58 protein-coding genes, 1 tRNA gene and 2 pseudogenes (1 of these 61 cut by a window edge) are annotated in these 57466 nt (G+C 47.5%); 18 read left to right on the forward strand and 43 right to left on the reverse strand.

Annotated features, from left to right (window positions below):
• Positions 1–54 precede the first annotated feature (54 nt).
• Positions 55–846 carry a DUF1868 domain-containing protein gene (locus AC5JR3_RS21445; protein ID WP_495848608.1) on the reverse strand — a complete coding sequence of 264 codons (792 nt, stop codon included), beginning with the start codon at positions 844–846 and terminating at the stop codon, positions 55–57.
• A gap of 25 nt (positions 847–871) precedes the next feature.
• Here AC5JR3_RS21445 and holA point away from each other — a divergent pair, with 25 nt between their 5' ends.
• From holA to urtE, 10 genes are all read left to right on the forward strand, one after another.
• On the forward strand, positions 872–1852 hold the full coding sequence (holA, locus tag AC5JR3_RS21450) for a DNA polymerase III subunit delta (protein WP_495848609.1): 981 nt from the start codon (positions 872–874) through the stop codon (positions 1850–1852).
• 133 nt (positions 1853–1985) lie between these two features.
• Positions 1986–2465 carry a DUF4168 domain-containing protein gene (locus tag AC5JR3_RS21455; protein ID WP_495848610.1) on the forward strand — a complete coding sequence of 160 codons (480 nt, stop codon included), beginning with the start codon at positions 1986–1988 and terminating at the stop codon, positions 2463–2465.
• A gap of 23 nt (positions 2466–2488) precedes the next feature.
• Positions 2489–2926: an urease accessory protein UreE gene (gene ureE / locus AC5JR3_RS21460; protein ID WP_495848611.1), complete on the forward strand. Its 438-nt coding sequence runs from the start codon at positions 2489–2491 to the stop codon at positions 2924–2926.
• A 48-nt stretch (positions 2927–2974) separates the two neighbouring features.
• A complete protein-coding gene (locus AC5JR3_RS21465) occupies positions 2975–3673 on the forward strand; it encodes an urease accessory protein UreF (protein WP_495848612.1) in 699 nt (232 codons plus the stop codon).
• Between the two features lie 30 nt (positions 3674–3703).
• Entirely contained in the window at positions 3704–4300 is a 597-nt protein-coding gene (gene ureG / locus AC5JR3_RS21470) for an urease accessory protein UreG (protein ID WP_495848613.1), read from the forward strand.
• Between the two features lie 218 nt (positions 4301–4518).
• Positions 4519–5832 carry an urea ABC transporter substrate-binding protein gene (gene urtA / locus AC5JR3_RS21475; protein WP_495848614.1) on the forward strand — a complete coding sequence of 438 codons (1314 nt, stop codon included), beginning with the start codon at positions 4519–4521 and terminating at the stop codon, positions 5830–5832.
• A 78-nt stretch (positions 5833–5910) separates the two neighbouring features.
• Positions 5911–7071: an urea ABC transporter permease subunit UrtB gene (gene urtB, locus AC5JR3_RS21480; protein WP_495848615.1), complete on the forward strand. Its 1161-nt coding sequence runs from the start codon at positions 5911–5913 to the stop codon at positions 7069–7071.
• Positions 7072–7099: 28 nt separating this feature from the next.
• The gene (gene urtC, locus AC5JR3_RS21485; RefSeq protein ID WP_495848725.1) at positions 7100–8257 is read left to right on the forward strand and encodes an urea ABC transporter permease subunit UrtC; all 1158 of its coding nucleotides are present in this window, start codon (positions 7100–7102) and stop codon (positions 8255–8257) included.
• A gap of 60 nt (positions 8258–8317) precedes the next feature.
• The gene (gene urtD, locus AC5JR3_RS21490) at positions 8318–9076 is read left to right on the forward strand and encodes an urea ABC transporter ATP-binding protein UrtD (RefSeq protein WP_495848616.1); all 759 of its coding nucleotides are present in this window, start codon (positions 8318–8320) and stop codon (positions 9074–9076) included.
• A 387-nt stretch (positions 9077–9463) separates the two neighbouring features.
• Complete coding sequence (gene urtE / locus AC5JR3_RS21495) at positions 9464–10165, forward strand: urea ABC transporter ATP-binding subunit UrtE (protein WP_495848617.1); 702 nt, start codon at positions 9464–9466, stop codon at positions 10163–10165.
• Between the two features lie 123 nt (positions 10166–10288).
• On the opposite strand, the gene AC5JR3_RS21500 is transcribed toward urtE, so the two are convergent.
• The 3 genes from AC5JR3_RS21500 to moaC form a co-directional block, all read right to left on the reverse strand.
• Positions 10289–10597: a DUF3181 family protein gene (locus AC5JR3_RS21500; protein WP_495848618.1), complete on the reverse strand. Its 309-nt coding sequence runs from the start codon at positions 10595–10597 to the stop codon at positions 10289–10291.
• Between the two features lie 34 nt (positions 10598–10631).
• Complete coding sequence (locus tag AC5JR3_RS21505; RefSeq protein ID WP_495848619.1) at positions 10632–10901, reverse strand: 2TM domain-containing protein; 270 nt, start codon at positions 10899–10901, stop codon at positions 10632–10634.
• 128 nt (positions 10902–11029) lie between these two features.
• Positions 11030–11536: a cyclic pyranopterin monophosphate synthase MoaC gene (gene moaC, locus AC5JR3_RS21510; RefSeq protein WP_495848620.1), complete on the reverse strand. Its 507-nt coding sequence runs from the start codon at positions 11534–11536 to the stop codon at positions 11030–11032.
• Positions 11537–11570: 34 nt separating this feature from the next.
• Between moaC and AC5JR3_RS21515 the strand changes: the two genes are divergently transcribed.
• Positions 11571–11644: transfer RNA gene (locus tag AC5JR3_RS21515), tRNA-Arg, on the forward strand.
• A 59-nt stretch (positions 11645–11703) separates the two neighbouring features.
• Here AC5JR3_RS21515 and AC5JR3_RS21520 read toward each other — a convergent pair.
• The 8 genes from AC5JR3_RS21520 to AC5JR3_RS21555 all read right to left on the reverse strand — a co-directional run bounded on the left by AC5JR3_RS21520 (position 11704) and on the right by AC5JR3_RS21555 (position 18687).
• Positions 11704–12948 carry an MFS transporter gene (locus AC5JR3_RS21520; RefSeq protein ID WP_495848621.1) on the reverse strand — a complete coding sequence of 415 codons (1245 nt, stop codon included), beginning with the start codon at positions 12946–12948 and terminating at the stop codon, positions 11704–11706.
• A gap of 118 nt (positions 12949–13066) precedes the next feature.
• Complete coding sequence (locus AC5JR3_RS21525; RefSeq protein ID WP_495848622.1) at positions 13067–14242, reverse strand: fatty acid desaturase family protein; 1176 nt, start codon at positions 14240–14242, stop codon at positions 13067–13069.
• 11 nt (positions 14243–14253) lie between these two features.
• Positions 14254–14934 (reverse strand): C40 family peptidase, encoded by a 681-nt coding sequence (locus tag AC5JR3_RS21530; RefSeq protein WP_495848623.1) that lies wholly within the window; start codon positions 14932–14934, stop codon positions 14254–14256.
• Positions 14924–15466, reverse strand: coding sequence for a hypothetical protein (locus AC5JR3_RS21535; RefSeq protein WP_495848624.1), 543 nt, complete (start codon positions 15464–15466; stop codon positions 14924–14926). Before AC5JR3_RS21535 ends, AC5JR3_RS21530 begins: the two co-directional genes overlap by 11 nt.
• A gap of 19 nt (positions 15467–15485) precedes the next feature.
• On the reverse strand, positions 15486–15713 hold the full coding sequence (locus tag AC5JR3_RS21540) for a hypothetical protein (protein WP_495848625.1): 228 nt from the start codon (positions 15711–15713) through the stop codon (positions 15486–15488).
• Between the two features lie 70 nt (positions 15714–15783).
• The gene (locus tag AC5JR3_RS21545) at positions 15784–16575 is read right to left on the reverse strand and encodes a YdcF family protein (RefSeq protein WP_495848626.1); all 792 of its coding nucleotides are present in this window, start codon (positions 16573–16575) and stop codon (positions 15784–15786) included.
• Between the two features lie 162 nt (positions 16576–16737).
• Positions 16738–17091, reverse strand: coding sequence for a hypothetical protein (locus AC5JR3_RS21550; RefSeq protein ID WP_495848627.1), 354 nt, complete (start codon positions 17089–17091; stop codon positions 16738–16740).
• A gap of 42 nt (positions 17092–17133) precedes the next feature.
• On the reverse strand, positions 17134–18687 hold the full coding sequence (locus tag AC5JR3_RS21555) for a bifunctional aminoglycoside phosphotransferase/ATP-binding protein (protein WP_495848628.1): 1554 nt from the start codon (positions 18685–18687) through the stop codon (positions 17134–17136).
• Positions 18688–18750: 63 nt separating this feature from the next.
• Here AC5JR3_RS21555 and AC5JR3_RS21560 point away from each other — a divergent pair, with 63 nt between their 5' ends.
• Complete coding sequence (locus AC5JR3_RS21560) at positions 18751–19344, forward strand: hypothetical protein (protein WP_495848629.1); 594 nt, start codon at positions 18751–18753, stop codon at positions 19342–19344.
• A 99-nt stretch (positions 19345–19443) separates the two neighbouring features.
• Here AC5JR3_RS21560 and AC5JR3_RS21565 read toward each other — a convergent pair whose 3' ends face one another.
• From AC5JR3_RS21565 to AC5JR3_RS21595, 7 genes and pseudogenes are all read right to left on the reverse strand, one after another.
• The gene (locus tag AC5JR3_RS21565; RefSeq protein ID WP_495848630.1) at positions 19444–19680 is read right to left on the reverse strand and encodes a hypothetical protein; all 237 of its coding nucleotides are present in this window, start codon (positions 19678–19680) and stop codon (positions 19444–19446) included.
• Between the two features lie 125 nt (positions 19681–19805).
• The gene (locus tag AC5JR3_RS21570) at positions 19806–20357 is read right to left on the reverse strand and encodes a GNAT family N-acetyltransferase (protein WP_495848631.1); all 552 of its coding nucleotides are present in this window, start codon (positions 20355–20357) and stop codon (positions 19806–19808) included.
• A gap of 429 nt (positions 20358–20786) precedes the next feature.
• Positions 20787–21062: a BrnA antitoxin family protein gene (locus AC5JR3_RS21575; RefSeq protein ID WP_495848632.1), complete on the reverse strand. Its 276-nt coding sequence runs from the start codon at positions 21060–21062 to the stop codon at positions 20787–20789.
• Positions 21025–21304, reverse strand: a pseudogene (locus AC5JR3_RS21580) (BrnT family toxin). Before AC5JR3_RS21580 ends, AC5JR3_RS21575 begins: the two are co-directional and overlap by 38 nt.
• Positions 21305–21416: 112 nt before the next feature.
• On the reverse strand, positions 21417–21857 hold the full coding sequence (locus AC5JR3_RS21585; protein ID WP_495848633.1) for a GNAT family N-acetyltransferase: 441 nt from the start codon (positions 21855–21857) through the stop codon (positions 21417–21419).
• A 344-nt stretch (positions 21858–22201) separates the two neighbouring features.
• Positions 22202–22873, reverse strand: coding sequence for a 50S ribosomal protein L25/general stress protein Ctc (locus tag AC5JR3_RS21590; RefSeq protein ID WP_495848634.1), 672 nt, complete (start codon positions 22871–22873; stop codon positions 22202–22204).
• A gap of 193 nt (positions 22874–23066) precedes the next feature.
• On the reverse strand, positions 23067–24413 hold the full coding sequence (locus AC5JR3_RS21595) for an adenylosuccinate synthase (RefSeq protein ID WP_495848635.1): 1347 nt from the start codon (positions 24411–24413) through the stop codon (positions 23067–23069).
• A 239-nt stretch (positions 24414–24652) separates the two neighbouring features.
• Here AC5JR3_RS21595 and AC5JR3_RS21600 point away from each other — a divergent pair, with 239 nt between their 5' ends.
• Entirely contained in the window at positions 24653–25693 is a 1041-nt protein-coding gene (locus AC5JR3_RS21600; protein WP_495848636.1) for an adenosine deaminase, read from the forward strand.
• A gap of 79 nt (positions 25694–25772) precedes the next feature.
• On the opposite strand, the gene AC5JR3_RS21605 is transcribed toward AC5JR3_RS21600, so the two are convergent.
• Entirely contained in the window at positions 25773–28124 is a 2352-nt protein-coding gene (locus AC5JR3_RS21605; RefSeq protein WP_495848726.1) for a glycoside hydrolase family 31 protein, read from the reverse strand.
• Positions 28125–28392: 268 nt separating this feature from the next.
• Between AC5JR3_RS21605 and aroC the strand changes: the two genes are divergently transcribed.
• From aroC to AC5JR3_RS21620, 3 genes are all read left to right on the forward strand, one after another.
• On the forward strand, positions 28393–29502 hold the full coding sequence (gene aroC / locus AC5JR3_RS21610) for a chorismate synthase (protein WP_495848637.1): 1110 nt from the start codon (positions 28393–28395) through the stop codon (positions 29500–29502).
• A gap of 215 nt (positions 29503–29717) precedes the next feature.
• Positions 29718–30566: an MBL fold metallo-hydrolase gene (locus tag AC5JR3_RS21615; protein ID WP_495848638.1), complete on the forward strand. Its 849-nt coding sequence runs from the start codon at positions 29718–29720 to the stop codon at positions 30564–30566.
• A 47-nt stretch (positions 30567–30613) separates the two neighbouring features.
• Positions 30614–31945 carry a GH39 family glycosyl hydrolase gene (locus AC5JR3_RS21620; RefSeq protein ID WP_495848639.1) on the forward strand — a complete coding sequence of 444 codons (1332 nt, stop codon included), beginning with the start codon at positions 30614–30616 and terminating at the stop codon, positions 31943–31945.
• A 131-nt stretch (positions 31946–32076) separates the two neighbouring features.
• Here the strand turns inward: AC5JR3_RS21620 and AC5JR3_RS21625 are convergent, their stop codons facing one another.
• The 9 genes from AC5JR3_RS21625 to AC5JR3_RS21665 form a co-directional block, all read right to left on the reverse strand.
• The gene (locus AC5JR3_RS21625; protein WP_495848640.1) at positions 32077–33051 is read right to left on the reverse strand and encodes an SGNH/GDSL hydrolase family protein; all 975 of its coding nucleotides are present in this window, start codon (positions 33049–33051) and stop codon (positions 32077–32079) included.
• Positions 33048–33635 (reverse strand): YdcF family protein, encoded by a 588-nt coding sequence (locus AC5JR3_RS21630; protein WP_495848641.1) that lies wholly within the window; start codon positions 33633–33635, stop codon positions 33048–33050. The genes AC5JR3_RS21625 and AC5JR3_RS21630 overlap by 4 nt, the downstream gene beginning before the upstream one ends.
• 45 nt (positions 33636–33680) lie before the next feature.
• Complete coding sequence (locus AC5JR3_RS21635) at positions 33681–34913, reverse strand: glycosyltransferase (protein ID WP_495848642.1); 1233 nt, start codon at positions 34911–34913, stop codon at positions 33681–33683.
• Between the two features lie 3 nt (positions 34914–34916).
• Positions 34917–36074 (reverse strand): glycosyltransferase, encoded by a 1158-nt coding sequence (locus AC5JR3_RS21640; protein WP_495848643.1) that lies wholly within the window; start codon positions 36072–36074, stop codon positions 34917–34919.
• Between the two features lie 143 nt (positions 36075–36217).
• Positions 36218–37471, reverse strand: a complete 1254-nt coding sequence (locus AC5JR3_RS21645) for a glycosyltransferase family 4 protein (protein WP_495848644.1) — start codon at positions 37469–37471, stop codon at positions 36218–36220.
• A complete protein-coding gene (locus tag AC5JR3_RS21650) occupies positions 37434–38603 on the reverse strand; it encodes an O-antigen ligase family protein (RefSeq protein WP_495848645.1) in 1170 nt (389 codons plus the stop codon). The genes AC5JR3_RS21645 and AC5JR3_RS21650 overlap by 38 nt, the downstream gene beginning before the upstream one ends.
• Before the next feature lie 242 nt (positions 38604–38845).
• Entirely contained in the window at positions 38846–39859 is a 1014-nt protein-coding gene (locus AC5JR3_RS21655) for a glycosyltransferase family 4 protein (protein WP_495848646.1), read from the reverse strand.
• A 115-nt stretch (positions 39860–39974) separates the two neighbouring features.
• The gene (locus AC5JR3_RS21660; protein WP_495848647.1) at positions 39975–40628 is read right to left on the reverse strand and encodes a class I SAM-dependent methyltransferase; all 654 of its coding nucleotides are present in this window, start codon (positions 40626–40628) and stop codon (positions 39975–39977) included.
• 110 nt (positions 40629–40738) lie between these two features.
• On the reverse strand, positions 40739–41947 hold the full coding sequence (locus AC5JR3_RS21665; protein ID WP_495848648.1) for a glycosyltransferase family 4 protein: 1209 nt from the start codon (positions 41945–41947) through the stop codon (positions 40739–40741).
• 103 nt (positions 41948–42050) lie between these two features.
• Between AC5JR3_RS21665 and AC5JR3_RS21670 the strand changes: the two are divergent.
• A pseudogene (locus AC5JR3_RS21670) lies at positions 42051–42664 on the forward strand (Uma2 family endonuclease).
• On the opposite strand, the gene AC5JR3_RS21675 reads toward AC5JR3_RS21670, so the two are convergent.
• The 14 genes from AC5JR3_RS21675 to AC5JR3_RS21740 form a co-directional block, all read right to left on the reverse strand.
• Positions 42652–43392: an FkbM family methyltransferase gene (locus AC5JR3_RS21675; RefSeq protein ID WP_495848649.1), complete on the reverse strand. Its 741-nt coding sequence runs from the start codon at positions 43390–43392 to the stop codon at positions 42652–42654. The pseudogene AC5JR3_RS21670 and the gene AC5JR3_RS21675 sit on opposite strands and share 13 nt — an antisense overlap.
• The gene (locus tag AC5JR3_RS21680; protein WP_495848650.1) at positions 43370–44494 is read right to left on the reverse strand and encodes a glycosyltransferase family 1 protein; all 1125 of its coding nucleotides are present in this window, start codon (positions 44492–44494) and stop codon (positions 43370–43372) included. Before AC5JR3_RS21680 ends, AC5JR3_RS21675 begins: the two co-directional genes overlap by 23 nt.
• A gap of 55 nt (positions 44495–44549) precedes the next feature.
• Positions 44550–45350 carry an FkbM family methyltransferase gene (locus AC5JR3_RS21685; protein ID WP_495848651.1) on the reverse strand — a complete coding sequence of 267 codons (801 nt, stop codon included), beginning with the start codon at positions 45348–45350 and terminating at the stop codon, positions 44550–44552.
• Positions 45347–46471, reverse strand: a complete 1125-nt coding sequence (locus tag AC5JR3_RS21690) for a glycosyltransferase family 4 protein (protein WP_495848652.1) — start codon at positions 46469–46471, stop codon at positions 45347–45349. The genes AC5JR3_RS21685 and AC5JR3_RS21690 overlap by 4 nt, the downstream gene beginning before the upstream one ends.
• Positions 46472–46487: 16 nt before the next feature.
• Complete coding sequence (locus tag AC5JR3_RS21695; protein ID WP_495848653.1) at positions 46488–47675, reverse strand: glycosyltransferase family 4 protein; 1188 nt, start codon at positions 47673–47675, stop codon at positions 46488–46490.
• An 18-nt stretch (positions 47676–47693) separates the two neighbouring features.
• Positions 47694–48716 carry a glycosyltransferase family 2 protein gene (locus AC5JR3_RS21700; RefSeq protein ID WP_495848654.1) on the reverse strand — a complete coding sequence of 341 codons (1023 nt, stop codon included), beginning with the start codon at positions 48714–48716 and terminating at the stop codon, positions 47694–47696.
• Positions 48717–48836: 120 nt separating this feature from the next.
• Entirely contained in the window at positions 48837–50057 is a 1221-nt protein-coding gene (locus AC5JR3_RS21705; protein WP_495848655.1) for a glycosyltransferase family 4 protein, read from the reverse strand.
• Positions 50054–50899, reverse strand: coding sequence for a class I SAM-dependent methyltransferase (locus tag AC5JR3_RS21710; RefSeq protein ID WP_495848656.1), 846 nt, complete (start codon positions 50897–50899; stop codon positions 50054–50056). The genes AC5JR3_RS21705 and AC5JR3_RS21710 overlap by 4 nt, the downstream gene beginning before the upstream one ends.
• Position 50900: 1 nt before the next feature.
• A complete protein-coding gene (locus AC5JR3_RS21715) occupies positions 50901–51695 on the reverse strand; it encodes an FkbM family methyltransferase (protein WP_495848657.1) in 795 nt (264 codons plus the stop codon).
• A gap of 95 nt (positions 51696–51790) precedes the next feature.
• Positions 51791–52126: a hypothetical protein gene (locus AC5JR3_RS21720; RefSeq protein WP_495848658.1), complete on the reverse strand. Its 336-nt coding sequence runs from the start codon at positions 52124–52126 to the stop codon at positions 51791–51793.
• A complete protein-coding gene (locus AC5JR3_RS21725; RefSeq protein ID WP_495848659.1) occupies positions 52117–53361 on the reverse strand; it encodes an ABC transporter ATP-binding protein in 1245 nt (414 codons plus the stop codon). Before AC5JR3_RS21725 ends, AC5JR3_RS21720 begins: the two co-directional genes overlap by 10 nt.
• A gap of 16 nt (positions 53362–53377) precedes the next feature.
• Complete coding sequence (locus AC5JR3_RS21730) at positions 53378–54202, reverse strand: ABC transporter permease (RefSeq protein ID WP_495848660.1); 825 nt, start codon at positions 54200–54202, stop codon at positions 53378–53380.
• Positions 54203–54343: 141 nt separating this feature from the next.
• Entirely contained in the window at positions 54344–54967 is a 624-nt protein-coding gene (locus AC5JR3_RS21735; protein ID WP_495848661.1) for a hypothetical protein, read from the reverse strand.
• A 23-nt stretch (positions 54968–54990) separates the two neighbouring features.
• A complete protein-coding gene (locus AC5JR3_RS21740; protein ID WP_495848662.1) occupies positions 54991–56634 on the reverse strand; it encodes an S-layer homology domain-containing protein in 1644 nt (547 codons plus the stop codon).
• A gap of 180 nt (positions 56635–56814) precedes the next feature.
• Between AC5JR3_RS21740 and AC5JR3_RS21745 the strand changes: the two genes are divergently transcribed.
• On the forward strand, positions 56815–57466 hold the start of the coding sequence (locus AC5JR3_RS21745; protein WP_495848663.1) for a polysaccharide biosynthesis/export family protein. The gene runs 800 nt beyond the window's last position; only the first 652 of its 1452 coding nucleotides appear in the window; the start codon lies at positions 56815–56817; its stop codon lies off the right edge, out of view.

Genomic DNA, 57466 nt, shown 5'->3' on the forward strand with positions numbered 1-57466 from the left:
ACCCTTCACCCTTCACCCTTCACCCTTCACCCTTCATACTTCACCCTTCATACTTCATAGCTGTATAGCGGGCCATTCTGGTTGGCGATAGTAGCGGGTCATATCGTCAAACTTCCGCAGTTCTGCACGGGTAATCAGCAGGCTAGGTTCGTCTGCTTCAAGCCATTGCATACTGAGGTCTGAGAGGATATTAGAGAGGCGATCGCGATTCACCTCTTCTGCCGAAACATCACCAAAGTATCCCAGGGTGATATGAGCCGTAAAGTGATACTGCTGTTCGACCCCCAAAGCTATCAAACTGGTGTTTTGATAAATCGCCCGCCGCAATTTTAAAATTCGCTGGTAGGAGTCTTCATCCTGGGGAATCAAACAAACCGCGATCGCGCGGGGTCTAATCATAAATCCCAGCAACTGCCACAGAATCGGTTTCCCCTCAGAAGTCTTCTGGTTGTACTGCTGAAAGCTTTGATCAATGACACTGCGTAGCTGTGGCTCAAACTCTGGATTTTTGGTTTGAACATCGCGATAGGCACTATCCCAAATCAAGTCAGCTAGAGTTAAATGGAAGCTCTCAGGAGGGACTGTCACAAGCAGCCCCTTGTCTAGCGGCTCTATCAGTTGCTGTTGGCAACGCTCCAAGCGCTTGTAAAATGCAGAATTTTCGGGTTCTTCCTCCCAAGGGGGTGTGACTACGCTGTAGCCAGGAAAAGACACCGCCTGTATTGTGCCTGTTTCATCACGCTTAAACTTGGGTGACCGCTGGATATTCTGTAGCTGAGCTTGATAGCTTGCTGGTCTAGTTAAGCGTGCCACCCGATTTAAATAAGTTTGATACGTCTCGTCCAATTCTTAGATCGCCTCATTATCCCTTATGACAATTTACCTCTATTGGGGAGAAGATCACTTCGTAATCACGCAAGCTGTCAAGGAACTTATCGATAAAACCCTTGACCCCAACTGGGCTAGCTTTAACTATGACAAAATTTTTCCCGATCAACCAGATGCGTTAATCCAGGCGCTAAATCAAGCAATGACACCTCCCTTCGGTATGGGAGGACGCTTGGTGTGGCTGGTAGATACAACCATTTGCCAGCAGTGCAGTGAGGATCTGTTGGCACAACTAGAACAGACTTTCCCAGAAATTCCTGATGACACGGTGTTACTCTTTACCGCCACGCGACGACCCGATGGACGCTTAAAATCTACTAAACTGCTGCAAAAACATGGTCATATCCGCGAATTTGCCTTAATTCCTCCCTGGAAGACCGACCAACTTGCACGGCGCGTTCAGCAAGCCTCTCAAGAGGTTGGGGTGCGGCTGACAGCGAGGGGAAGTGAGTTTTTAGCCGCCGCCGTTGGTAACGATACGCGGCAGTTATTTAATGAGCTGGAAAAATTGCGGCTGTTTGCGGTGACGTCTCAAAAACCTCTTGATCAACAGGAGATTGCGATGTTAGTCATGACCAATACTCAAAATAGCTTGCAGCTAGCCTCGGCAATTCGGGAAGGCAAAATAGCAGCATCCTTAGAGTTAGTACAGGACTTGATTAATAAAAACGAACCAGCTTTAAAGATTGTCGCCACCTTAATTGGGCAATTTCGTACCTGGCTTTGGGTGAAACTCATGGTGAGTACAGGAGAGCGAGATGAAAAAGCGATCGCGACGGCGGCGGAAGTTAGTAACCCCAAACGAATCTACTTTCTCCGCAGTGAAGTCCAGTCGCTATCATTACAGCAACTCATGGCTACTCTCCCGATCATGCTAGAGTTAGAAGTCTCTCTCAAGAGAGGCGCAGACCCCTTATCCACTCTGCAATCTTTGGTAATACAACTGTGCCAAATTTGCCAGTAAATAATTGTTCTTGACTAATGACTAGTGACTGATGAATACTGACGGCTGAGGAACTTCTGCTCCTTAAAATAGTTCAGAGCAAACTAAGCCCATTTGGGCAATTGTTTCTCGTTTTTGGTCGTATCCGATCGCCATGATGACTCTTAACTGTTCTCATCCTCAATTGAATAAAATCTTCTCTCGTTCTCTGATTATCGGTGCTTTGACGGCAATGGGTCTACTCTCTGGACTCACCCCTGGGATATCGAAGGACTCGGCATCTTTTGTGACTGGGGTTTCTGCTTACGCTCAAGATATTAGTAACGAAGAGGCAACCAACTATGCTAGAGCCGTTTTGTTAATGGAGCCGCTCCGCCAAGCTGCCTATAACGAAATCAAAAAAATTCAAGGTTCTAGACCAGTTCCCAACATTATATGCAGCCAGGAAGACAGTTTGCGTGCCCTTCCTAGAGACGCTCAGGGAATTGCCACAAACTACTGCAACCAGTCAAAACGCATTGTTGAAAGCAACGGCTTCACCATTGCTCGGTTTAATGCCATGACTCAGACCATTCAATCTAACCCCACTTTAGAGCGACGAATTCAAAATGAATTGATTCGTCTCCAACGCTAACGTCATCACGAGATTACAGAGTAATGCTGACTTTCACCCAACGCTTGGAGGCTATTCCTGAGCGTCCAGTCAGTTTTAGCCTTGCTCTTACAGCAGAAGAACGAACTCGCAGTCGCCATCGTTTCGAGATGCCAGGTGATCAAGTGTTTTTTTTGCGTCTCCCTAGAGGAACGGTGCTGCGGGATGGCGATTTTCTCCAATCAGAGACAGGCGATGCGGTGGTTCAGATTACTGCCAAACCTGAGCATGTAATCGTCGTCACAGCAAATTCCCCTTTACATTTACTACGGGCAGCCTACCATCTAGGGAATCGCCATGTCCCCTTGGAAGTCGCCTCAGGCTATCTTCGCTTATCCCCCGATCCAGTTCTCAAGGCAATGCTGGAACAATTAGGCGTACAGGTGCAAGAGGCAGTCTTACCCTTTCAACCGGAAGCAGGGGCTTATGAACAAAGCCATTAGGTTTTGTTCGGCAACAGATGGGACGAAAAAACTAGTGGCTCATGACTCATGACTCATCCCCCCTCAGGACTTAATACTGACCGCCCGCTGTTACATCTTTTACAGCTTGCGAGTCCGGCGTTACCTGTAGGGGCTTACAGCTATTCTGAGGGGCTGGAGATGCTGGTGGAGAGGGGGGTAGTCGAGGGAGAAAAGACGCTCCGGCATTGGCTAGAACGAGAACTGCGCGTTGGAGCAGTTCGCCTAGAAGCAGCGGTGATGGTGCGTAGCTATCGCAGTTTAGCCTGTGAAGATTTGGCAGGGTTGGGATACTGGAATGACTGGGCTTCGGCAGCTAGAGAAACGGCAGAATTGCGATCGCAAAGCTGGCAGATGGGTCGCTCGTTGATGCGATTACTAATCGATTTACAGCCTTCTCTGCAACCGATAGCGACGGCAGTGGGTTCTCCTTGTAATTATGCGATCGCCTTTGGCATTGCTGCTGCCCACTGGCAGATTGACCTCCATACAGCGGTACTGGGTTATCTCCATAGCTGGACATCTAATTTAGTTAGTGCGGGAGTTAAACTTATACCCCTCGGTCAAACCGCAGGTCAGAAGTTACTCCTGAATCTCTATGCTGACCTTAGCCAGGCTGCTGAAGAGGTCTTATTGCTAGACGATGAGGTTCTTGGTAGCTGTGGCTGGGGATTAGCGATCGCTAGCATGGCACACGAAACCCAGTACACCCGCTTATTTCGGAGTTAGACTGCTTGCTTGAGGGATGATGGTTAATTTATGAGTGCATTTCGGGTTGGGATTGCAGGCCCAGTGGGATCAGGGAAAACAGCTTTATTAGATGCCTTGTGTAAGGCATTGCGATCGCAACATCAGATTGCGGTGGTAACGAATGATATTTATACCCAAGAAGACGCACAGTTTTTGGTACGCTCTCAGGCATTAGATGGCGATCGCATTCTTGGTGTCGAAACCGGAGGTTGCCCCCATACCGCCATTCGCGAAGATGCCTCAATGAACCTAGCCGCCATCGAACAGCTAGAACAGAAATTTACCGATTTAGACTTAGTTTTTCTCGAAAGCGGCGGCGACAACCTCGCCGCCACCTTTAGCCCAGAACTCGTCGATCTCACCCTTTACGTCATTGATGTTGCCGCTGGCGATAAAATTCCCCGCAAAGGCGGGCCCGGAATCACTAAGTCTGATTTACTTGTGATCAACAAAATTGACCTAGCGCCGCAAGTCGGTGCTGACTTAGGAGTAATGGAACGCGACACCCAAAAAATGCGTGGGCATAAACCCTTTGTCTTTACAAATTTAAAAACTCAGCAAGGGCTGTTAACCGTTGTTGACTTTATTAAACTTCACATGGGCTGAAACTATAAGGCTCTGTGGGGACGGAGTTTTTATACTAAAGATGTTCTAAACCTCAAAACAGGGAAACTTTCACAATTGGCATAAGTCAGCCATGACGCCACCCAGCAAGGAATTGTATGCCTTGATACAATTTGCGGTCGATACTCGCTCTAACATCACAGCTTACTGGGTTTGTCTCTATCCCAGGAGTCTGATTTTTGAAACGGCGAGAGGAAAGCATGGCAAGGCGACTAGGGCGACGAAAGTTTCTACTCTACGGCTCCGCAGCATTGGGAACAAGCCTGTTGTTAAAAGCTTGTACTAGCAACGAGCAAACCACAACATCAGTAGATTCAACTGCTCCTACTGCTTCAGCAGGTGGCAGTGGAGACACCGTAAAAGTAGGGATTCTCCACTCCCTCAGCGGCACGATGGCAATTAGTGAAAAGAGCGTCGTCGATGCTGAAAAGCTAGCAATTAAAGAAATTAACGAATCCGGCGGCGTCTTAGGCAAGCAAGTTGAAGCAATTGTTGAAGATGGTGCCTCAGACTGGCCGACCTTTGCAGAAAAAGCCAGAAAACTGATCGATCAAGACCAAGTTCCAGTGATCTTTGGCGGCTGGACTTCTGCTAGCCGCAAGGCGATGCTACCTGTGTTTGAAGAAAACAAACACATGCTTTGGTATCCCGTGCAGTACGAAGGGCAAGAATGCTCTCAGAACATCTTTTACACCGGGGCTGCCCCAAACCAGCAAATCGAACCGTCAGTGGATTGGTTGTTAGAAAACAAAGGTAAAGAATTTTTCTTAGTTGGCTCTGACTACGTTTTCCCCCGTACGGCTAATACAATTATCAAAGCGCAATTAGAAGCAAAAGGCGGCAAAACTGTTGGCGAAGACTACTTACCCCTGGGTAGCACGGAAGTAACGCCAATTATCACTAAAATTCGCGCTGCCCTCCCCAATGGCGGCGTCATTTACAACACCCTCAACGGTGATAGCAATGTTGCCTTCTTCAAGCAGTTGCAAGGGGCAGGTTTAGGGCCAGATAAGTACCCTGTGATGTCAGTGAGCATTGCCGAGGAAGAAGTGCGGGCAATTGGGCCAGAATATCTCAAAGGTCACTACGCGGCTTGGAACTACTTCATGACGGTAGATACGCCGGAAAACAAAAAGTTTGTTGAGGCGTTTCAAAAAGAGTACGGCGAAGACCGGGTGACAAACGACCCCATGGAAGCCGCCTACATTGCCGTTTATCTGTGGAAGCAGGCAGTAGAAAAAGCGGGAACGACGGATATTGAAGCCGTACGCAAGGCAGCTATGGGTCAAACCTTTGAAGCCCCAGAGGGAACCGTAACGCTGGATAATAATCACCACTTAGCAAAAGTCGTGCGGATTGGTGAAGTTCGGGACGACGGCTTATTTGAGATTGTCTACTCTACGGATAAAGCAGTAGAACCCGTGCCCTGGAATCAGTTCGTTGCTGAGACTAAGGGATATGCCTGCGACTGGTCTGACCCTACAAAGGGTGGCAGATACAAGACGAAGGCTTAGGAATCAGGGTAAGAGTTGTGAAGTTTGAGTTCCCCAATTCACAACTCAAAACTTTTCCCTGCTTATAGGAGAAAAATTTTGTTAGCGGGATTACTGGACGCTCTTTTGGGCGGTATTAGCATTGGTACGGTTTTATTAATCGCGGCGCTGGGTCTAGCGATTGTTTTTGGGTTAATGGGTGTGATTAACCTAGCCCATGGCGAGTTGATGATGCTCGGCGCTTATACCACCTTCGTGGTGCAAAATGGCTTTCGGCTGCTGGGTGAACCGTGGTTTGAGGTTTATATTATTTTTGCCTTGCCGATCGCGTTTCTGGTGGCGGCATTGGTGGGGTTGATTTTGGAAAGGGGAGTAATTCGCTTTTTATACGGACGCCCTTTAGAAACTCTGTTGGCAACGTGGGGCGTGAGCCTAATTTTGCAGCAGTTTATTCGCAGCGTGAACTGGGTGATGGTGATTAACATTGCTGTTTTTTGCCTGCTGTTTTTTGGGGCGCTGAAGATTTTGTCTCGCCGCGCCGATTTTGCCCGGATTCGCGGTTGGGCGATCGCGATTATTTTGCCCCTATCTCTGGGCATTGCTCTGACGACTGGGTCTTTTTTGAGTGAGCTATACAAGCCAACTATTACTCAGCTCTGGTTTGGCGCTCAGGGCGTGTCTGTCACCGCACCGGGTTGGCTGCGGGGAGGGGTACCTGTGGCAGGCTCTCAACTATCCTACGTGCGGCTATTTATCATTGGGCTGACTATCCTTTGCGTGATTGGGATTTACCTGTTCCTGCAAAAATCCCCTTGGGGGTTGCGGATTCGGGCAGTGATGCAAAACCGCAGTATGAGTGCTTGCCTAGGCATTCCGACTCAAAAGGTGGATGCGTTGACCTTTGCCTTGGGTTCTGGTTTGGCAGGGGTGGCAGGGTGTGCGATTAGTTTGCTCGGTTCGGTTAGCCCAAATACGGGTCAGAACTACATTGTTGATGCCTTTATGGTGGTGGTCGTCGGCGGTGTGGGAAAGTTAACAGGCACGATTGTGGCGGCGTTAACCATTGGGACGGTGAACTATGTGCTCGGTTCTGGGATACTGGCGCTGATGTTTGCCTCTGTACAGCCATTAGCCGCTTTTTTCTCCTTTTTTGCAACAACGAGTATGGCAAAGGTGATGGTGTTTGCGTTAATCATTGCGTTCTTGCAAGTACGACCGGGAGGCATTTTCCCGCAGAAGGGGCGCACGATTGATGCGTAGGATTCAAACGTTGCTCAAAGGCGATCGCATGAAAGATGCAGTACTAGAAGTCAAAGGCAGGGAAAAGCAGCGCTTAGGGCTGGAAGTGGGGATAGTTATCGCGATCGCGCTGATCCTGATCGTGGTGATGCCCCTCGTCTTGTCTGGCTTTCGCCTGACGTTGTTGGGGCGATTTTTGGCGCTGGCGATCGCGGCACTGGGTATTGACTTAATCTGGGGCTACACCGGGTTACTCAGTCTCGGTCATGGCATCTTCTTTGCCTTGGGTGGGTACGCCCTCGCCATGCACCTGCAACTGTCGCCTTTGGAAGCAGGTAGCTTACCAGAATTTATGGGTCTTTACGGGGTGACGGAACTGCCCTGGTTTTGGAAGCCGTTTGATTCCTTCGGCTTTGCTGCTGTTGCCGTTATCTTTATTCCTGCCTTATTGGGGGGAGTGCTAGGCTATCTGGTCTTCCGCAACCGCATCAAAGGCGTTTACTTTTCCATCCTCACTCAAGCTGCCGTCATTGTTTTTTTCAACTTCTTCAACGGTCAGCAAAAACTCTTCAACGGCACTAACGGGTTAACTAACTACAAAACCTTATTAGGGGCAGATGTGAATGCCTCGCAAAGCCAGTTTATTTTTTACACCGTAACGGTATTGCTTTTAATCGCTGCTTATGCATTGTCTCGTTGGCTGACCAGAGGGCGCTTTGGGCGGTTGCTGGTGGCGATTCGCGATGACGAAAGCCGGGTGCGTTTTACAGGCTACAATCCCACCGGATTTAAGGTTTTGGTGTTTGCGATTTCGGCGGCATTAGCTGGGATTGCCGGAGCAATGTTTACGCTGCAAACGGGCATCATTTCCCCCAAAGCGATGGATATTGCTTTTTCGATTGAGATGGTGATTTGGGTAGCTGTGGGCGGTCGTGGCACGCTTGTCGGAGCGATTTTAGGGGCGCTGGTGGTAAATTTTGCCAGAACTCGTTTGAGTGAGGATTATGCGGAAAGTTGGCTGTTTTTCCAGGGGGCGCTGTTTTTAATTGTGGTGACGGTGCTACCGGATGGAATAGTTGGCTGGTGCCGATCTCAGGGGATGGAATGGGGGCGATCGCTTTTTGCAGGTCGCAGGCAGGTTATTACTTACCCCAGTTTGGAGGAAGACCCGGAGGTGCAGCGGGAACGTGAGGAGTTGGAGCGTTAGAAGTTAACGAACTACACGCACGCAGAGGACACTGAGAACAGAGAAGAGAGGGCGGGGGATTTGAAGGGGAAAATTTTAGAAACAGAGCATGTAACGGTTAGTTTTGATGGGTTTAAGGCGCTCAATGACCTGAACTTCAGTATGGATGTTGGGGAGTTGCGGGTGGTGATTGGGCCGAATGGGGCGGGGAAAACGACGTTTCTGGATGCGATTACTGGGAAGGTGCAGCCGACTCAGGGGCGGGTGTTGTTTAAGGGGCGCAATCTCCGACGCTTACCGGAAGACGAAATTTCTCGTTTGGGAATTGGGCGCAAGTTCCAGACGCCGCGAGTGTATTTGAATCTGACGGTGCGGGAAAATCTAGATTTAGCCTGCACCCGCCATAAAAATGTCTTTGCTACGTTGTTTGAGCGTCCATCATCTAGCGATCGCCGCCGGGTTGTAGGATTGCTAGAAACTGTTGGCTTAGAGGTGAAGGCTGATTTTCCGGCGGCTTTACTTTCTCACGGCGAAAAGCAACGTTTAGAAATTGGCATGTTAGTCGCCCAGTCGCCAGACTTGTTACTCATCGATGAACCTGTGGCGGGGTTGACAGATGAAGAAACGGAAAATGTCGGCAATCTCCTCCTCGCGCTGGCAGAAAGTCACTCGATCTTAGTCATCGAACACGATATGGAGTTCGTGCGCCAGATTGCCCGGAAAGTAACTGTATTGCACGAAGGTTCTGTGCTGTGTGAAGGCACTATCGAAGAAGTCCAAAACGATCCGCGCGTGATTGAAGTTTACCTCGGCGAACCCTTAGAAACTTCACTTCCTTAGAGATGAAAACAGCGTTCTAGAGACGGCTACTGAGGACTGGGAGGAAGAGGAAATAGCAATTTTGCTAAAAGACATAGACCCAGCGCCTGAAGCCAGGAAATCTGCGGCAACCCAAAAATATCTGGCATTAACCAGTTCCACAGCCAAAGTGTTGGAAAACTGATAACTAGAGAATAGATTACTACCAGTCCTGGAGACAGCAGCAGAAATAAAAGACTCAAACTCTCTATGAGCGTTAACGGAAATCGATTGTTCTCACCCACAAGAAAAGTACTCCCTTAGTTTGGCTCTTGGCAAGTCTGTAAAAACATTCAACTGAGGTACAAATAATAGCTCCAACCGATAGAGCGATCGCTTTTGAACTTAGCCCTATCCCCATCTTTACTCATGCTGCAAATTTCTGATTTAAATGTTTACTACGGCGAAAGTCATATTCTCCGCAATGTCGATCTAAACGTACCCGCAGGACAAATGGTGTGCCTCATCGGGCGCAACGGTGTCGGCAAAACAACACTCCTCAAAGCTATTATGGGGCTACTTAAAGCCCGCACAGGGGCGATCGCTTTTGCTGGGGAATCGATTGCCAACAAATCCCCTGATCAACGGGCAAGAATGGGAATTGGGTATGTTCCTCAAGGGCGAGAGATTATTCCTCGCTTGACGGTAAAGGAAAATTTATGGCTGGGTTTAGAGGCGCGTCGCAGTGGAAGAAACGGCAAGATGGAAATCCCTGATGAAATTTTTGCGCTGTTTCCTGTCTTAAAATCAATGCTGTCGCGGATGGGGGGTGACTTGAGTGGCGGACAACAACAGCAGTTAGCGATCGCCCGCGCCTTAATGGGAAAACCCCGCTTACTCGTTCTGGATGAACCCACGGAAGGGATTCAACCTTCAATCATCCTGGAAATCGAAGCCGCTGTCCGTGGCATTGTGGAATCAACTGGGATTTCTGTTTTATTAGTTGAACAGCACCTGCACTTTGTCCGACAAGCGGATAAGTATTACGCGATGCAAAAAGGCGGGATTGTGGCTTCGGGTTCAACAAGCGAGTTGAGTCAGGATGTGATTCAGAAGTTTTTGGCGGTGTAAGATGCCTCGTAGTCGCTCCGCATCGCTCTGCAACACTCAGAACTTTGCTGTGTAGCGATCGCTAGTTTGGTTAGGACAGGAGAAAGGAAGAGGGCTGGAAATTTCTCCCCAGCCCCCTTGAGGCTACATATTTCGTTGATACTCTTCGAGAAGATCGATCAAGTTTACCTGGCAGCGTGTGGGTAGCATATCGATTAAAGGAACTTCTCGCTTACCACCACCTAGGGAGACTGGGATATCTCCGAGCATCTCTAGCACTTTGCTTTCGTCTAGACTGCCACTACTGAGCATCGGATAGACGCGTTCTGCGATCGCGACAGCTAAGTGGGCATCAGACAAATAGAGATGCCATTTGGCAATATCCATGTAAATATTTTGACCAATCTCAGCGGCGAGTTTTTCGATTGCTTCGGTAGGGATTTGGTTAACCATAGGACTTCACCATTTTTATTGAGATAATGTCGGTTTATTTCTTCGTCCCTGTATCTTTGGCAGGTAGGGGAGAATAATCAGCGATCGCAAAAACATAGATGGCGTGACCCAAAAGGATTGCGCCCCATATGCCTGTCATTAAATAAGACCATTGCCAGTCGGCATACTTTAGGGTTCTAAAAAACCACATGCCAGAATTAAACAGGGCAAATATTGCCACATGTATAGCAAAGTTCATCCGGTCATCTAAGCGGCGATAATCGGGGTCTGCGCGATCGGGTTTGCGGGGCCAACGAGGAGGCATAAAATTTGTCAGTCGTCAGTGGTCAGTTTTGTAGAGGTATGAGTTCCCAGCTTTAATAAAATCACTGGACTGAACTCACTCTCAACCTCAGTAAGCTATTGAGCTACCTTCATTTTAAGGCGGTATCCTCAACAACTGACATAATCCCCCGATTTACCGCCACTTTTACTCACTAGCCGAATCGATTCAATTTGAATTGACTTCTCTAGTCCCTTCGCCATGTCGTACAACGTCAGTGCTGCAACAGATACAGCCGTCAACGCCTCCATCTCTACCCCTGTTTCTGCTTTGGTGGTGACGGAGGCTTGAATTTGGTATCCCGGTAACTGGGGGTCAGGTGTTAGCTGTACTTCGACTTGATGAATCGGTAGGGGATGGCACAGGGGAATCAGTTGCGAAGTCTGCTTGGCTGCCATAATCCCGGCTAGCTTTGCGGTACCGAGGACATCGCCCTTGGGAGCATTCCCGGCGGCGATCGCGGCGAAGGTTTCTGGCAGCATCCGCACTTGGGCGGCGGCGACGGCTTGACGCTTGGTCACTGCTTTGTCAGAAACGTCCACCATCTGGGCTTGACCCTCGCTATTCAGGTGGGTTAGCTGTGGTTGGGAAGAATTTTTGGGAGGATTCTTTGACATTTGAGTCGTCTATGCTACTATAAATATTCGTCAAGGGCTTGTAGCTCAGTGGACTAGAGCACGTGGCTACGGACCACGGTGTCGGGGGTTCGAATCCCTCCTAGCCCGTCCAAACCGTAAAATACAAAAAGGCAAAGGAGTTTTTTCTTTTGCCTTTTTTGTTGGTTCTAGAAGCTTTTATCTAAGGCGTAGATGTCTCGTTCGCGTCCGGTGGCAAAGCGGAAGGAGTGATAGAGGCTCTTGCTGGACTGGGTAAGGAAGACGATCAAGGCGAGAAACCCAAGGCTGGCGGTGAGAATAAAGATGCCCCGGTAGCCCAAAAAGCCAGCAAAGGAACCGAAGACAGGGCCGGCGATCGCAATTCCCACATCAAACCCCCCAATTGCCACAGAATAGACCATGCCCCGTTCACTGGCGGCTGAGCGGTCAGAAATCAAGGCAACCATCATCGGTAGTAATGTCCCCGCTCCCGCGCCTTCTATGAAGCCTGCTAGTAGAAACATTTGCGGATTTTGAGCTTGGGACAACATCAACATCGCTAAGGCATAACAAACCAAGCTACCTGTGATGAAGATTCCTCGTCCGTAACGATCCGATGAGCGACCTGCAACTAAGCGCATACTAAAACTAGCGATCGCAGCGGCAGTAAAAAACCACCCCGCATTCAAATCTGCCCCGGTTTCTCGAATAAACAACGCCACAAACGTACTGATCGCCCCGAAGGCTAACCCAACCAGCATCAGAACTACTGCCGGAATCCGCAGGCGAGGACTATTTACTAAGTTCCAAAGATCCCTCAACTTTGGTTGGGGCGTCACGATGTTGGTATCACGAATAACTTTTGGTTCCTGAATGCGCTGGGCAAAGCATGTCCCCAGCAACCCCAGTCCCCCGGAACAGAGAAACAATGCCCTGTAGCCTAACCCTTCTTGGAGAAATCCACCCAAGGCTGGCCCCACTGCCATCCCAATTGGAGTCACCAGACTCATGTAGCCAATTAATTCACCCCGTTGGCGCATCGGGGACAAATCCACAACCAGGGCACTGTAACCGGTGGTAAATGCCGCAATACTAATGCCATGAAATGCCCGCAGTAGCATCAATAAAGGAATCGACTGCACAAATAAGTAGCCAATCGGCGCGATCGCGGCAACAATTGTGCCAATGATTACAACCAGTTGACGGCTGCGGTGGTCAGCAATATGCCCCAGCTTTGTTCTAAACAGCAACAAACCGATGGCAAAGCAGCCCATGACAATTCCCACCTGCTGCGTCGTTCCCCCAATATCCTCAATGTATTGGGGTAACGTTGGCAGCAGCGAAGCCAAGCTTGACCAAAACAGTAGACCCGTAATAAACAAAACCTGGAGGTTTTTACGTTGTTCTGGTTCAAGCGTGCTAAATATCTTCACAAACCCTAGGCACCTTACAGAATGTTAAGCAGGTTGTCGTTCCTAGTTACTATTCTTAACATTATCTGCGACGACTGCCCTCACCCGATAGATTGGTGTTCTCTCCAGGGATCAGAGCTTACGCACCAAGCTTAGTCCTTGAGACTAGATGTTGAGTAGGGTCAAAATTCTTCATCCCCATGCGGCGCAACCAACGAAAATGGGAAACCACACCTGCCCAGAAGGACTTGTGCTCTATGTATTTCACCCCAAATTCCTGGCAGGTTTCCTCCACCAACTGCGAAATGGCTGGGTAATTGACGTGGCAAATCCGGGGAAAAAGGTGATGTTCAACCTGAAAGTTGAGTCCGCCGAGGAACCATGTGATTACAGGGTTGTAGCGGGAAAAGTTCACAGTGGTTTCGACTTGATGCATCGCCCAATCGTTATCGATCCGCCCGGTGTCCTTCTGGGGTAGAGGGAACTCCGCTTCTTCAACGGCGTGGGCTAATTGAAAGACAATGCTCAACACCACACCAAACACGCTCGCCGCTACTCCATAGAATACTAGGACGACCCAGATGGGATGGAAAAACAGGGGAATCCCAAAGACCAAGGAGAGGAAGGTTGCTTTCCCACCTAGAAAAATTACTAAATCCCACCCCTGAGGGCGTGGATACTGATGGTCGCCCATCTGTTTAGTTAGGACACTGTGGAAATCATCATAAAGTTGCCACTTGATCCCCATCAACCCGTACAACAGCCAGAGGTAATAGTGCTGCCATTGATGAAACGGTCTCCACTGTTGATGTGGGGTTAGCCGACCGAAGATGCCGATGTCGAGGTCGGTGTCATGCTCCGTGATGTTGACATAGATGTGATGGAACACAGTATGCTGCCAGCGCCAGTTGTAGTAACTGCCGCCGATCAGTTCTATGGTCATCCCCATGAGCTGATTAACCCAGGGGATATTTGAATAAGCCTGATGTCCGCCGTCATGCTGAATGTTGAAACCGATTCCTGCCGCTACTAGACCCAGGAGGATGGACAGGGGCAGAGCCTGCCACCATGTTTGGGCAAAGAACACCAACAACAAATAGAATGCGGCGAAACCCAGCAGCAGAATGGCTGTCTTCACATACATCTGCACGCAGTCCCGTTCCCTTCGCCCAGTGTTTCGGAAGAAGGCATCGACGCGCCGCCGCAGCTCAACTTGAAAAGCATTGTTCTTGCTAAATTTCAGTTTCTTGACAGGTTCTACCGGAAGCCGTGAGTAGTACTCAGGGCTTCCTTGAAGCTCTTGCTCTTGTATCATTGGCTCCTTGGCTATTGATTAAGTTGATAGTTTGCCACGACTCGACCGCAAGAGTGCAGTTGCTGGTAATAAGCCCTAGCGATCGCATCTCCTTGAGTTGAAAGGCGATCAATGGCGATGCCGTTGCGTCCCTTATCTTTACCAGAACTGTGAATATAGCAATGGTTTCCCAAATATAGCCCGACGTGGTTAACTTTTTGGTCGCTGGCAAAGAAGACTAAATCTCCCGGTTGCAGTTCTTCAACGCTGATAGACTCAGTGAAATCTGCCTGTTGATAAGAGTCTCTGGGTAGCCAAATCCCAGAAGCGGCAAAAGCGGCTTGCATTAACCCAGAACAATCGTAATTTGGGCTAACAGTGCCACCCCAAAGGTAATAGTTAGGTACTTTGCTGGCATTTTGGGTAAAGGCAATAACGTCAGGGAGACGCGGGTGAATCTCTGTTCGGGTAAGAGCGATCGCTTGATAAGTTGTTTGGGCTAACGTTAGCTTGTCCAAGTCTGGCATTGGCAACCAAGCTGAGTAACCGTCTTCACACAAGCGCACTTCTATCGCGTCTTTGTTTAGCGTTGATAGCACCTGTAAGTGACGCCCAGTTGCAGCTTGCGTAGCGAGAGACTGGCAACTAGGCGAATCATACAGATCAAGATGAGCTTCACACTGGTACTCACCCCTATTAATTTCATCCTTCATCGTTCATCCTTGCTACCGTCACTTCCTGCCATACCGCCTCAATGGCGGAATCGGAAAAACCCAGTGCTAATAGTAACTGACTAACTTGCGATCGCGTTAGCTTTTTTAGTGCTTCCGGCTCCTTGAGGAGAGGAAAGTCTAGTTCCCCCTCGCCTACGGGTTCCAATGACTTCATTGCTAAAGGTAGCAACGCTCGCTGCAACACTTCCCGCTCTTTTGGTGACAGCGAAGCCGCCTCCTCCTCAGGAGTTTGAAGGGTTTGCTCGCGAGTCACGACTCCCCCCACAAAAGCTCCCAACACCACTCCCACCCATAAACCGCTGGTACTACCCTGCCAGAGGGCAAGGGGCGTTACCCCGATTCTGCAAAGTCTTTCTTTGCCCGGTAGCTTTAGCTTTATAAGATCTTGGCACTGCTGGGTACGAGCAATGACATTCATTTGCCCACCGAGGTAAGCTCCAAACAATCCCGACGCCAGAGCCACAAAGGTGCAAATCTGAACCCGCTTTTCTGAGAATAATTTGCGTAACATCCTAAGAATAAGAAGCCTTTTATTCCCCATAAAATAACTCAATCTTTAGTCGGTGAGTCCTAAGTCCTGAGTCCTGAGTCCTGAGTCCTGAGTCCTGAGTAGGAGAGAATGTAGAGACAAGGGCATTCGCCTCTGGGAGCAGGGAAGATAGAGGGATGGGGAGATGAGGTGATGTTAGCGATTCGGGGCGTAGCCCGGTGATGAGGTGATAAGGTGAAACGGTAACCTCTAACCTCTTACCTTTCATACTTTATCCTTCTCAGCACTCAGCACTCAGCACTCTTTTCATCCTTCATACTTCACCCTTCATACTTCAACTAGAGCCATCCCCGCAAACGATAGACGGCTGTACCGACATACTCTTTTAAAGCGCGGGTTGTTCTTTGCAGTCGCTCTGCGTCAGGGAGGAGATTTAAGAGCGTTGCTTCCCTGCTCCTATCGGATTCTTCGACATCTTGTTCGCTCACTAAAAAGTCAGTGGGCGCGGGGATCGCCTCAATTCCCTGACGCTGAAAAATCATTAGCGATCGCGGCATGTGCATGGCAGATGTGACAAGTAATACCCGTCGGATACCTTGCTCTGTGAGAATTCGCTTCACATTAACGGCATTTTGATAAGTATTCAAAGAGGTAGGGTCTTGCACAATTGCCGAGGTAGGCACTCCCAACACTTGCAAAATCTCCGCCATATCTGCTGACTCCGAAGACCCGCTACCGCGCCAGCTAATTCGCCCTCCAGAGGCAATGACAATCGGTGCTTTGCCTTCACGATAGAGTTGGGCACCATAAAAAACGCGATCGCCTTCTTCACTCAAATCTACCCCTGGTCTGGGAGGCAGTTGTGATTTCGTTGCCCCTCCCAAAATCACAATTGCCTCAGCGTTGGGAAGTTCTCCTTTGGGGATGTGCTGCCATTCCAGCGATCGCACTAAGGCATTACTTGCCCAACCATTCCCCGCTACCAACAAAACAACCAACGCTAAGACGATGGGCAAAGGTACCCAGCGAGAGCGTTTCCACGACAACACGAACGCGACTAATAGCAGTACGCAAGCTAGCCCTAGGGGGTAGAAAAATAGAGGTAGTAGCTTAGAGAGAAAGAGGAACATAGAAGGATGAAGTATGAAGTATGAAGGGTGCTTAGGTTAGAAGTAAACAGCTATCTTAGTTAATAAATTCACCCATCCCCTCATCTCCTCATCTCCTCATCTCTTCATCCCCTTATCCCCTCATCTCTATGACAGTGAACTGGGGATTAGCCATTAGCAGCGTTATTTCTTCTTTCTAGAAAACCAGCTAGGAGGAACCATCAAACGCTGATTGCGCTTTTTGGCTTTGATATCTCGTTGCTCTTTGGCGAGACGAAGCCCTCTTACTTTTCGTGAATTTTCTTCTGGTTCTTCTATCTCTCCAGAGGCGAGCTTTCTTGGTCTGTCCTTGCTTTTTAACCAGGTAACAATCCACCCTCCAGCCAATCCGGCAACGGCTCCCATGAAGATACTTAGGGGTATGGAGTACCGGAGCAAAACAAAGCTGAACAAGAAAAACAACCAGATTTGCAACCCGGCTGAAATCCCATCGGCTGAAGGGATTAATCTGACTTTATTGCCCTCTTTATTGCTCATTTCTAGAAGGTCACGAAGAATTAGTTAATAACTAAATGTTTTTTAATTGTTAGTAATTAGCTTGTCTAATTGAGATTGCCAGTCTTGTGTTGTATCCAGAGCAATAACCAAGGGTTGTTCTATCTCGGAAAACGGTTCAGCGGTGGCTTGTTGTTGAGCCACTAACTCTGGGGTGGCATCTGAGACATCGCCAGTACGTTTTGATAGGCGATCGCGTAATACTTCTAGGGGGGCTGTACAGTGAACGATTTTAATCGGTAGGTCGTGGGATTGGGCTTTGGCGATCGCGTTTCCTCTCAACTCAGAGCGGTCGTACTTAGCATCCAAAATCACCGAGAAGCCTTGACTTGCCAAAGTTATCCCCAGCTCTAGTAAGCGATCGTAGGTTTTTTGACTCATTTCGGCTGTGTACAAGTCAGCACCACCCGGCTGCTCTAACCCCACCCCTCCCAGATGCTTCCGCACGGCATCGGAGCGTAGGTGAATCGCTCTAAGTCTGCGGGCAATTTTTCTTGCTACAGTAGTCTTCCCAGAACCGGACAACCCGGACATCAAGATTAGCTGACCATTTTGAGGTTGTGTATATTGCCATGCCAGCTTGTAGTAACTAGCCGCCGTTGCTGCGGCTTCTTCTTTAGCGGCTTCTGGCACCGCCGGGTCATCTAACAAGAAAGAAGTCACTTTCGCCCGCACATATGCCTGTCGAGACAGGTACAACGGCAACACCTGCAACCCTTCCCAGTCGCCAGTTTGCTCCACATAGCTATTCAAAAACGCATTGGCAAAGTCGAGGCTTTCCCTAACCTCCAAATCCATTACCATAAACGCCACATCGTACATCACATCGACAAATCGGAATGGCTCATTAAACTCAATGCAGTCAAATAGCGTAATTTTGCCCTGCCACAGAGAAATATTTCGTAGGTGCAAGTCGCCGTGGCATTCCCGAATCCAGTTATTTTCAATCCGGCTATTTAAAAGGGCTTGCCGATTGGCAAAAAACTCATCGGTAAACGCTTGTGTTTCTTCGTACTGCTGGCGCGTTTGGGCACTACCGATATACTTCTGCGTCTGTTGGTAGTTCTCATCAAGGGCTTCTCGCACTTTCGCAACTTGCCCAAAGCTACGGATGTAATCATCCCTGTGAGCCTTGGCGTGGAATTGGGCAACCACCCGCCCCAACTCCTCCATCTCGGCTTCTGTCAGCTTCCCCTGCTCAAACCGACAGCTCAAGAGGTCATCTTGATTAAAGGCACGCATTTTCAAGAGGTACTCCACAGGGTTTTCAGCCCCTGCCGTTCCTAGTTGAAAGCGATCGCCTACCTGTACAATCGGCAATACTTCCAGATAGATTTCTGGTGCAGTCCGCTGATTAAGGCGAATTTCTTCTAAGCAAAAGTGTTGCCGTGCCTCCACAGTGGAATAATCCAGAAAGCCAAAATTCACCGTTTTCTTCACTTTGTAGGCATAGTCTCCCGTGAGCAACACGTAAGACACATGGGTCTGCATCATCTGAATCGGTTCTGTCACCGCATGAGGATAAAACCCCGGCTGCATCATCTGCTGGATTAAAGGCGGAATTCCTGTATTTGTCATATGTTTATACTACGGCTCTTTCCACTCGTTCTCACCCCAGTTTTTGTGCTTAGCGGTGTAGCAATGGCTTCTGAAATTGCCCAAAATAGTGGAGATAATCGGAATCAAGGGATAGCTAGAGTTGTTCCTCGACTTGTACCTGATGAGACAACAGATTACGTTGTAGTTCAACGAGATGAAAGAATTCCTGGTAGCGAAGGTCTTCCATCTGCTCGATTAGCGAATCCACCATCTGACATAGCAGAAGAGGTTGCTATTTGGTCTCCTCGTGATAATGTTAGCCCTCAATTAGAAAACTTTACACCTTCCCCCAATTCAGTTAGCTACCAAGTGATATCGAGTGTTCGTTACCGAGGAAGTGGACACACTGTTTTCGTAATTACCGTTTCCCTAATTATTACTCCAGGCATCAGTTTAAGATTTGTGCATGGTAATAATCGAGTGCGTCTTACTGATGGAACACCCGTTACAGTCATGGTGAATTGCGATTCCCCCACTAGTGAAGCTGAAGCTATTGCTAATGGTTATGGGTGTATTCAAGGTAGTAGAACACCTAGCCAGGTAGCTTTTCAAAGACGTGGTTTAATCATTACCGTAGCAAGTGATTTACCTATTGAAAGAGTTATTGAAATAGCTAGAGATATTGTTATTGAGTGATTGCTTGTTAGAAAAGAAACCTCAAACTCAGCATCAGTAGACTTTTGTCTGTCCGCTGCGTTGGGGTTGTTGGGATGCTAGCTGCAACCCCAACCTATACTAATGCCCAGTCACTTCGCCTAGTGCCTCTTGAATCACTTCATCACTGACACCATGACGCTTTAGACTTGCAATCAATGCAAACACCGTATCGCCTTCTAAACGCTCCAAGTCAGCCCGCAATCCTTGCCCAATATATGCACGCGCTAAAGGCTGATACCCAGAAAAACCAAGTAATGGTGCTACTCGCCTCAAATCCTCAATCACATCTTCGGGCATACCGATCGCTTTTGGCACTCAACAGAAGCAATTTAAGTGCCGTCTCACAGATAAGGAAAAGCAGCCCAACGTTGCCCATCACCCGCCGCTAAAACCTTTCGGACAACCGACTGTATAGACACGGTCGGTGTGCAACGGGATTGTTAGGCGGTATGTTCTTTAACATGATCAGAACGAATGAAGCAGCGATCTCCTAAATCATAGGATTGGAGTTTCGGTCGCCTACTCGAGTCTACCTCCTCGTACTTAAGACGTGTCAGGAGCCGGATGCTCCTCTGGTTCGCTGGATGTACTGTAGCCCACCACTGGGTTCCTGGTACAACCGCTTCAAGGTAATCATGCCACCAATGCATCGCCTCGAATGCCAATCCCTTTCCCCACCACGCTTCACCTAATAAGTAGGCTACCTCACCCCACTTGCTGTACCTTGTCGCCTCAAGCCGACCGATCGCTTTAGAGGAATCAGCTTTCAAGTGTACTGCCACGTTGAACCATTTCTCGGTGGGCGTTATCAGATTCACTGGCCCACTCGCACGAGCAGCATATTCTGCTCTGAGTTCCTCTAAGGTTGGTGGTTTTCCTGTTGGATCAATAAAGGCGAGGACGGAGGGTGTAGTCAGAACAGCAAAGAGATCGTCAGCATGGGCAGCAGTGAGTGGCTCGAAATGTAGATTCTTACTCTGCATTGATGTCATTCTTTTATCCTTTTGCCAGCCGCCTAACGTTCCCAATCACCAGACACAGATAACTTTTACACCACAACTGATCAGCTTTTGGCGGTCGGTGTGCATGGGCTATGTTAGGCAAGGCAGACTAACTGCTTTCATTAATTACTTGATTAATCCAGCTATACATTTTTGAAACACGAATATAATACTCCTGCCAACCATAACGCCCTTGCCGATCAAAAATCGTTCTAACAATACTTTTATAACGACCTCTAGAGCTAACTCCAATTAGCTGCATTCCATTCTCAGTATTAACTAAGGCTGAACCACCACTATTGAGCGGCGACGATGAGGCTTAAACACACCACCAGTGGTTTAGAAACGTCCGCTGCATTTGAATTGTTATGCCGCCGCAACTAATCTCACCTTCAAACGCAACACCAACTAAGCCTATTATTATTGATGTGCTTCCATATAAGCTCGTAGCAATTGATTGATCTGTGTTTGATAGCCCTGCCCTTGAGACTTAAACCACTCTAATACATCGCTGTCAATGCGGAGCGTAACTTGAGTTTTGGCTTTTGCTACAGGTAAACCCCGTCGCACCACTGCCTTGGCAAACATTTCCGGCGTAATCTCTGGGCAATCTGATAAATCAATGTCTTCATCAGTCATGGCATCCAGTCGTTGCCAATCAGTTTGAGAGTTGCTCGAAGTAGACTCGTTGTTCATATTTCGTCGCTTTTCTTGCAGAAATAATACGGGTACAATCCTCACGCTCTGTATGGACAACAGCAATAACGCGCCCTTGCAACAAACCAAATAAATGTGACAAAACGCTGTTCCCCATAACTGTAGCGCTCGTCCTCGACGATCACCGTGTCTCCATCAAACACTGCTAGAACGTCAATAAAATCAATCCCATGCTTGCGAAGATTGGCAAGGCGCTTTGCTTCATCCCATTCAAACTCCATCACCAAACAACCGCTACAGTTGGCTTATTGTAACTACAGTTCGTCGTTACAGTGACTTAGACAATGCGAACTACCTTTCCCTAGTTGCAGGATTAACTTCAAATCACCGCCACTATAACCGTAACGCATAGTGATAGAACCCTTCATCTTTGCTATACCCAAGCGATTCATAAAGAGATTGCGCTGCAATATTAGAAATTTGCGTTGCTAAAATGATTCGGACTGCTCCTGTTTCTCGTGCAAAATTTTCTGCTGTACTCATCAGCAACTTTGCAACGCCCTTCCCTCGGCAGGTTTCCTCCACGAATAAATCATTCAAAATCCAAACAGGCTTCATCGACACTGAGGAAAAGCTGGAATAAAGTTGGGTAAACCCAACCACGTACCCGTCGTCACTCGCTATAAGGAGAGTAGAATCTTTCTTTTGGAAACGCTCCTGAATGAACTTCGTAGCAGCTTCAAGATCTGAGGACTGCTTATAGAAAACGCGATATTGATCAAACAAATTCGACACTTCCTCAAGATGCTCAAATCGAGCTAGAACGATTTCCATCCTTTGTCCTCAAAACTCAAGACAGATTAAATTTAACGCTGATTACCCCCACCTTAACTTCAAGTGCCGTCTCACAGATAACCTAAATGAAACTAAACCCCAAACACTGACAGAAAAGATGAAAGACTGCCCTTACCGAGGACTTGCGGCATAACTATTAATAGACTGAAACTTTCCGCCTAAGATCCCATAGTGGGTAGATAGGCAGAATGATTCAGCACGAGCGAAACGACCTCAGTATGTGCCAACTGTGTTGACCAAATAGGAAGCGATCGCCAATTCCAAAAAAAAAAGCCAGGGACGACAACGCATCCCTGACTTAACTATTGCATAGCTAGCAAATCTTATGACTCTGATTCTGAAGCGGCTTCTGAGGGAGGTGCTTCTTCCTCGCCAGAGTAGGCTTCCATTGCGGCTGCCACTTCATCGCTAAGGGCTTCGGTGGGTTCTTCTGTTACCACTTGGGGAGTTGCGATGGTGACAATAGTGCGCTCTAGTTCAATTTGGGAGGTGACGCCGGAGGGTAAAGTTATGTTTTCCAACTGTAGGCTGTCACCCACGTTGAGGTTGGTGACATCAACTTCAATTACCTCAGGAATGTTATCCGGGGCACACTGTATAGCAAGTTCTGTTAGTACAGGCTGTAAAATGCCTCCCTCTTTGACACCCACCGGTTCTCCGACGTAGTGAATGGGTACCACAACATCCAAGCTGTCTTGAGAGGCTACAGAGAAAAAGCTCAAGTGGTACAAGATTTTACGTTTCCAGGGGTGAGCCTGTACTTCCCGAAGGATAGCTTTGCCACTCCAGGAAATGTCAGGAACATTTACCTGAATCAGGGTGTTGTTTACTGAAGCATCTTTGAGTAAAATTTCTGCAGTTTTGGCTTTTACAGTCAAATCAACGGATTCTACGCCATTGTGACCGTAAAGAACCGCTGGAATTAGACCCTCTCGACGCAGCGCTCTCGGCTTGCTGCCTTCTGGTCTTTTCTGACATTCAATCGTAACGTCCATCTCAATCGCTCTTAGGGTTTATAAGTGTTGACAGAAAGCTATTATCGGCTAGCTTTAGAAATTGTTGCGTTTTGAGACAGAATTTTCTTCCGTCTCAAACCGGACAGCGCCTCAACTGAAGATTGAAAGATGATCGATCAAGCAGAAGATGACTGGTTTCATCTTTCACACTTTATCCTTCATCTTTCTGGCTTTATGACGCCTTGTAGGAGGCGACAGGCGTACCATTAGCATCCAACAAAGCTCGCTTAGGGCCGTGGATGGGGTCTTCTACGATGATGGTTTGGTCGCGGCTAGCTCCTATGGAGACAAGAGCAATCGGCACTTCCATCAACTCTGCCAGGAACTTCAGATAGTCCAACGCCTGCTTCGGCAAGTCTTCTAAAGACCGACAATCCGCCGTCGATTGTTGCCAACCGGGCAGAGTTTTGTAAATCGGTCGGCACTGGGAAAACAGGCGAGCGCTGCTAGGGAAATCCTGACAGCGTTTTTCACCGATTTCATAGGCGACACAGACCTTAATTTCGTCTAGCTCATCTAAGACATCCAATTTAGTAATCGCTAGACAGTCGATACCGTTGATGCGGACAGCGTAACGACCGATGACCGCATCAAACCAACCACAGCGGCGGCGGCGACCCGTGGTGGTGCCAAATTCCGCTCCGCGATCGCACAGCAACTCTCCTAGTTTATCGCCAAGTTCTGTGGGAAATGGCCCTTCCCCAACGCGGGTGGTATAAGCCTTCGCCACACCAATCACGCGGTCGATCATCGTTGGCCCGACCCCAGCACCGACACAAGCACCACCAGCTACGGGGTTAGAAGAGGTGACGTAGGGATAGGTGCCGTGATCTAAGTCGAGGAGCGTTCCTTGTGCTCCTTCAAACAAAATGTTGCGCCGCTGCTGAATCGCGTCGTAAATCTTCAGCGAACAATCCACTACATGGGGACGTAGCCGCTCGGCAAACTCCAAGTACTGAGAAATCACCTCCTCTGGGTCGAGGGGTGGTAGATTGTAGAGTTTTTCGAGAATGGCGTTTTTGTAGTTGACTGTCCAGTGCAACTGTTGTTTGATCGCTTGGGGGTCCATCAAATCTAAGATGCGAATCCCTATGCGCTCGGATTTGTCGGCATAGGTGGGGCCAATCCCTCGACCTGTCGTGCCGATTTTATGATTTCCCCGTCGTTCTTCTGATGCCTTATCGATCAAACGATGATACGGCATCGTAACGTGAGCAGTGTCTGAGATAAATAAGTTGTCCGTGGAGATCCCCAGCGCTTTGAGTTGATCCAGTTCTTGGATCAAAACCTGCGGGTCAATGACCGTTCCAGAACCAATAATGCACTCAGTCTCCGGGTATAAAATCCCTGAAGGAATCAGGTGTAGCTTAAAGGTTCGATCTTTAACAACAACGGTATGTCCAGCATTGACTCCACCCTGGTAACGGACGACGACATCTGCCGAACGACTGAGTAAGTCGGTAACTTTACCTTTTCCTTCATCGCCCCATTGGGCACCAATAACAATGACGTTAGCCAAGGGTTTATTAAAAGCGCTAAAGTTTACACAAATGAAAATTATCGGCAGCTTTTGCTCCCGATGTCAACGTGTGGACAACTTATTTTTGCGTACGCTCCTCACTGATCATTAGTGACAGGCGTACTGTGAATGAGCCATTGCAGCACTTCCAGTGGCTATAAGCGACTGGGAAAACTTACTTCCACAGACTAACTAATAGTACCAAAAACTCCTGAAGATATTAAAAGAGGTTTATTCTTGTGACTTTATACGCTGATCTGCATCGTCATTTGGGTGGATCGGTTGTGCCTCGTATTCTTTGGCGATATTTTCAACGCCAAAACCCTGATTTAGCACACCGATTTCCTGAATACTCGGAGTTTGAGGAGTTTTATACCCGTCCTCGAAACACTCTAGATGAATATTTAGAATTGCATACGCTGGTGGAAAGTGTCCAAACAGCACAAACATTGCCTTACTTTATTTACCGACTGCTACGCGGTGCTTATATTTTTGAAAATCTCGCTTACTTAGAGTTGCGCTACACTCCCTACCTGCGGACTTCAGAGAAGTTAAGCCAATCTGAACGCATTGAGCAGATGGCAGAGATTGTGGAGATTGTCGGACGCGCTAGCCAGGTTCCGGAGTATCCGATCGTGACTAGCCAAATCCTGTGTATGCACTCGCGCCTTCCTTATGAGGTGAATCGGGCAATTGTTGACCTTGCGGCTCAACATCGCGAGTATGTTTGCGCGGTGGATTTAGCGGGGGGAGATGCCCATGTTGCCGAGCGTTTGGATGAGTTTGTGCAGTTGTATCAGTATGCGCGATCGCTCAACATTAAAACCACTGGTCATCTCTACGAAACCTCCAACGGCTGCTACCCAGAACTGCTCCCCTATCTGATGAGAATTGGTCACGGTATCCAAATTCCCTTGCAGTATCCAGAGTTATTACCAGAGGTGGCAAAATGCCAGCAATGCCTGGAAGTTTGCCCCACTACGTACCTCCAAACAGGCACGTTAGAGGATTTGCAGCAACTGAAGATCGTTTTTGACCGCTGTTTTGAAGCGGGTGTGGATATCGCCATCTGTACAGACAATGCGGGACTGCACAACGTCCGTCTGCCCTTCGAGTACGAAAACTTACTGACCTTAGACATCATTGACTTTGAGCAGCTAGAGGCTTGTCAGAATGCGGCATTCCGCCATGCCTTCGCTTGGCCCTACGAGCAGCCTCCTGCTTCCCTGCTGACTGGTTTGCTACAAAGCGATCGCCCCGAGGCTGTGGCGGCGAGATAAGGCGGCTTACAGCAAATATCTATCCGTCGGGTAGGGGAAAGCCCTCATCCCCTAACCCTTGCTGCCAGTAGAACAGAGCTTAATCGTTCGTAGCAAACCTCAACTGTCGTGCTGTGCCGTCATCGTTAAAGCGCTGCTCTCCTACACCCACCAACTCCACTACAACTTCCCGCGCTGGTGGCGTCCAGTTACCTTCCCGCCCTTCTATTTCAACGATCGCTTCTTGCCCTTCAACGCGCACTCGATAGGTCGTCGTACAGAACGCCCCGGACTTGTAATCAAAGGAGCGACCGTCATCCTCATAAAACGTCAACTCGCCCTCACCGGGAAAGACACGCAGCGTCAATAGGTCGATAGGACGCTGATCGACGTGCTGCATCACGGGTTGCATGGGGATGATTCCCCCGGCACAGACATAAAGCGGCATCCGTTCTAAGGGGGCTGAGGCAAGGATGTGGGTTGATCCGGTAAGCGATTCGCCTGTCCACCAGTCATACCAGCGACCTGCGGGCAAGTACACGCTACGGCATTCTACTCCCGGTCGATAAACTGGGGCTGCCATTAAAGATGAACCGAGTAGCACCTGATCGTAGAGTTTGTAGGTATTTTGATCTTCGGGGAATTGGTAAAGTAGAGGTCGCAAAATCGGGGCACCTGTTTGCGCGGCTTCCCAAAAGAAGGTGTAGAGGTAAGGGAGCAAGCGATAGCGTAGTTCGATGTACTCGCGGCAAATTTTCTCCACGCGATCGCCAAATACCCAAGGCTCGTGCTGGGCAGTGGTGAGTGCCGAGTGACCGCGCATCAAGGGATAGAGCATCCCTACTTGCATCCAACGGGCAAATAGTTCTGCCGTCGCATTGCCCGCAAAACCACCAATATCAGACCCGACAAAGGGAACCCCCGATAAACCGAGATTGCAGAGCATCGGCAGCGACCATTCTAGATACTCCCACAAGGCGTGATTGTCACCCGTCCAAACTGCCGACCAGCGTTGAATCCCCGCATAACCAGAGCGCGTTAAGACAAACGATCGTTCAGTCGGACGAGCGCGTTCTAGCCCTTCCGCCGCCGACCGTGCCATCATCTGTCCGTAGAGATTGTGTACTTCCCTATGGGTCGTTTTGGCATCGTCGGGCCCTTGGGGGGCATCATCGGGAAAAAAGATTTTATTGCCCTTATCTCCAAAGGGGCGGTCATCAATTGCCGGCTCATTCATATCGTTCCAAATGCCCGCCACTCCGCTTTCCGTGAGGCTTTTGTGCAAATTCCCCCACCATTCCCGCACATCTGAGCGCAAAAAATCTGGGAACACGGCTTTATCTGGCCAAACGTAGCCGTGGAACAATCTACCGTTCGCCTTCCGCACAAAATAATCCTTCTCTAACCCTTGCTCAAAAACCTTATAGTCGGCTTCTGGTTCGTACTTCACGCCAGGGTCAATAATCGTCACGGTCTTAAAGCCATCCTGCTTCAAGTCGCTCAATAACTGTTCGGGGTTAGGAAAGCGTTTGGGACTCCAGGTAAAAACCCGGTAGCCTCTCATATAGTCGATATCGAGATGAATGACATCACAGGGGATTTGGCGTTGGCGAAACTCTTGCGCGAGTTCCCGCACAATCTCCTCTGATTCGTAACTCCAACGGCACTGGTGGTATCCCAATGACCACTTTGGCGGCAGAGGCATCCGTCCAGTTAGCTGCGTGTAGGTACTTAAAATTGGCTGGGGATAGGGGCCATAGATGATGTAGTAGTCCAACTCATCGCCACGAGTCTCCATCCGCCACACTCCCGGATGTTCGGCACCGATATCGAACTGACTCCAAAAGGTGGTGTTGAAAAATACTCCGTAACCGACACCAGGACGCAGTGCCATGAAGAAGGGAATGGCTTGGTACATCTCATCCGTGAGCGGGCCGTAATCTAAGGCATCTTTTGTCCAGTTGGTTTGAGTTTCTGCCAGCTTGTCGAGCAATCCTGTCCGTTCCCCAAACCCGTAAAAGTGTTCCTCTGCCTCAATGTGCTTCCACCCGGCTACCGTTCCCTTGTGCCAACCGCTGCCCAGAGTTGCCTCATCGCGAGCAAAAGGCTTCCCGTCTTTGTCAAAGTACTCAATTCGACAAGGATCGCGCCCAATCCGCACCCGGATCTGTTCTGTCGAAAGTTCAATGGCATCGGCGCTCTCTTCAACTTCAAAGGGAACTGAGACCCACTCTTCATCCGCTTGAGTGACAGCCCAAGGTCGGCGTGGCAAAAACTCTCCGCTTGGGGACATCCGCACCCGAATTAAATTGGCTGCCAGAATGCTGATGGAGACGCGAGGGCCGCCACAATCGCAGAAGATGCCTCGTTCGTGACGTTCAACCGTTTCTACCCTGCTGAGGGTTGACCAGGATGATTCTGTAGTTGGCAAGGCTCCAAAGTATTGCGGCATAGTCCCAAATAGTGAAGTATTAGTGCGATCGCCCGTACTCAGGCGCTTGTTTTGCCCAAGACCCACTCAGATAAGCACAAGTAGTTACAGCTCTACATCTGCAAAAAGTAGTGGTGTAAACTTCATATCAAGCTTTTCTCTGTTGCTCTACTTTGTCAGTCAGCGCGACGCCCTCTCAGGTCACAGCGTTATGAGTTGAGAGGTCACGGAAATCACCGTCTCAATCAGTAACGACTGTTAAAATCGAATCTGTGCTTCCTCAACTATTATGGGCAATACCTTTGGGCATCTGTTTCGAGTTACAACTTTTGGTGAATCCCACGGCGGTGGCGTAGGGGTAGTGATAGATGGATGTCCACCCCAGTTAGAAATTTCCGCTGAAGAAATTCAAATTGAACTCGACCGTAGGCGTCCGGGACAAAGCAAAATCACGACGCCGCGCCGGGAAAGTGACACCTGCGAAATTGTGTCGGGAGTATTTGAAGGAAAAACCCTAGGAACACCAGTGATGATTCTGGTGCGGAATCAGGACACGCGATCGCAGGACTACAGTGAGATGGTGCAGACTTATCGTCCTTCTCACGCCGATGCCACCTACGATGCCAAGTATGGCATTCGCAACTGGCAAGGGGGCGGGAGGTCTTCCGCACGGGAAACGATTGGCAGAGTCGCCGCCGGAGCGATCGCTAAAAAAATCCTCAAGCAAGTTACCGGGGTGGAAATTGTTGGTTATGTCAAGCGCATCAAAGATTTAGAAGGCATTGTCGATCCCAACACGGTGACTCTCGAACAAGTCGAAAGCAATATTGTCCGTTGCCCAGATGGGGAATGCGCTGAACGGATGATTGAAAAAATTGAGCAGACTGGACGAAGTGGCGATTCCCTTGGTGGCGTTGTCGAATGTGTCGCCCGGAATTTGCCCAAAGGCTTGGGAGAACCTGTATTTGATAAATTAGAAGCCGATTTAGCAAAAGCTGTCATGTCCCTCCCTGCCAGCAAGGGGTTTGAAATTGGTTCGGGCTTTGCTGGAACCTTGCTCACCGGAAGCGAACATAATGACGAATTTTATACAGATGAAGCCGGAAATATTCGTACCGTAACCAATAACTCTGGGGGTATCCAAGGCGGCATCAGTAACGGAGAAAACCTTATTCTACGGGTAGCGTTTAAACCCACTGCTACCATACGAAAAGAACAGCGTACCGTCACTAGTACAGGTGAAGAGACAGTCTTGGCAGCAAAAGGACGACATGACCCTTGCGTTTTGCCTAGAGCCGTGCCTATGGTAGAGGCAATGGTTGCTTTAGTTTTATGCGATCACCTGCTGCGTCATCAGGGTCAGTGTGGTGTTTTACAGGCTAAAGAGACTGGTAACTAGTGAGCTGGCGATTGAGCAAACAGTACGGAGTCAGTGGCTTAGGGTTCAGGTTTTGCCCTTCCTGGCTCTACACAAGCCGGGTTTATAGCTCATCGCCATTTCCCAACTGTTAATTTCATTTTTCATCTTGGGCTTCGCCCCGCTGCGCTAACATATTTCGTCCTTTTTCGTCCTTGTCTCCCCTGCTTTCTAGTCTTTAGTCCCTAATCCCTACAATGGAAACCAGTTCTGACTCTGATTTTGTTATCCAGTTCTGGGGAGTACGAGGCAGTGTTCCCTCCCCTGGAAAAGAAACGGTTCGCTATGGAGGCAATACCTCCTGTGTCGAAATGCGCGTGGGTGGAAAACGCCTGATTTTTGATGGCGGTACTGGCTTACGGATGCTTGGAAAAACTTTAGCGTCTCAGAAGGCTATAGAAGCCCATTGGTTTTTTACCCACTACCACTGGGATCACATTCAAGGAATTCCCTTCTTTACTCCCGTCTTTAACAAGGGCAATTGCTTCCACATTCATGGGGCGGCACCACAGGGAGAAGTGATGGAACAGCATTTCAATGATCGTGTCCTGCATTTAAACTCCCCCGTTCCCATTAAAGAAGTTCAGGCTGACCTGAAATTTTACGATGTAGTCTGTGGCGATACCTTCACTCTGGATGACATTACCATCGAAACCAGTCCCTTGAATCATCCTAATGGCGCAATGGGCTATCGGATAACGTGGGAAGGGCATTCTGTCTTTTACTGCACGGATACCGAACATTTTCCAGACCGCTTGGATGAAAATGTGCTGCACCTTGCCCGTAATGCCGATATCCTAATTTACGATGCTATGTACACCGATGAGGAGTATCACAACCCCAAGTCACCGAAAGTGGGCTGGGGACACTCCACTTGGCAGGAAGCGATAAAAGTGGCAGAGGCAGCAGGTGTCAAGAAGGTGGCAATTTTTCACCACGAACCCAACCACAGCGACGATTTTCTGGATGGCATTGAGGTGGAAGTTCAAGAACGCTTCTCTGGTGGCTTCTTAGCACGGGAAGGGATGGTTGTTTCCGTCGCTTAGTTATTGCAGTGGTCAGTTGTCCGTTGTACTGAACTAAGAACTACAGAATGACTAATAAATTTAGCCTCAAATTGGTCAAATTTTTCGGTTTAGCGATCGCTACTGTGATCGTGGTTGTGGCGATCGCCTTCCATCAGCTTGCCGCCCAGAAAGCGCCGGACTCTCGTTTGAGGGAGACTACTCTATCAGGACAATCGGCAGTAATTGAGCGATCGCTGTTTGGGATGCACATTGCCGAACCCTTCAGCAACCTTTGGCCAGAGGGAGTTGCGAGTTGGCGATTGTGGGATACGAGTAGCTCGGCGGGGCTTCCTTTTTGGCCGCATTTAGAACGACACAAAGGAGAATGGGATTTCAGAACCCTAGATGACTGCGTGCAGTTAGCCCAGGAAAAAGGCGTGGACTTGATCTACGTTATGGGACTAACGCCAAAGTGGGCAGCCGCTCGCCCTGATGACTCCTCTCCCTACGGCGATGGCCCTACCCCCTCCGAACCAAAAGACCTGGAAGACTGGCGCAATTACGTCCGCACCGTTGCTACTCGTTATAAAGGCAAAATTCGCTACTACGAAATTTGGAACGAACCGAATCTGAAAAACTTCTACACAGGCACCCTCGATGAAATGCTGGTGTTAGCCCGTGAAGCCTACACCATCCTCAAAGAGGTTGACCCCGCGATTCAGGTCGTCTCCCCGTCTGTCATTGCCGGAGACTACGGGTGGCTAGTTAAAGGCGGGGCAGCTTGGCTAGATGAGTATTTCAGCAAGGGAGGAGACGCTTACACCGATATCGTCGGTGCCCACTTCTATCAGCAACAACACGATTTACCGCCTGAAGCCGCCATACCGCAAATTCAGCAAATTCAAGCGGTGATGAAAAAACACGGCTTAGAAAAAAAGCCCCTCTGGAACACGGAAACAGGTTTTGGGGAGAAAGGTCAAAATATCTTCTTTTCCGAGGAAGATAGTGCAGCTTACGTCGCTAGGGCTTACATTCTCAACTGGGCGCTAGGGATTCCTCGCTATTACTGGTATGCCTGGGATAACCGGAATGTGGTGACGATTCTTTTAGTTGAGAAGGATGGTAAAACCCTCACCGCCGCAGGAAAAGCCTATGGTGAGGTGCAAAAATGGCTAATAGGCTCGCGGCTGGAGGGATGCGATCGCGACGGTGATGAAACCTGGATGTGCCAGTTAACTAAAGAAGGTGGCGATCGCGCCTGGATTGTCTGGAACCCAAAGGGAGAAATAACCCTGGAGGTGCCTAGAAGCTTCGGCGTCCGGCAGGTAAGGGATTTGACAGGCAAAGAAGCCTTGCTCTCCCTACAGAACCGCCTGAAGGTTGGCAAAATGCCTGTGTTGTTAAGTCGATCAATTTAGATCTGGCACTTTGGTTAAGAAGTTTGTAAGGGTTGATTTTTTTAACGCAGAGGAACGCAAAGGTTTACGCAGAGGACGCGGAGGTTTTGGTGCAAGAGGTGAGGCTATGTTATGGGGAAGTAGCGCTAAAGCTAGCAGTCTGGTAGCTGCTTAGTTGGGCAAAGTGCTTCAAATAGTAAATTAGCGGCGGCTTGATTGCCAGCAACACTCAGGTGTACGTTATCTCGAAAATAAGTTTCGATGGTTTTTTGGGGTGAGGTTGACCACGCCTGATGAGTATCGACAACGGGAATTTGCAAGGACTTTAGCAATTGGAGAAATTCGGGTTGGTAGGGAGGTACTTTGGGCTGGGGAATTAGATCGCTGCGATCGGGGGTGTACAGCACGAAGAGGGGGATTTTTTCCGCACGAACTAAGCTAGCGATCGCCTTGAGTTTTTGCATATTCTGCTCAAACTGCCCCTCAGCATTTTCTGGATTAAGAGGCTGAACTTCAGGGGCGGGAGGATTGAGGTTTAAGCTATTGGCTAATCTGGGGAAAGCGTAGCGAGTCCATGCCTCTTGTACGGCAAAAAGGGGGGGTGAAGTGGGATAGTTGGGGTCAGTTCCGACGCGATCGCTTGTACTGGTTGGCTGAGTCAGGTCATGGGTGCCGATTTGGAGAATTACGGCATCGCTGTTGAAGGTGCCAAATTCTCGTAAATACCCCAAGTGGTTGCCAATTCCCCAAGAACCAGCGGAGGCATTAAGTACCTCAACTCGCGGGTTCGATGACTTGATTTTTGTTTCAAACAGTTCTGAGATCGTTTCCTTTTGATCGGTAGGATTGCCCCCATTGAGTACCGAGTCCCCCGTCATCACAATTCGTAGCGTTCCTAGAGGAGACTGAGGATTAATCGGTTCAGAACGCATTGAGTACTGGTTGTACTCAATCCTTCTGCCAAATCGGAAAATTTTTTGGTTGGGTTGAAAGCGATAACCCATCTGGGCATCCGCTTGTACTAACACAGGGTTACCCAAGCCGAAAATCAGTCTTAGCAGCACTTCCGTCGCTGCCAATGTTCCAACGCAAGCCCCTGGTATCCAGTATTTAGCAGAAAACTTCATCGCCGTGCATCCAGGTGAGGATTGAAGCTTGCCCCCGTGCGCCCTGTTACAATCCAGATCGCAGCACGTCCAGTATCGCGCAGAATGTGCAGCAAAGATTCTGATGGTTTGTCGGAAGGAACAGAAACGGCAGTGAAGGCAATGCCTCGGCTACCGAAAACGAAAAAGGCGATCGCTTTTGCTCGTCTCATGTGAAAGTCTGAGGTAATCAAGTAGACGTGCTGAATGTCCTGAGTTTTAAAGGTGGGCACTAACGTCGTAAAGTTAGTCACTGTATCCACCGCACGCCGATCGAGATGTACGCGTTCCTCGGCAATCCCAGCTTGGCGGAAGGTTACACGCGCTTTTTCTGGTGGTGAACCAGTCGAAACCCAGATATTGAGATCGGGATAGGCTTGAGCAAACTGGGCAGTGAAGGGTTCTCGCTCAAAATCTCCCCCTAAGGTCAAAATCGCTTCAGGAATAGGTGCTTGATAATAGGCGATCGCCAACCGCACGGGGATTATTCCCAGAAGTCCAATGAAAGCACAGCTAGCTACTAGGCGGAGTCTTTGGCGCTGGCGATGAAACCGATTTATCAACATGCTTGTTTACTTTGTTGATATGTAGTAGCAAGGCAGTAATTGACCTCAATAGCCAAGTTTTTCTGAACCCTCAGAGGAGGCTGAAGTTCCTAAATATTGAGGAAAGGGTTCTTTTTGGATGATCGCCCGGTAAGCAGATGCTAAATCAGACGCGATCGCCTTCCAAGCATATCGTTCCTTCACAAGCTGCAAACCATTCTCACCCAACTGCTGACGGTAATGGGGCTGATGGAGGAGTTGCGCGATCGCTCCTGCTAGTGCCTCAACGTCTCCCTCAACCACCAATCCCGCCTCAGCTTGTGCAATTTCTGGGGCAATCTGCACCCCCGGAGTTACAACTACGGGTAAGCCCGCCGCCATCGCTTCCGCTACCGCCACTCCAAAATTCTCCGAGAACGATGGTAGTACAAACAGATCTGAACCTTGCAACAGCAAATCTTTATCTTCACCCGTCACAAAACCCGCAAACGAGGTACAAGCGTCCAAGCCCAGAGACTTCACTAAGTTTTTGAGTTCGCTGACATACTCGGCTTCCCCAGCACCTGCCAAAATTACATGAAACTCGTAGCTTTGCTCAGCTAAGGACTTAAGCGCCTGCATCAGCAAATCTGGGCGTTTTTTGTAGTGGAGACGAGAAAGAAATAATACGACGCTCAGGCGATCGGGGATGTTGTAGAGTTTGCGTAGCCTAGACTTTGCTTGTTTTTGAAGTCCGGGCGGATTGACTCCTAAAGGTAAGGTAAGGCTACGAGTCTTCACCCCAAAGTTCCGGACATCGACGGCTTCACCGATGGAAGTGCAATGAATTGCTGCGGCTTGGTTGAGATTGTGTCGCTCAACTAAGAAGGTGTAGATCTGTTTTTTGAGCTGGCTTTGCGCTAATGCCCACGGAGTGAGTTGACCGATTGTCCTGACAACATAAGGAATATTTTGCCAACGGGCGATCGCTCCGGCACAAGTCGAGGCATAGGAAAAAAGATAGTGGGTATGAATTAGGTCGTAGTCTCCCCTATGTTGCCACAACCACTGAGTCAGTGCGGTGGAGAAGATAAACTCTTTCAGCGGTGGGGAAAAGCGCGGCAAAAACCACACCGGAACTTGTTCGTACTCAATGCGTTGGTTCAAAGGCACGTCTAGGAGAGTCTTGCCATTGTCATTTGTCGTGACAATTTCCGCCTCAACTTCGCAATCTCGCAACGCTTTTACCAGATTGAGAACAACTTGAGTTGGGCCACCCAAGGCGGGACTGACGGAGGGAATGACGTGCAAAACTTTCATGACTCAACCTCTCAACTCAGCCGTTTGGAGTAATGTTGCTAAGGTTTGCTTAAAACGCTCAAACCCGTAGTACTCAATCACTTTCTGTCGCAATTTTTCAGGCTGATATAAAAGTGGGTGAGAATAGGTTTTGTTCAAAATTTGAATCAGGCTTTGCGCGATCGCCTCCGCATCATCAGGATCGACCAAAACCCCCAATTCTCCCTGACAGAGGGCATCAATTGCACCATCGCGATCGCCTCCTAAAGTCGGCTTGCCAGAAGCTAAAGCCTCTAGGTAAACAATACCAAAGCCCTCGCCTTTGCTTGGCATGGCAAAGACATCGCAGAGATTGTAATGATCGCCCAGTTCTTCGTCAGGAATGAACCCCGTTAAAGTAACGCTCTCTTGCAGGTTTAACTGCGTGATCATTTGCTCAATACGGGGGCGATCGCTTCCCTGTCCAACCAAAACATAGTGAATATTGGGAATTTGCTCTCGTATTTTCGGTAAAGCTTGCAAAATTTGGTCATATCCTTTGTAGCGTTCCCTGCTATCTAATCTAGCGACGGTTAGGATAATCGGTTGTTCGGCAGTTAGCCCATAACGCTTTAGTAAATATTGAGGCTTGGGCGCAATTTGAAAGCGAGTCGCATCAAAAGTATTTGGTAAAACTGCCACCTTTGCGGGATCGAGATTTTGCTCTTTCAAGAGGCGATCGCGAGTATAACCGCTAACCGCCAGAATGCGATCGGCGTGCTGCAAGGCAGATCTTAAGCCAGGTTTTTGAATATTCCAAGCTTCTATACCGTGAGCAATTGCCCAGTAGGGAACATCTGTAAGACGTTTTAACAGATAGGCCGCAGGTGTGAAATTGAGATGAGTGGCAATAACTAAGTCAGGACGTTTCCAAATACCCTGTCCTACTATTTGAGCGGCAAAGGCTGCTGTCCGTAAAGGTAAAAACCACCTACCGCTGAAGTGAAATTGAGGGGGGTTTGAGAAAGAAAGACTTGGGGATGAACGGCGATCGTGCTTTAAGAAAACCTGGAAATCTACCTGAGGATATAAGTTTTGCAGGGCTTCTAATAAAGTTGCCGAATAAACTTGAATTCCACCTTTGAATTCAAAAATATTAGGAAACCATAAGTGAAACTTAGTTTTAACTAACGGTTGTGGCATTATTAAATATAAATTAACTTCTAACGCATCTAAGCAGGATTTAGTTAAACGTAGACTGAATGGCACTGACACAATATAGGTTCGTAGTTAGCAATTCATTGCTGCGGCGAAGACAGCGCCTACTACAACCTTTTAAATCACGCCTACTTGTCGAGCGTTTCCTGTACCCGACTTGCTAATTTTTGGCGATAGGATTTCCAGGTAAGCTGTTCTGCTTTGCGACGAGCCGCTTTTCCCATTTCGGCTAATTCTAACGGATGGCGATAGCACCACTCTAGTTTTTCTTGAATTGCCTCTACATCTCGAATCGGAATAATAAATCCCTCTACACCATCGGTAAATAAATTAATACCAGCGGTGTGTGAAGTTGTAATTACAGGAATACCACAAGCCATCGCCTCTAGGAGAACTAGCCCAAATCCTTCGACAAGAGAGGGAAAAACGAAAACACTCGCTGTGGTGTAATAGTTCATTAATGAAGCATGAGGAACAGAAGGAATGTAACGACAAATATTTGCATATTTATCTAACCAACCTACGGGAAATTCATTTGCTCCTACGAGTACTAATTCTGCATCAGGAAGCTGTAAATTTTGCCATGCTTGGATTAAATAATGGACACCTTTGCGCGGTCCAACTCGTCCAACAAACAAGGCTCGAAAACGTTCATCTAACTTGGGTTGGGGACGGAAGTAATCGACAGGAGCACCATAGGGAATAACGCTAATTTTTTCTGGTTTAATCCCAAAGTCTAGTAGAGATTGTTTGACAAACGAGGAGGGCACAAAAATATGGTCGGCAAGTTGGACTTCTTGTTCTTTCCGTTGAATTTTCCAAGCGGGTTCTTGTACTGCCTGTAAAGCTGGTGCGAGTTCGGGAAAATACTCCGCTTCTTGCACTTGAATTTCTCGACTGCGCCGATAAAAGAGAATGGGTAGTTCGTACAAACAAAGGATGCCCCTTGCTTTGGCGGCTTGGAAGGTGGTTGCTGCCCCATCTTCGTAGGCATAAACGGCATCAAGACCTTGAAGATGACGCTTGGCGACGTGGCGATCGAGGGAAGCATATACCCAAGCCACCAAATCTTGAGAATTAAGACTAAACTGGCGACCTAGCCCTGTCCGCATTAAAGCGACTCGCGTTGCTTCTTTCCAAGGATAAGTCCGAATCGGCACCCCTTCAGGGGCAATCCAGGTTCGCCGCCCTAGTTCTTGGGCAACACGGAGTCTAAGGGACGCGGGGAGGAGATTCAAGTAGTGCGACGCCGTTCCTTTGGGATTATAGGCAACTGTGGTGATGATTTCGTGGAGTAAATCGGCTTCCCATAACGCGATCGCTGCGTTACGAGAAAAGGGGCTACTAGTAGGATGAATCAGAGAAATACGAGGCTTGGGCATTTTGTTGCAATAGTTGTTGTTCTTGGTGCCAATGGTTAATAAACTCCAACTGCGGCAAGAGAAATATAAAACCACTGAGAAACCAGTAGTAGACAGAAAAAGTATGGTGAAACACCATTTGTCCTGATAGTTGGACTAGATGAATCAGTAAAGCGATCGCGGCTAATTGACGCAAAAAAGGACTTTTTAATTTCCAGAATAAACTCCAGAGTTTCAAGCCAATACAAATTCGCAGCCCGTACCAAAACGTAAACCCAATTGGGCCTAATTCCAAGGCGACTCTGCCCATTTCGGCTTCATAATATCCTGGAATATATTCACCCGCTGGCAAGCGCAATAAATTGCGAAGGGGTACAGCTCCTGGATGTGTTGCTCCCGTGCCGTAGCCATCCAGTTGTTTGTACTTGAAAAAATCTATAGGCTGTAGGAAATTTTCTCCAATACGTCGGGACAAGTCGGTGTTAGAAGTAAGACGGCGCTCAAATTGCTCAAACGCTGAACGAAATCCGAAAATAGCGACAGTAACGATCACTGTCGCTGGTAAAAGAATCTGTTTAGTTCCCCCCCGGAGGCTTCCCCGATTCATCAAGAATAAGGCGCCCAAATAGCCTACTAGAATTATGATCTCGGCAATTACTGGAGTGCGAGAACCCGTCATTACAGTGTTAGTAACGATCAAAAATAGTTCAACGATAGTAACCAGCTTCCACCACCGAGACTGCTTAACTGAAAGTAAGGGTAGCAGTAGCCCAAAACAGGCGATTAAATATCCGGCGTAACTGTTGAGGTAGGAAAAGGTTCCTGTAATTCGGACGGCGGCTTCGCTACCAAATCCGAAGGTCGCCACTTGTTGCTCAATGCCTGGGGCATAGGCGTTAATTGGACTGGTGGGAGGGCTGAAGAATTGAATAATGCCGATAACGCCAGTTGGAATGACTAATAAAAGATGCGATCGCAAAAATTTGTATAGTTCCTCCTCAGAGGGAAACAAGGCTGGTAGCATCCACATCAGGGGAATATACAAAAGATAGGCTTTAATTCCCAAAATTCCAACTATTGGCGAACCTAAGCTGGGATTAAACGCCTGAAATAAGCACCATCCTGCAGCTAAAAATACTAAAAGGTTTATCAAAAAGTTTTTATTTTGTAATGCCGGATTTCTCTTAATTCTTGAAAATCCAAAGTAACCTGTATAAGCTCCTAAAATAACGAAGTCTTTTAGGAAATAAATTATCTCGCTAGCCTGGGGTAATATCCATTTTCTCAGTGCCCCCTCAAAAACTACGAGAAAAAATACGCTTTTAGCAGCAGTCCGCCAATTTATCACCGAAAAAAAAGCTATACCTGCAATGGCGATTAGTGCGATTATCAGTTTCACTGAATTGCCCTCTCAAAGACTTGTAGATACTCCTGAGCGATCTTGGCTTTAGTATGCTGGCTTAAATGCGATGCCGATGCTGCCCTGTAATGAGAGAGTTTATCGGGATTGCTGAGTAAATCCAATAAAGCTTGTGTTAAGGCTTTAACATCGCTATTAGGAAAAGTCACTCCGCAAGGCCCGATAGCATCTTTTAATCCTCCTCCTTCCGAACCAACAACGACACACCCACAGGCAATCCCTTCCAATGCCACAATGCCAAAGGGTTCGTCCCAACGAGATGGCACAACGAGAATTTTGTGTGCATTTAACGATTGTGCTAACTCCTGCTCAACTTTCACGTCAACGAAGTCTACTTGTTCGAGAATTTTTAACGCTTTAACTTGTTGACGTAACGAGGATTCTTCTGGCCCGCTACCAATAATTGTTAACTTGGGAGTTAGTCCTAAGGGTTTCAGGTTCGCCAGGGCTTCTAGGAGTAAATCGACTCCTTTATCAGAAACTAAGCGCCCCAAAAAGACAAGTTCTTTATCGCGAGGAATCTCTGCTCTTTCATAAAATATATCTTCCTGATAGGGATTAGGAATGACCGTCGATGGCGCGGGAATGCGTTCAGCTAAAGCACAGCTAGCGGGAATGTTTGTAGCAAAACGAGAAACAAAACGCTTCAAATAATCTTGTAGGTCATAACTTCCATTGGGGCGACGATACCAAGTTTGGTGCGTCACTACTAAAGGACGATGATGGATATAAAACAATGGCCAAATTCCCTTCAAACTAATACAGGCTTGGAAGTAGAGGTCGCACCAACGGGTAAGGTTTAAGAGTTGTTTTAAGTTCGGTTGTCTGATAATTTCAAAAGGAAATTCTTTGGAGTCTTTGGCTAGTGTTTGGGAGACTAGCTTCACTTCATGTCCCTGACGTACGAACTCGTGAGCTAAGATAGAAACAACGGTTTCTACTCCACCAATGCTCGGATAAAATAAGGGAGAGTATATCAAAATCTTCATAAACTAGCAGACGCTAATTAAAGGTAAGCTTAACATTGCCTAAAAAAACGTTTTGTAGGAATTTTAACGTCGATTGCGGGGATTTCTACAGCTAAATAATAGGAAAATCCTGAAGCTATTTAACCTTTTGAATCAGTAGGCACAACGTATCGCCAGGAGTATCGTTGGGCAGGATAAGCGCTAGAAAATTAGCGATAAGTTGCGTAGAGGGGCGATAAATTAATGACCCTTTTTCGGGATAACCCCACTTTTCGACAATCTGTAGAGAATAGCGGGGCAGGATTTTGTCTAATGCGTTTAGTAGTACGGGATAAATATGAGTGGGGTCTCCTTTTTCATCAAATGAGGCGAGTTTGCTAGCCAGCAGAAATTTTAGCCTGCAACTTACGGAATGAATATTAGGAGTTGTGAGCAAGAAGTATCCATCCTCAGCAAGATGTGAATTGACCGCATAAAAAAGACGACCGGGATTTTCTAGGTGTTCTACAACTTCAATGGCGGTGATTAATCCAAATTCTTTATCTAAGAATAAATCGTCATAATCTAAGTTAGCGGGTAAAAAGGTAGCTTTGTGCGTTTTAAACTGAGTGCTATCTCGATCGACGCCATATAAATTAGTAAAGCCATGAGTTGCCAGTCGTTCTAGCCACGCCCCTGTGCCACAGCCAAGGTCAAGCACAGGAGTGTCACGACTGAGTTGAGGGAGGGATTGAATTAGCGACTCATGCAAACCGGAAATTGTACGCTCTACAAGTCGATCGTCTGGCATTTGCTGTTTGCCTCATTGCGTGTTGAAAGACTAATTGAGATTGACCTGAGATGGGTAAACAATACTTCAGTTTGTATCAACAATCTCGGTTTTTGGTAACAGATGCAAGCCTAGCGATCGCCTCGACGGCTAGCTACGACCTTTTCTATCGCCTCCACTAACGCTTCGACATTCTCCCGTGGAGACCAAGTTTCCATCCGTTTGTAGGCAGCTTCCCCCATTTGTTTTAATCGTTCGCGGTGCGGCAGCACGTCCTGTAAAACTGCTGCCAAGGCATCCACATCACCGCAGGCATAAATTAACCCCGTCTCGCCATGACGAATCAAGTCGTAACCCGCACCGACGCGATCGCTTGCCACTACAGGACAACCACAAAGCATGGCTTCGTTGACTACCACACCAAAAGGCTCATACTCTGAGGGAAAGACAAACAAATCGGCAGAACAATAAACCGAGGGTAATTGGGACTGATTCACAAAGCCAAGAAACCTCACTCGTTCTGACAGGTTCAACGCCTTAGCTTCTGCTTCGAGTTCCCTTCGCAATGGCCCTTCTCCCGCCATTACAAGATAACTGTCCGACGCATTGGCTTTAGCAAAGGCTTGTAAAACATCCTGCGGACGCTTCCAGGGTTGGAATTTAGCGCAGAAAAGAACAACAGGTGCCTCTTGGGGAATCTCCCATTGCTCTCGCACAGATGCTCGATTTACTTGTTTAGCCTGATGTATCCACCATTCATTGTTAACGACATAGGGCGTTAGCTGCACGAGTTGTTCGGGAATTCCCAACGAATGCATGAATCTAACGCTTCCAGAAGAGGGAACAATGGTGGTATCTGCAAGGCGAAAGATCTGAGGTAACAGCAACTTCTTCAGGGAAGCTTTCCACAATTGGCGATCGCGCGGACTTAATTCATGGGCATCTGTACCAAACAGCAACGGTGTCTTAGTCGTCTTTGCCGCCGCCGCAACAATCCAGAAGCTGGCATAGGCGTAGCCTGTAAAGGCAACTACCGCGTCAAAGTCACCGCTGCGTACTAGGTTCCATAACTTAGAGTTGATTAAGCCGAAGAACTTACCTAACCTGGGTTTAGGAGATTGGTTTGACAGTTGAATCCAGGGATAACCATCCAGTAGCGGAATATCCCAAGCCACTTCTATCCCAAAGCCAGCGTCTACCTCCGGTTCTGCACCTTGCAAGCTGCAATAGGCTACCAGAATGTCCAACTTCTGGTGCGACGCCATCAGTCGAAACAGAGGGACGGCATACTGGACGGGATGGGAAGCAACGATTAGTAGGCGGTATTTGCGGGTATTCATCGCTTGCTATCTTACTGGTTCGCGAGAACACTCGCTGAGGATATGTTTATATTAATCTTGCGATCGCCCTAACTCCGGGAAAGCCAAGCTTGAGAGGTTGCCAATGACTTATATACCCCAAAAACTTCTAAACTTTGAAACATTCCTCGATCAATATGGTGACAACCCCCGCTATGAAATCGCTGACGGAGAATTAGTTGAGATGGAACCTACGGAACCTCACGAAACCGTCAGTGGTAAACTAGCCACTCAAATCGCATCGCGATCGCAGCAGAAAAACTTCCCTGGTTCATTCCCCGCACTTGTTTAATCCGTCCCTTTGCCGATGTAGCGACTGCCCGCCGTCCCGATATTGTCGTGTTAGATGAAACCGTTCTCGCCAGCGAACCCCTATGGGAAAGAGAACCCGTAATTACTCTGGGACGATCGATCAAATTGGTAGTAGAAGTTGTCAGCACGAACTGGGAAACAGATTACGCCCGAAAAGTTGAAGAATATGCCCTTCTAGGGATTCCTGAGTATTGGATCGTTGATTATCGCGCCTTGGGGGGTGTGGCTTTTATTGGCAAACCCAAACAACCGACTATCACCGTTTGCCCACTGATTGACGAAGATTACACCCAGCAACAATTTCACCTCGCTTAACCGATTAGTTCTCCTCTGCTAAAAAACTTGCAACTTCGCCTCGATGATGTTCTTCCTCGTTATTCGATGTAAGCGATGAGTTCGTCCGACTGCTGGATATTTTCAGCACCAATGGCTTTGAGGCAGTAACCTAGGGATTCGAGAAACTGACAGGATTGTTGATGCACTTCGTACCCATGAGTGGCGAGAAAGATTGTTGGGTGACTGCTACTGAGTAGCGATTTTGCTCCCCTAAGAACCGACATTTCTGCCCCCTCCACATCAATTTTGATATGAGTGGGAAGGGGAATTTGACCGCTATTCACTAATTCATCTAAAGCAAGGGTTTCGACTTGCAGTTCGCCCTGAGAGGAAATCTGACCGAGAAAACTGTTGGAATGGGTGGCAAACGATGTGACTCCACAAGTATCAGAAACAGCTGAGGCTATTACCGTTACATTGTCGATTTGATTGAGTTGTAAATGTTGATTGAGGAATAAAAGATTGCGAGGTAAAGGCTCAAAGGCAAAAACTCTTCCCTGAGTTCCTACTAAAACAGAGGCTAATAAGGTGTAAAACCCAACGTGGGAACCAATATCAAACACAATGCTTCCTTCGGTAAGGGTTTCCTCAAAAAGACGTTGCTTTTCATATTCATAGCTCCCTAACCAACAGCCATGTTGACCGGAACCAACAATCCACTTTTTTCCCCTTAATTTTCCCTGCAAAATCGGCATTACCGTCTCCGCCGGAATGAATTGAAGCGGAAAGCGTAAAAGCTTACCGAAGAGCTTTTGATTAGAAATCTGTGAAACGTTCATAATTATCCAAGTTCACTTGTTTATTGCCTTCTAGCAGTGCGGCAAATATCTTGGCTTGTACAGATAAGTTATGGGCTTGATACCAGTTGTAGGCATTGTCGGCGATCGCCTGACCTCCCGGCAAGCCTAATTGTTCATTTTGAGCATCAGCAACCCAGTAGTGTTTGCCTGCTTGTAACCCATCGATTGGGACAGCACTTTGAGTAACCAAGACGGGAATTAGCTTATGGGCGCAGTAAGCGGCAAAGATTGTCGATTTGGCTAGATAGTCGGGCGGAGGAAAATTTAAGAAACCCACTAAAGAATTTAGTAAAAGTTCGCTAATTTCTGTAGCGTCTGTTACTCCCTTTTGAACGATAGGAATGCCATTAATGTCAGAGAAATTTAACCTTGTCGGAACGCCAATATCGCAAATTTCTTCAATGTTCAGCGCTTTGCAGGTCTGTTCTAGAGCCAGAAGGCATTGTTGGTAAACTAGCAATCGGCTATTGGGATGACCAAATACCACTAGCCGTCGCTGACGTTCTGCCAAGGGGGGTACCTGCTTGGGTTCTCCAATGTTAGAGAAGACAGGTAGGGTAGGAATTTCAATTTGTTTATCTTGGCTTAAGTGGTACAGCGTTTTGGCGTAAAGTTGTCTATTGGTAAGAGCGCGATCGCTCAGTTTTACCAAGCGAGCTACTAAATTTTTCTGTAGCGGCGATAACCAGAAGGAACTCGTCCAAGGTGGTCCAAAGGCGTGGAGTTCGTGAAACATCGTCACCAGCCTTCTTTGGGTACTCCCCGCCCGCCAACGCTGCAAGCCATCCACTAACCAGACCGGACAGCCCCGTTTCGCATAACCGTAACCCACATAATGCAATAGGAGCGTGGCGGATGAGGAGGGAAGCAGCAACGATAATAAGGCAGCGCTAGAACGCTCTGATACAGTACTGATGGGAAATCCTTCAATCTCCTCTGCACCTTCCCAACTGGGGTCGCCAACAATAAAATGCGTTTCGATGGCAAATTCTTGACGAAGTTGGCGGGCTAAACTCAGGGCATAATCCCCAAGACCATTAATTGCAGGGGGAAGCTTGGGTACAACCTGGATAATGACCATTACGCTACGACGGAAACAAACTTAAGCGAAATCTCGCAACAAATCCTGAAATTGATTAAAGGCTGGCGTACCACTCATCGTTGCCGATAGGTTCGAGGCGATACCCGCAATCTTGAAGCAGGGATTGTGCCTCTTTTGGCTTCAGACCGAGAGCAGACATGCGACCAATGTTCTCTTCAAAGAAGATATGGTTAATTCGCTTGCATTGCAATAACTGTTTTGCTCCTTGAAGCACCCATGTATCTGCCCCTTCCGTGTCTATTTTCAGGACATCAATCCGTTCATCCCCACTATTAAAGAAAACCTCATCTAGCGAAACAACACAGACCTCGATCTCTCCCTTGTCCCACTCAACCGATAGCCCTCCCCATCCACTTTGTTCCTCTGGCCCCAACGTAAAAGGCAAGCTGCCACGCTCTTTCCCTACAGCAACCTGACGTACATCCACTTGAGACTCTAGCTCATTGTTAACCAGATTATGTTTCAAAGCAGAGAAGTTTCTCGGAGATGCCTCAAAAGTAATGACTCGGTTCTGAGGGTGATGGGCTGCCCAAAGGCATGAGTAATAACCATAGTTAGCCCCCACGTCAACCATCAAACCGCCAGCCTTCGCCAGTTGTGCAATTCTCAGAGAGAGCGACAATTCAGTGAAACCGAGAAAGGCAATTTGCTTATGACCGATATCTGTCGGCATCAGCTTCAGCGAAATTTGAGGAGCAAACTCTAGCGTTGCTTTCTCAAAGAGATTGTTAAAGGTAGCGGTGTGCTTGGAGTAAAGCTTCCAGAAAAGCTTTTCCCTTAACCACAACGGTCTAATCTTCATCCACCAAGGTCGATTTTGCGTAGCTAGAGTCATGGGTTCAATTGTCCAGTTGGGATTTTCTGGGAATTGAGAGTGTCAAATATTGCCATGGCATAGGTCTGGGCAATGCTTTCCCAGGAAAACACGTTGTAATAATCGTCCTGAAAGATAGAGTTGGTAAAGCTTTCTAGCTTGAACCCCAAAGGGGGAGGAAAGACTTTGAGGTTTTCCGGGAAAAAAGGTTGTAAATCGGGAACTCCACCGATGGGAGTGGCAAAGACGAGCATTCCTGACTCTAGCATCTCATTTAAGACCAATCCCCAACCTTCGACTCTGCTCGTAAATAACCCGCAATCGTGGTTAGCCAGCAAAGAGTAAAGCTCGTTTCTTTCAAATGACGGCAGAATTTTTAGTTGACCAGATTGTAGGAGTTCAGCCGGACAATCGTTCTCGGCTTCCGTACCGCAGCCTGCGATCGTAAAAGTATCTTGGGGGCATAAAGCTGCCCATTTAACAATAAAATCAAGCAGCTCAGTAATGCCTTTATGGGAAGTCCAACGACCAATCCACAGAAACCGGATACCTTCTGGTGAAGGCTTTTTTCGGTGTATCCGGACTTTCGCTAACGCTTCTTGCTCTGCTTGCGAAAGAGCATTAACGTAAGACATTAATTTATTCCGCCACCAGGGAAACCCTCGCTTCATCCAGCGAAGTTCTAGACTGCCAAGGCAAAGAATGTATCTTGCTCTTTTCCAACCCTGTAGAACTAAAATTATTTGAAATAGCGAATAAGAATAACTGAAAGGAAGTCGAATGATACCGCGTACACTTTTTTCTATTCGATCCTTTAAGCTATGCATCAAATACAAAATATCCGGCTGAACGCTACGAGCTACAACTAAAGCAGATTTGCTAACTTGTGGCGTAATCAGCAGTGCCGGACTATCAATTACATCAAAGGGTGCTTGGGTTTTAATAAAAGCATCCAGTTTTGAACGCATCTGCCGCACGCTTTGCCACCACTTGGTTTGGGACGGTAAAGGATGAGGCGACCATAGCGTAACATCGTGTCCCTGCGATCGCAATGCTTCGGCAAGATTAATTGCGACTTGACCTGCACCAAATTCAGCAGCAAGGGGAGCGTGCGTGACTATGAGTAGGCGTACTGACCGCAACAGGCACTCCTTAACTTTAAAGGTGTCTGGATTCTCTCACACTGTAGTAGATGCACTCCAGTTTCTCGATTACTCGCTCCCAACTGTAGGTTGCTTCAACGATAGAGCAATTGTACTGCCCCATTTTTTGTTGTAATTCAGGCGATGTCAGGATTTCAAGCAGAGCCTCAGTTAGTGCTTGCGCGTCTTTTGGTGCAACTTTACGCCCTCCCTGTTCCGGTACTAGGTGAGCTAACCCGCCAGCATTAGTAGCAACAACAGGCTTACCACATGCCATTGCCTCTAAAGCGCTCATTCCAAACGGTTCGCCATAGGAAGGTAAGCAGTATACGCTACATTGACGCATTAATTCTGGAACCTCCTCTCGCTCAACTCGACCCAGTAGCAAGATTTGGGATTTACAGGACATTGTAGAAACTTGCTGCTGCACCCTCTCTGTCGCTGCCCCCGCTCCGGCAATTGTTAGTTTACAGGTAGGTAGAGTCTCAGCAACGTTCTCAAACGCCTCTAAGAGTGTAAATATTCCCTTCCGCTGTTCTAAGTTGGCAAGGAAAAGAATAGTAGGCGTTTCTTGCCTAGTGTCTTGACGGCAAGCCGGCGAAAATAGCGTAGTATCAATTCCGGGTGATAACTGATGGATTTTTTGAGGATTAGTCTCTGGGCGATACAACTGGGTTATTGCTGCTGGTGTAGAGACGAAAAGAGCTGCTGCGTTTGCTTGCTGCTGCTGGGAAAATTTTTCTAATAACGGCTCGATTAAAGATGAAGTGATAGTTCCTCGCAACGATTGTTTGGCTTTAGGAGTTTCTGCATCCTTAGGCCAATTAATCCAGAAAGGCCCTAGAACGACAGGTATCCCAGTTTTTAGCAAGGAAACGCTCAATCCTCGGATGACTGGATTTAACTGATGAATGATATCAACTTTATCCTGTTGATGAATGTTGTTAAAAAGTTGCCTAACTCTCAGTATGTACTCGAAAGAATGCAGTCTTGAGGGAGTCTGAAGTGGTACGAGATAGAGCTTAATATTCTTAGGTAAATCCCCTTTAATGTCCTTAGAATGAACAGCAATATGGATAGTATGACCCCGTTGAGCTAATTTATTAATGAAGTTAAAGGCAATTAAACCATCACCGTGAGGTTGATAGTTGGTTAGAAAATCTGAGGGATGGGAGATAAAAATAGAAAGTTTTTTGTCTCGCACTGGGATAGTAAAATAGTTTTACTTAAAGGGGGCGACCGCTCTTTTCAGCAACCCAATAAATTTTCGATTGGATAAAGCTTCTAAGGGAAACTTCATCATAGTTCCAAGTAACTTCTGGAAAGGCTGTTTTTGCTTCCCTGCCGCATAGGCAGCGAAATAGGGTCTAATCTCCTCTGAATAGTTTATCAGCCGATTGAGCTGAAGACGCTCAAGGAATGAAAGATGAGAAGCATACTTTTGTGTCAGGTTAAGGGCTTCTTCTCGATTACCAACTCCACTAGAAATGGTTTTAGATTGAGGATGCAGTCGGTAGAAACAAATGGGCTGAGAAATTTTGAGCGACCGCGGCCTTTCTAAGGCCATGCGGATGAACCAATCAATGTCCATACAATAGTATGAATTCTCATCAATCAATCCCACTTTCTCAAAAAGACGACGAGAAACAAATACTGACTGAGAAGGAATTACATATTGTTCTCCATAAAACGCCCGCAGCAAATATTTAGTCGCGAATGTTTGAGTTCCTGAACGATAGCTAAGGTATTTATCATTTAATGAGCTGCCGTTATAGGTGCAGCCGTAGATAAAGTCAAACTTGTTTGCCTTGGCTTCAACAAAGACATGATGTAGGGCATCAGGCAAATAGCAATCATCCGCATTCATCCAAGCGATATAGTCTCCCGTACAACGCTCGAAACCTTTGTTAATTGCATGAGATTGACCTCGGTCGGGTTCGCTCGTCCAAAATGCTAAATACTGCTCGTATTTTTTAATAATTTTAATAGATTCATCTGTACTTCCTCCATCAATAATGATGTATTCTAAACTTGGGTAGTTTTGTAGTAAAACTGAGCGAATTGTTTCTTCAATAAATTCTCCTTGGTTGTAGTTAGGCGTGACGATACTAATACGAGGCAACTCAAGGCGATCGCGAATACGATCAGGTAGTAGGAAACTTTGTTCTGTCCAAGGCCATCCGGTTTTACCCGGCGGCGGCGGTGGTAGGTCTTTTAAGGTGAGGGTAGTATTCAGAATTGGCATTTTTGAAGAAAATACTGCTGAATTGATTAATTAAACTAGGGATTAGCTAAGGTTAATCGCCACGGGATTCTTTCTCATAATCCTTTAAATTCAACCGAGAAGATGTGGGGCGATCTCGTCCTAATTCTGCAATACCTGACGATACAGCTTAATGTACCTTTCTGCTTGGAGTTTGAGCGGGTATTCCTCTAAAGCAATTGTGCGACACTGTTGACTCAAGCGATCGCGTAACTCCCGATCTTCCAAAAGCTGCACAATTCCATTACAAAAATCCTCCACATCCTCTGGTTGAGCTAAGTATCCGGTAATTCCTGGACGCACTAAATCGGGAACGCCACCAACTTTAAAGGAAACCATCGGCGTACCACAAGCCATACTCTCTTGCAGTACCAAAGGGAGATTATCAGCCTGGGTAGGAAAAATGAATAAATCCGCCGCAGAGTAGGCAATAGCTTTGAGGCGATCGCTACTGACATAGCCAAGGTTGAGGGTTGGGATTCCTACGGCTTCAGAAATGGCTTCACCCCCCTCACCAAGAATGAGCAATACTGTCTCCGCTTTGAGAGCAGCAGGTAAGCTAGACAACGCCGATAGCAGCAACTTTCCTCCTTTTCGTGCATCTGTCAAACTGGCGGCACAAAACATCAGAACCTTTTTACCCGCCGGGATGCCAAGCAGTGATCGACATTGTTCGCACTCTAGCGGTTGGTAAGCTTCCGTGTCGATGCCGTAGGGAATGTAATGAATGGGAAACTGGTTCAGCATACTTTGCTTAACTTGCTCAGTTAGCCATTGGCTGGGAGTCACCATCGTTAAATTAGACTGGCGATACACCCAGTTTTTCAGCGTCCACTCTAGGCGGGTATTATCTCTTTGGATAGCGGGGTAAGTATCGGGATAAGGACATTTGCCGCAACCGATTTTCCAGCGATCGCATTCATAACTGTAGGCACAATGACCCGTAAAACTCCACATATCGTGGAGAGTACAAACAGCCGGCTTATTTTTAACTAAAGAGGGAAGTGCTAAGTAGTTAAAGTAGCCAGTATGAAGGTTGTGAAAGTTGAGGATGTCAGCTTCTTTATAGAAAGCATGCTGGGGAATATCAAAGGTGTTGACAATGTTGAGGTAATTAAGCCCAAGATGCTTAGTGAAGCGAAAAAGCTGATTTTCCAGGCGGTACTTCCGCTGAATCGCCGCGACGCGATCGCTACTCGTTCGCACTTCCCCCACCAATAGGCGCGAGTCAACCCCTTGAGCCAACAAGCCTTGATGCAGTCGATAACCCGCGATCGCGGCACCGCCTGCCAAATCGGACTGATTAATATGCAGGACATTCATGCGGCTGGTTTGATGGCTTCAATAAACAAGGAATCTGGCTTATAAACATTTCCATCAGGTTCAGTGTCAAGATTAAAACTAGTCCAATCAGGAATGTAGCTTTCAGTCGCTGTACGCTGAATGATACTATCTAAACCGCACTTTTTCAGTAGCCGCGTTAAAGAGTAGCGATCGTACATCCACTGGTGAACTTCCCCGCCTTGGCGAAAGCGCCCAATCTGTAAAGCATTGTATTCCTTACCCAACAAGCTTTTGATTAATAACTCTCGCCTAAAATTGGGATAACGCAAAAAGCGGTAAAGCCTTTTTAGGAGGTACTTGAGTTGACTTTCTGGCACCACTGATGATGTTTGCTGTTGACGTGCTGCCTCAATCAAGATTTTTGCTTCCGTACCGCAGCGTTTCAAAATAAATTCCTGATTGGGAATGTCTGCTTGAGACAGATAAGCCGCCATCTCTCCTCCTGAAGAGCTTCTTACCGTCTGGTCGTACATCTCCAGTAAAATCCACTCATAATTCGCTTGCCACTCCTGAGAACCCTGGTTAGCTTGTTCCAGTGCGGTGAGATAGGTACGAGCAATCTGTTCTAGATCGGGAACAACTACCCTTAAGACACCTTTAGGGCGCAAAACGCGATCGCACTCCCTTATAAAAGACTCAGCCGCCGCTTTGGGAAAGTGTTCTAAAACATGAGAGTGATAGACAACCTCAAAAGAATTATCAGGGAAGGGAATTCCTTGAGTGAGGTTGTGAGCAACTACATTCTCACCAGTCGAGACAAAATCAACATTAGTCCAGCCAGGATGAAAGCGACGACCACAACCGAGATTAAGATAATTCATCTCATTCACGAAAAGCAAATACATTTAATTGCATATCCATACCCATATGAACATTACGATGATAAAAAGGTTGAGGAGAGGTAACAGGCGGATGAATATGAATTCTAAACCCTGCGGCAGACAAAATATTAACTATTATATGTAGAGTCTGAGGTTCATCAACAAATGAATGGTATTCAACAAAAAGGTTTTGAACATTATGCAGTAAATCCTGACAATCTTGGATTACCGCTGTCTCGGCTCCCTCAATATCCAATTTAAGTAAATCGACTGGTTTATCTAGATATTTACGAAGTCTAACTGTTTTAACTTTATATTTTTTTTCTTCTGCTTCAATCTTTATAATCCTTCCCCCATCAGCTCCTTCAGCCATAAATTCTAATTCAGTTTCCGTATTCCAAATTGCTTTATTAACTAGTTCAAGGTTAGAAATGCCGTGCGTGTTTCTTTCCAAGGTACTAAAAACTTGAACATCCGGCTCAAAAGCAATAATATGGCTATCAGAATAAAGTTGCTTAAAATATAATATACTTAAGCCAATATTTGCTCCTCCATCTATAATTAATGGGTTTTCGTTTTGAGCTTTAAACCTATAAATTTGCTCTTTAAATATCTCCTTATACATAAATAGGAAAGAAGCTGAATCTACCAGTTCAAACTCTCTTTCAAATAAAGTAGTAGAACTAGGAATGTACCGGGGTAGCTTCTTAATATTTTGCAGAGTAAAGTGATGCTTCCTATACTCAGGTTGCACCAATAATTTACCAAAGTGCTTAAGTCGAGATTTAATTGCCATTGAATCCTTGTGATAATCGTTTGCATCAACTACTTGTAACAGAAAGTCATTCCCTTTTTATTAAGATAATTGAGTCACGCTTAACTAGTCTTAAATCAGCAGTGAGAACTGTCCATCCAGCATTTTCGGCTTGTGGTTTCAGAATCTAAATGTAATCCCATAGCACCAATAAAATCATCACCTATTTCTATGGGGGCATGATTTGCAATTATCACGAAATCTCCTAACGAACAACGCTCACCCAAGATTAAATTACCAGCTCTTAACAAGCGTAAACTACGTCCTAACCGGAGAAGTTGACCATGTTTCACTTTGTGCAATCGCAAATAGAGGCGTTTGAGATATAAAAAATTATTGGGTTCAGAAATCAAAGATTTTAGTTCTGAGAGTATCCCTATAAGCTCTCGGATAATTTTGCGAATTAATGCCATGATAGTAGTCCCGGTCCACAGATTCCTTTCCAGTCGCCAGCTGTCGTTCTATCTGACATTATGCCTGTAAATTCAACTTCAAATATCAAACAATCTATAATGTTTTCTAGAGTCTCAATATTTCTTTGACCTAGATAAGCATCAACATAATATTTTCCTGGTGAGAGTGCATAAGGTGGTAATCTACATTCACGCCGAGAGGAACTGTTATTGACAGTTTCAGAATTAAATTCATCACTAGAGTGGTGAATCCATAAACCTTGACTATTGCGTATAACAATACCGATTATTATTTCCTTCTTTTCTAATCTCTCAACATGAAATTTAATTCTGATTGGTTGGTCAATAGCAAAAGCGTTACCTGAAATTCTCTCTCCTTGCGAAATTTCGATTTTTCTGAAATGAGGTTTTTCTAGATTTTTCTCTGCTATATACGTATCAGAGCAAGAAACTGGGCTGCTAATATAATTAGTAATTACATTATCAATTAAATCATTAGCAACCAGTGTGCCTTCGCTTAATAATATTCCGCTTTTGCATAAAGCTCTGATTGCTCCTATATTGTGGCTTACAAACAACACTGTTCTACCTTCTTTCCCCACCTCCTCCATTTTCCCCAAACATTTCTGCTGAAACGCCGCATCTCCCACGGCTAGCACTTCATCTACTACCAAAATCTCTGGCTCTAAATGCGCGGCTACAGCAAAGGCTAGACGTACGTACATCCCCGATGAGTAACGCTTTACTGGGGTATCTAAAAACTTCTCGACTTCAGCAAAGGAAACAATTTCATCAAATTTTTTTTTGATTTCAACCCTGCTCATCCCCAGGATGGCACCGTTGAGGTATATATTCTCTCTTCCTGTTAGTTCTGGGTGAAAGCCTGTTCCTACTTCTAATAAACTGGCAACACGCCCTTTTATAGAAATACGCCCTGTAGTTGGTTCCGTGATGCGGCTTAATATTTTTAGCAGTGTTGATTTTCCGGCACCGTTGCGACCGATAATGCCAACTCTGTCGCCTTGCTTAACTTCAAATGAAACATCTTTCAGCGCCCAAAAATCTTCAAAAGTTTGATGTTTATTTTGTTGTGCAAAAGGCTTTTTTATCCGGCGTCCAAATAACTTTGCTCTATCAGCAATTACATCCCGTAGCGCTGTATACCGCTCCTGATTTTTGCGATTAATGATGTACTTTTTACCGAGATTCTCCACTCGAATGACTGTATCTGACATTCTTTAATTTTGTGGTTTAGATTACATCAGCAAAGGTGCGCTCTGTTTTACGAAAGTACCAGATACCACTGATCAGTAGTAAGGTAACTAGTATTAAAGAAAGTGCAAATCCAGGCAAGTACAGTTTAGATGCTCCTCCTAAAATTGCCCAGCGGAAGCCGTCAATGACTCCCACCATTGGGTTTATTGAGTAAAGTAAGCGCCACCGCCCTGGGACAATACTACTACTAAAACCAACGGGAGAAATGTACAAGCCAAACTGAACTAAGAATGGCACGACGTAGCGAAAGTCTCGGTATTTAACATTTAATGCAGCTAGCCATAATCCTGCTCCAATTGAGGCAGCAAAGGCGATGAGAATAAACACAGGTAAGGTTAAGATTCGCCAGCTTGGAACAAAGTCATATACTGCCATCAGTGCCAGTAAAATGATGCCGGAAACTAAAAAGTCAACAAAACTGACAATCACTGCACTGGCTGGCACAATTAAGCGGGGAAAGTAAATTTTAGAAATCAAGTTGGCGTTTGTAATTAAGCTGTTGCTGCATTCCGATAGGGCGCTGGAAAAAAACTGCCAGGGAAGCATTGCTGAGAAGACCAAGATGGGATAGGGCGCACCCTCAGACGGTAAGTTGGCGAGCTTGCCAAACACAATGGAGAAGACAACCATTGTTAAAAATGGTCGAATCAGCGCCCAGGCAATGCCAATTACCGTCTGTTTGTAGCGCACCAAGATGTCACGCCATGCCAGGAAGTAGAACAGTTCCCGGTAACGCCACAGGTCTTTCCAATACTGTTTCTCGGTACGACCTGCTTCAATAATGAGTTCTGCACTACTCATGGGGTTTGATCACTCACGCCGTTTTCTGAACTCTTAGATTGTTGCTGAAGTAGGTAACAAGGTTTTAAGTATTAAGGTGTGAGGCAACCGTAACTAACCCTTGTCAACAGACTTCAGCAGCAATTATCTAGACGTTACCCATCAACCTGCGGCAGTAAAGGCGGCATTCAGCAAAATCGACAGCACCGCTTGAATTGCCCGCAATTGTTCAGGTGGGTTGAGCAGCAACTGGGCATCACTGGCATTAATGACAGCATTGTAAGCCGCAACAACGGCAGTAAACTGCGCTGCATTTACAGTACCCCCTGAGGTTAAACCTCTAAGGCTGGATGCCAAGTTAGCGGCTAGAGTCGCATCTACTCCTGCCGTAGCTAACGCACTTTGGAATTGAGCCACACAAGCATTGACATTGCCAACTTCACTCAGGAGACATTGCAGATTTTGCTGCACGATCGCGGGAATAGCAGTAGGAGGTCCCGTCTCAACTACGGGCAAGTTACTAGCCGCTAAGAACCGATTCACCGAGTTGGCGGCAGTATTAACCGCGATCGCCACTTGGTTAGACGTAAAGGCGATCGCCGTCCCGTCTGTCTCAGCCCCTGGGATCAATGCACCACCGACAATATCACTGGTGGTGATGATATTCCCAGTCATGTCCGATATATTACCGGATTGAGCGCGGGCAGACGGAACGACCGCCAAAAACAGCACCGAACACCCCACCACAACGCCCAGTCCGAATCCAGGCAGATGCCTAATTTTCATAACTTCACCACAGATAGGACAACTTAAAAGGCGTAACCAACACCGATAATAAACCGGGTGCCATCACCCGCATTGTTAGTGACATCGGCGATCGCTGGCGTAATCACCAACGGCGTACCTCGAATGGGGACAATTGAAGCCCCCAAATTCAAATCCTGCCCCGTCCACTCGGCAATCAAGGAGACAGGTTCAACTACTTGCACGCCAACACTGCCAAAGACATTCGGCGAATCAGTGCCTCGGTCTTCCGATGCAATTTGATCGAGGGAACGGAAACGACCCCCACCCAGACCAACCGACGCCGTGATTCGGCTCAGGGGGGCAGTGGGATCGTCCTTCAACGGGATCACCTTACTGACAACACCGTAAACGCTCTTGCCACCATCAGGATTTCCCCAAACAATGGCATTCTCCACGCCTACTGCCACGGCGAAATTCCCAGGCAAAGTCCGATGCAGCTTGAAACTGACCCCGCCATCATCAAAGGTGTCACCAATCAAGTCATAAATTGAAACGGCGGTTTCTAACCCGGCAAGCTGCCGCGCATCGCCCAAGCCAAAACCCGCAACAATTGCACCATCATCTTCATTGGTAAAGCGCGCGCGAGATTGATAAGTTGCCCCGACAAAGAAATCTCCTCCATCTGCACCAAAGGCAGTCGGAGTGCCAATCGAAGCCCCGCCGCCAATGATCCGCCGCAGACGTTCTACTTCGGTTATTGGGGGCCCAGGCAGGCGATACTGTTGACGCAACGTTGCCACATCAGGCGTCTGCGGTGGTGTCGCAATCGGCTCATAGCCAACAATGTAGCGAGTGGCGACATTGGTGGCACCTAACTGGGGAATTCTACCTTCATTCACCAACGCTTGATAAATAAAAGCAGCGACATCAGCACGCGTGGCGGTTTGGTTGGGATTTAAAAACCCCACGTTGGGGTAGTTAACCACCAACTGATTGAGGGCTGCAGAGGCGATCGCATTCTGAGCAAAAGCCGGAACCTGAGCAGCATCCTGAAAGTAAGAACTGAGAACTTGTTCGGGGTTATTGGCTGCCGCCAAATTAAGCCCACTGGCTAAAGCGACTAACACCTGAGCGCGAGGAATATTTTGCTCCGGATTAAAAACATTGTTGGGATAGCCTTCAATAAACCCCGTGCGGTAGGCGTACTGAATTGCCTCATTACCCCAATGATTGGCAGGTACATCCACAAACGCGGTGCCAGAACGTAGTGGTTCTCTAGGAAATGCCTGTCGAATCATTGCCGCAAATTGGGCGCGGGTGACAGGGGCATTTGGTCGGAATGTCCCATCAGGAAACCCACGAATAATATCTCTGGCGGCTAAACCTTCAATAAAACTTTGCGCCCAGTTTCCCTGAGTATCAGGAAATCTACCCGCTTGAGCAAGCTGGGCTGCTGTTGGCGCTGTTGGTTGAGTGGAATTGGAAGCTGGCTGATTGGGGGTTACCGCCTCGCCTCCGAGTATCGATTGCAAAAGAGAGGCACCCATCCGATTTCCCGAATGAGGTTCTGCGGCGGCGACTGGGTTAAGAACGCTAGCTGCGATCGCAACAATTGCACTGCTCAAAATTGAACCGACTAAAATCGATCTCCAGCTACGAAGATCGTTGCTGACTCGATAGAAACCACCCCTCACAATGGTTGGCATGATAAAGCCTCCTGGGTTTTGGCACTTTGTGCCGTTGATTTGCGTCTGACAACAGCGAGTTTGTCAGGATTTTACACAAGATTTAGTCAAACTTGCTTGCCAAAAGTTCAATTTATATCTAAAGGAATTAGTGTTAAGGTGAGCGGAAAAAGATTTTTGAAACCTTTCGACTGTGAAACTATGGCTGCTGCTGGTCTAAAAAGACGCTCGAATCAACCTATCATTGGCTTGACCCTGCTAGTCTTTGTTGTTGTTGGCATCCCGCTTCCAGGGATGGCTCAAGTGCCTACGTTTTCCCCCGCGTCTGGTCAAGTTAATACCAATAGTACGCCAACAGAAGATGCTTATACCCTTGGTGCCGGCGATCGCCTCCGTCTAGACATCTTTGATGTCCCCGAATATAGCGGCGAGTACACCGTTTTAGTTGATGGCACCCTCAACTTACCCGTCGTCGGCAGCATCCCCATCCAAGGAGTCACCCTCGAAAGGGCAAGCGATGTGATTTCCAGCCGCTACGCCCGCTACGTCCGACGCCCCATCGTCACTCTTTCCCTAATCGCCCCCCGACCCTTAAAAATTGCTGTCGCGGGGGAAGTTAATCGCCCCGGCTCTTACAGCGTCACCCTCACAGACGGCAGACAATTTCCCACGGTAACGCAAGCCATTCAGCTAGCTGGCGGGATTACCCAATCTGCAGCAGTCCGACAAGTGGAAATCCGGCGTCGCACTCCAGGTAGCGGCGAACAAACATTCAATGTCAATCTCTGGGACTTGAGCCAGAGAGGTAATCTCAGCCAAGATGTTACCTTGCGGGATGGAGACTCGGTGTTCA

Source organism: Kastovskya adunca, from assembly GCF_059505785.1.

Coding starts and splice junctions, on each gene's coding strand:
- AC5JR3_RS21705 (WP_495848655.1), bottom strand. CDS start 50,057: ATGAATGTCCTGCATATTAATCAGTCCGATTTGGCAGGCGGTGCCGCG.
- AC5JR3_RS21640 (WP_495848643.1), bottom strand. CDS start 36,074: ATGCCACAACCGTTAGTTAAAACTAAGTTTCACTTATGGTTTCCTAAT.
- AC5JR3_RS21710 (WP_495848656.1), bottom strand. CDS start 50,899: ATGAATTATCTTAATCTCGGTTGTGGTCGTCGCTTTCATCCTGGCTGG.
- AC5JR3_RS21625 (WP_495848640.1), bottom strand. CDS start 33,051: ATGAAGTTTTCTGCTAAATACTGGATACCAGGGGCTTGCGTTGGAACA.
- AC5JR3_RS21630 (WP_495848641.1), bottom strand. CDS start 33,635: ATGTTGATAAATCGGTTTCATCGCCAGCGCCAAAGACTCCGCCTAGTA.
- AC5JR3_RS21645 (WP_495848644.1), bottom strand. CDS start 37,471: ATGCCCAAGCCTCGTATTTCTCTGATTCATCCTACTAGTAGCCCCTTT.
- AC5JR3_RS21530 (WP_495848623.1), bottom strand. CDS start 14,934: ATGAAGGATGAAATTAATAGGGGTGAGTACCAGTGTGAAGCTCATCTT.
- AC5JR3_RS21545 (WP_495848626.1), bottom strand. CDS start 16,575: ATGTTCCTCTTTCTCTCTAAGCTACTACCTCTATTTTTCTACCCCCTA.
- AC5JR3_RS21550 (WP_495848627.1), bottom strand. CDS start 17,091: ATGAGCAATAAAGAGGGCAATAAAGTCAGATTAATCCCTTCAGCCGAT.
- AC5JR3_RS21615 (WP_495848638.1), top strand. CDS start 29,718: ATGGAAACCAGTTCTGACTCTGATTTTGTTATCCAGTTCTGGGGAGTA.
- AC5JR3_RS21655 (WP_495848646.1), bottom strand. CDS start 39,859: ATGAAGATTTTGATATACTCTCCCTTATTTTATCCGAGCATTGGTGGA.
- AC5JR3_RS21605 (WP_495848726.1), bottom strand. CDS start 28,124: ATGCCGCAATACTTTGGAGCCTTGCCAACTACAGAATCATCCTGGTCA.
- ureE (WP_495848611.1), top strand. CDS start 2,489: ATGCTGACTTTCACCCAACGCTTGGAGGCTATTCCTGAGCGTCCAGTC.
- AC5JR3_RS21555 (WP_495848628.1), bottom strand. CDS start 18,687: ATGACAAATACAGGAATTCCGCCTTTAATCCAGCAGATGATGCAGCCG.
- moaC (WP_495848620.1), bottom strand. CDS start 11,536: ATGTCAAAGAATCCTCCCAAAAATTCTTCCCAACCACAGCTAACCCAC.
- AC5JR3_RS21590 (WP_495848634.1), bottom strand. CDS start 22,873: ATGGACGTTACGATTGAATGTCAGAAAAGACCAGAAGGCAGCAAGCCG.
- AC5JR3_RS21725 (WP_495848659.1), bottom strand. CDS start 53,361: ATGTCAGATACAGTCATTCGAGTGGAGAATCTCGGTAAAAAGTACATC.
- AC5JR3_RS21525 (WP_495848622.1), bottom strand. CDS start 14,242: ATGATACAAGAGCAAGAGCTTCAAGGAAGCCCTGAGTACTACTCACGG.
- AC5JR3_RS21465 (WP_495848612.1), top strand. CDS start 2,975: ATGACTCATCCCCCCTCAGGACTTAATACTGACCGCCCGCTGTTACAT.
- AC5JR3_RS21500 (WP_495848618.1), bottom strand. CDS start 10,597: ATGGTTAACCAAATCCCTACCGAAGCAATCGAAAAACTCGCCGCTGAG.
- AC5JR3_RS21665 (WP_495848648.1), bottom strand. CDS start 41,947: ATGAATACCCGCAAATACCGCCTACTAATCGTTGCTTCCCATCCCGTC.
- AC5JR3_RS21735 (WP_495848661.1), bottom strand. CDS start 54,967: ATGAAAATTAGGCATCTGCCTGGATTCGGACTGGGCGTTGTGGTGGGG.
- AC5JR3_RS21700 (WP_495848654.1), bottom strand. CDS start 48,716: ATGCCAATTCTGAATACTACCCTCACCTTAAAAGACCTACCACCGCCG.
- AC5JR3_RS21715 (WP_495848657.1), bottom strand. CDS start 51,695: ATGGCAATTAAATCTCGACTTAAGCACTTTGGTAAATTATTGGTGCAA.
- holA (WP_495848609.1), top strand. CDS start 872: ATGACAATTTACCTCTATTGGGGAGAAGATCACTTCGTAATCACGCAA.
- AC5JR3_RS21585 (WP_495848633.1), bottom strand. CDS start 21,857: ATGGAAATCGTTCTAGCTCGATTTGAGCATCTTGAGGAAGTGTCGAAT.
- AC5JR3_RS21740 (WP_495848662.1), bottom strand. CDS start 56,634: ATGCCAACCATTGTGAGGGGTGGTTTCTATCGAGTCAGCAACGATCTT.
- urtE (WP_495848617.1), top strand. CDS start 9,464: ATGCTGCAAATTTCTGATTTAAATGTTTACTACGGCGAAAGTCATATT.
- AC5JR3_RS21685 (WP_495848651.1), bottom strand. CDS start 45,350: ATGACTCTAGCTACGCAAAATCGACCTTGGTGGATGAAGATTAGACCG.
- aroC (WP_495848637.1), top strand. CDS start 28,393: ATGGGCAATACCTTTGGGCATCTGTTTCGAGTTACAACTTTTGGTGAA.
- urtA (WP_495848614.1), top strand. CDS start 4,519: ATGGCAAGGCGACTAGGGCGACGAAAGTTTCTACTCTACGGCTCCGCA.
- ureG (WP_495848613.1), top strand. CDS start 3,704: ATGAGTGCATTTCGGGTTGGGATTGCAGGCCCAGTGGGATCAGGGAAA.
- urtC (WP_495848725.1), top strand. CDS start 7,100: ATGAAAGATGCAGTACTAGAAGTCAAAGGCAGGGAAAAGCAGCGCTTA.
- AC5JR3_RS21540 (WP_495848625.1), bottom strand. CDS start 15,713: ATGAAAGGTAAGAGGTTAGAGGTTACCGTTTCACCTTATCACCTCATC.
- AC5JR3_RS21570 (WP_495848631.1), bottom strand. CDS start 20,357: ATGACATCAATGCAGAGTAAGAATCTACATTTCGAGCCACTCACTGCT.
- AC5JR3_RS21455 (WP_495848610.1), top strand. CDS start 1,986: ATGATGACTCTTAACTGTTCTCATCCTCAATTGAATAAAATCTTCTCT.
- AC5JR3_RS21535 (WP_495848624.1), bottom strand. CDS start 15,466: ATGTTACGCAAATTATTCTCAGAAAAGCGGGTTCAGATTTGCACCTTT.
- AC5JR3_RS21575 (WP_495848632.1), bottom strand. CDS start 21,062: ATGAACAACGAGTCTACTTCGAGCAACTCTCAAACTGATTGGCAACGA.
- AC5JR3_RS21620 (WP_495848639.1), top strand. CDS start 30,614: ATGACTAATAAATTTAGCCTCAAATTGGTCAAATTTTTCGGTTTAGCG.
- AC5JR3_RS21680 (WP_495848650.1), bottom strand. CDS start 44,494: ATGGTCATTATCCAGGTTGTACCCAAGCTTCCCCCTGCAATTAATGGT.
- AC5JR3_RS21660 (WP_495848647.1), bottom strand. CDS start 40,628: ATGCCAGACGATCGACTTGTAGAGCGTACAATTTCCGGTTTGCATGAG.
- AC5JR3_RS21720 (WP_495848658.1), bottom strand. CDS start 52,126: ATGGCATTAATTCGCAAAATTATCCGAGAGCTTATAGGGATACTCTCA.
- AC5JR3_RS21560 (WP_495848629.1), top strand. CDS start 18,751: ATGGCTTCTGAAATTGCCCAAAATAGTGGAGATAATCGGAATCAAGGG.
- AC5JR3_RS21505 (WP_495848619.1), bottom strand. CDS start 10,901: ATGCCTCCTCGTTGGCCCCGCAAACCCGATCGCGCAGACCCCGATTAT.
- AC5JR3_RS21635 (WP_495848642.1), bottom strand. CDS start 34,913: ATGAAAGTTTTGCACGTCATTCCCTCCGTCAGTCCCGCCTTGGGTGGC.
- AC5JR3_RS21730 (WP_495848660.1), bottom strand. CDS start 54,202: ATGAGTAGTGCAGAACTCATTATTGAAGCAGGTCGTACCGAGAAACAG.
- AC5JR3_RS21675 (WP_495848649.1), bottom strand. CDS start 43,392: ATGAACGTTTCACAGATTTCTAATCAAAAGCTCTTCGGTAAGCTTTTA.